53 protein-coding genes and 1 tRNA gene (2 of these 54 only partly in view) are annotated in these 57,671 nt (G+C 65.5%); 39 read left to right on the plus strand and 15 right to left on the minus strand.

Features of this window, described 5'->3' with window-relative positions:
* From KRR55_RS08235 to KRR55_RS08255, 5 genes are all read right to left on the minus strand, one after another.
* A protein-coding gene (locus KRR55_RS08235) for a CpaE/TadZ family protein (RefSeq protein WP_217388593.1) crosses the window boundary here: on the minus strand, window positions 1–42 show its 5' end (the start). Its footprint begins 1,155 nt before the window's first position; only the first 42 of its 1,197 coding nucleotides appear in the window; its start codon is at window positions 40–42; its stop codon lies off the left edge, out of view.
* A complete protein-coding gene (cpaB, locus tag KRR55_RS08240) occupies window positions 39–782 on the minus strand; it encodes a Flp pilus assembly protein CpaB (protein WP_217388594.1) in 744 nt (247 codons plus the stop codon). The genes KRR55_RS08235 and cpaB overlap by 4 nt, the downstream gene beginning before the upstream one ends.
* A 45-nt stretch (window positions 783–827) precedes the next feature.
* Entirely contained in the window at window positions 828–1,901 is a 1,074-nt protein-coding gene (locus KRR55_RS08245; protein ID WP_217388595.1) for a pilus assembly protein TadG-related protein, read from the minus strand.
* Window positions 1,889–2,272 carry a TadE/TadG family type IV pilus assembly protein gene (locus KRR55_RS08250; RefSeq protein WP_217388596.1) on the minus strand — a complete coding sequence of 128 codons (384 nt, stop codon included), beginning with the start codon at window positions 2,270–2,272 and terminating at the stop codon, window positions 1,889–1,891. The genes KRR55_RS08245 and KRR55_RS08250 overlap by 13 nt, the downstream gene beginning before the upstream one ends.
* Window positions 2,273–2,389: 117 nt before the next feature.
* Window positions 2,390–2,602, minus strand: coding sequence for a Flp family type IVb pilin (locus KRR55_RS08255; RefSeq protein WP_254455969.1), 213 nt, complete (start codon window positions 2,600–2,602; stop codon window positions 2,390–2,392).
* A gap of 658 nt (window positions 2,603–3,260) precedes the next feature.
* Here KRR55_RS08255 and KRR55_RS08260 point away from each other — a divergent pair.
* The 8 genes from KRR55_RS08260 (at window position 3,261) to KRR55_RS08295 (ending at window position 11,995) form a co-directional block, all read left to right on the plus strand.
* Window positions 3,261–3,617, plus strand: a complete 357-nt coding sequence (locus KRR55_RS08260; RefSeq protein WP_217388597.1) for a VOC family protein — start codon at window positions 3,261–3,263, stop codon at window positions 3,615–3,617.
* Between the two features lie 562 nt (window positions 3,618–4,179).
* Window positions 4,180–5,214 (plus strand): LacI family DNA-binding transcriptional regulator, encoded by a 1,035-nt coding sequence (locus KRR55_RS08265; protein ID WP_217388598.1) that lies wholly within the window; start codon window positions 4,180–4,182, stop codon window positions 5,212–5,214.
* 173 nt (window positions 5,215–5,387) lie between these two features.
* Window positions 5,388–6,491: an extracellular solute-binding protein gene (locus tag KRR55_RS08270; RefSeq protein WP_336245066.1), complete on the plus strand. Its 1,104-nt coding sequence runs from the start codon at window positions 5,388–5,390 to the stop codon at window positions 6,489–6,491.
* Between the two features lie 2 nt (window positions 6,492–6,493).
* Window positions 6,494–7,627 carry an ABC transporter ATP-binding protein gene (locus KRR55_RS08275; RefSeq protein WP_217388600.1) on the plus strand — a complete coding sequence of 378 codons (1,134 nt, stop codon included), beginning with the start codon at window positions 6,494–6,496 and terminating at the stop codon, window positions 7,625–7,627.
* The gene (locus tag KRR55_RS08280; protein WP_217388601.1) at window positions 7,624–8,553 is read left to right on the plus strand and encodes an ABC transporter permease; all 930 of its coding nucleotides are present in this window, start codon (window positions 7,624–7,626) and stop codon (window positions 8,551–8,553) included. Before KRR55_RS08275 ends, KRR55_RS08280 begins: the two co-directional genes overlap by 4 nt.
* A complete protein-coding gene (locus tag KRR55_RS08285) occupies window positions 8,553–9,485 on the plus strand; it encodes an ABC transporter permease (protein ID WP_254455970.1) in 933 nt (310 codons plus the stop codon). Before KRR55_RS08280 ends, KRR55_RS08285 begins: the two co-directional genes overlap by 1 nt.
* A 223-nt stretch (window positions 9,486–9,708) precedes the next feature.
* Complete coding sequence (locus tag KRR55_RS08290) at window positions 9,709–10,947, plus strand: NYN domain-containing protein (protein ID WP_217388602.1); 1,239 nt, start codon at window positions 9,709–9,711, stop codon at window positions 10,945–10,947.
* Between the two features lie 181 nt (window positions 10,948–11,128).
* A complete protein-coding gene (locus KRR55_RS08295; RefSeq protein ID WP_217388603.1) occupies window positions 11,129–11,995 on the plus strand; it encodes an EVE domain-containing protein in 867 nt (288 codons plus the stop codon).
* A gap of 224 nt (window positions 11,996–12,219) precedes the next feature.
* Here KRR55_RS08295 and KRR55_RS08300 read toward each other — a convergent pair whose 3' ends face one another.
* Window positions 12,220–12,747 (minus strand): hypothetical protein, encoded by a 528-nt coding sequence (locus tag KRR55_RS08300; RefSeq protein WP_217388604.1) that lies wholly within the window; start codon window positions 12,745–12,747, stop codon window positions 12,220–12,222.
* Here KRR55_RS08300 and KRR55_RS08305 point away from each other — a divergent pair.
* Window positions 12,740–12,991: a hypothetical protein gene (locus tag KRR55_RS08305; protein WP_217388605.1), complete on the plus strand. Its 252-nt coding sequence runs from the start codon at window positions 12,740–12,742 to the stop codon at window positions 12,989–12,991. The two genes, KRR55_RS08300 and KRR55_RS08305, sit on opposite strands and share 8 nt — an antisense overlap.
* A gap of 4 nt (window positions 12,992–12,995) precedes the next feature.
* Entirely contained in the window at window positions 12,996–14,012 is a 1,017-nt protein-coding gene (locus KRR55_RS08310) for a TolB-like translocation protein (protein ID WP_217388606.1), read from the plus strand.
* Window positions 14,013–14,449: 437 nt separating this feature from the next.
* On the opposite strand, the gene KRR55_RS08315 is transcribed toward KRR55_RS08310, so the two are convergent.
* Window positions 14,450–19,123, minus strand: coding sequence for a DUF4082 domain-containing protein (locus KRR55_RS08315; protein ID WP_217388607.1), 4,674 nt, complete (start codon window positions 19,121–19,123; stop codon window positions 14,450–14,452).
* 154 nt (window positions 19,124–19,277) lie between these two features.
* On the opposite strand from KRR55_RS08315, the gene KRR55_RS08320 reads away from it, so the two are divergent.
* The 5 genes from KRR55_RS08320 to KRR55_RS08340 all read left to right on the plus strand — a co-directional run bounded on the left by KRR55_RS08320 (window position 19,278) and on the right by KRR55_RS08340 (window position 23,474).
* Entirely contained in the window at window positions 19,278–19,802 is a 525-nt protein-coding gene (locus tag KRR55_RS08320) for a hypothetical protein (RefSeq protein ID WP_217388608.1), read from the plus strand.
* An 83-nt stretch (window positions 19,803–19,885) separates the two neighbouring features.
* Window positions 19,886–20,731 (plus strand): exodeoxyribonuclease III, encoded by an 846-nt coding sequence (locus tag KRR55_RS08325; RefSeq protein WP_217388609.1) that lies wholly within the window; start codon window positions 19,886–19,888, stop codon window positions 20,729–20,731.
* A gap of 16 nt (window positions 20,732–20,747) precedes the next feature.
* Window positions 20,748–21,779 carry a tryptophan--tRNA ligase gene (gene trpS / locus KRR55_RS08330; RefSeq protein ID WP_217388610.1) on the plus strand — a complete coding sequence of 344 codons (1,032 nt, stop codon included), beginning with the start codon at window positions 20,748–20,750 and terminating at the stop codon, window positions 21,777–21,779.
* A 2-nt stretch (window positions 21,780–21,781) separates the two neighbouring features.
* The gene (locus KRR55_RS08335; protein WP_217388611.1) at window positions 21,782–22,339 is read left to right on the plus strand and encodes a 2'-5' RNA ligase family protein; all 558 of its coding nucleotides are present in this window, start codon (window positions 21,782–21,784) and stop codon (window positions 22,337–22,339) included.
* On the plus strand, window positions 22,320–23,474 hold the full coding sequence (locus tag KRR55_RS08340; protein WP_217388612.1) for a YhjD/YihY/BrkB family envelope integrity protein: 1,155 nt from the start codon (window positions 22,320–22,322) through the stop codon (window positions 23,472–23,474). Before KRR55_RS08335 ends, KRR55_RS08340 begins: the two co-directional genes overlap by 20 nt.
* 98 nt (window positions 23,475–23,572) lie before the next feature.
* On the opposite strand, the gene KRR55_RS08345 is transcribed toward KRR55_RS08340, so the two are convergent.
* The 4 genes from KRR55_RS08345 to sdhC are packed head-to-tail and all read right to left on the minus strand — an operon-like array spanning window position 23,573 to window position 27,046.
* Window positions 23,573–24,355, minus strand: a complete 783-nt coding sequence (locus KRR55_RS08345; protein WP_132362053.1) for a succinate dehydrogenase iron-sulfur subunit — start codon at window positions 24,353–24,355, stop codon at window positions 23,573–23,575.
* Window positions 24,355–26,142 carry a succinate dehydrogenase flavoprotein subunit gene (gene sdhA / locus KRR55_RS08350; protein WP_217388613.1) on the minus strand — a complete coding sequence of 596 codons (1,788 nt, stop codon included), beginning with the start codon at window positions 26,140–26,142 and terminating at the stop codon, window positions 24,355–24,357. Before sdhA ends, KRR55_RS08345 begins: the two co-directional genes overlap by 1 nt.
* Before the next feature lie 58 nt (window positions 26,143–26,200).
* Entirely contained in the window at window positions 26,201–26,647 is a 447-nt protein-coding gene (locus tag KRR55_RS08355; RefSeq protein ID WP_217388614.1) for a succinate dehydrogenase hydrophobic membrane anchor subunit, read from the minus strand.
* Window positions 26,648–26,650: 3 nt separating this feature from the next.
* Window positions 26,651–27,046: a succinate dehydrogenase, cytochrome b556 subunit gene (gene sdhC, locus KRR55_RS08360; RefSeq protein ID WP_217388615.1), complete on the minus strand. Its 396-nt coding sequence runs from the start codon at window positions 27,044–27,046 to the stop codon at window positions 26,651–26,653.
* A gap of 251 nt (window positions 27,047–27,297) precedes the next feature.
* Between sdhC and KRR55_RS08365 the strand changes: the two genes are divergently transcribed.
* The 21 genes from KRR55_RS08365 to ilvA all read left to right on the plus strand — a co-directional run bounded on the left by KRR55_RS08365 (window position 27,298) and on the right by ilvA (window position 51,829).
* Window positions 27,298–28,410 (plus strand): mannose-1-phosphate guanylyltransferase, encoded by a 1,113-nt coding sequence (locus KRR55_RS08365; RefSeq protein WP_217388616.1) that lies wholly within the window; start codon window positions 27,298–27,300, stop codon window positions 28,408–28,410.
* A 192-nt stretch (window positions 28,411–28,602) separates the two neighbouring features.
* Entirely contained in the window at window positions 28,603–29,808 is a 1,206-nt protein-coding gene (locus KRR55_RS08370) for an amidohydrolase (protein ID WP_217388617.1), read from the plus strand.
* A gap of 277 nt (window positions 29,809–30,085) precedes the next feature.
* Window positions 30,086–31,177, plus strand: a complete 1,092-nt coding sequence (locus KRR55_RS08375) for a BMP family lipoprotein (RefSeq protein WP_217388618.1) — start codon at window positions 30,086–30,088, stop codon at window positions 31,175–31,177.
* A gap of 205 nt (window positions 31,178–31,382) precedes the next feature.
* The gene (locus KRR55_RS08380) at window positions 31,383–32,939 is read left to right on the plus strand and encodes an ABC transporter ATP-binding protein (RefSeq protein WP_217388619.1); all 1,557 of its coding nucleotides are present in this window, start codon (window positions 31,383–31,385) and stop codon (window positions 32,937–32,939) included.
* A 35-nt stretch (window positions 32,940–32,974) separates the two neighbouring features.
* Complete coding sequence (locus KRR55_RS08385; RefSeq protein ID WP_336245073.1) at window positions 32,975–34,198, plus strand: ABC transporter permease; 1,224 nt, start codon at window positions 32,975–32,977, stop codon at window positions 34,196–34,198.
* Window positions 34,199–34,266: 68 nt separating this feature from the next.
* A complete protein-coding gene (locus KRR55_RS08390) occupies window positions 34,267–35,478 on the plus strand; it encodes an ABC transporter permease (protein ID WP_217388732.1) in 1,212 nt (403 codons plus the stop codon).
* A gap of 10 nt (window positions 35,479–35,488) precedes the next feature.
* Window positions 35,489–35,905 carry a cytidine deaminase gene (locus tag KRR55_RS08395; protein WP_217388621.1) on the plus strand — a complete coding sequence of 139 codons (417 nt, stop codon included), beginning with the start codon at window positions 35,489–35,491 and terminating at the stop codon, window positions 35,903–35,905.
* Between the two features lie 44 nt (window positions 35,906–35,949).
* Complete coding sequence (locus KRR55_RS08400) at window positions 35,950–37,266, plus strand: thymidine phosphorylase (RefSeq protein WP_217388622.1); 1,317 nt, start codon at window positions 35,950–35,952, stop codon at window positions 37,264–37,266.
* Between the two features lie 201 nt (window positions 37,267–37,467).
* Complete coding sequence (locus tag KRR55_RS08405) at window positions 37,468–38,190, plus strand: DedA family protein (protein ID WP_217388623.1); 723 nt, start codon at window positions 37,468–37,470, stop codon at window positions 38,188–38,190.
* A gap of 99 nt (window positions 38,191–38,289) precedes the next feature.
* Window positions 38,290–39,483 (plus strand): adenosine deaminase, encoded by a 1,194-nt coding sequence (locus tag KRR55_RS08410; protein WP_217388733.1) that lies wholly within the window; start codon window positions 38,290–38,292, stop codon window positions 39,481–39,483.
* A 291-nt stretch (window positions 39,484–39,774) separates the two neighbouring features.
* On the plus strand, window positions 39,775–40,494 hold the full coding sequence (locus KRR55_RS08415) for a MazG nucleotide pyrophosphohydrolase domain-containing protein (RefSeq protein ID WP_217388624.1): 720 nt from the start codon (window positions 39,775–39,777) through the stop codon (window positions 40,492–40,494).
* A 100-nt stretch (window positions 40,495–40,594) separates the two neighbouring features.
* Window positions 40,595–41,875 (plus strand): phosphopyruvate hydratase, encoded by a 1,281-nt coding sequence (gene eno, locus KRR55_RS08420; RefSeq protein WP_217388625.1) that lies wholly within the window; start codon window positions 40,595–40,597, stop codon window positions 41,873–41,875.
* A 142-nt stretch (window positions 41,876–42,017) separates the two neighbouring features.
* Window positions 42,018–42,926, plus strand: a complete 909-nt coding sequence (locus tag KRR55_RS08425) for an FtsB family cell division protein (RefSeq protein ID WP_217388626.1) — start codon at window positions 42,018–42,020, stop codon at window positions 42,924–42,926.
* 41 nt (window positions 42,927–42,967) lie between these two features.
* On the plus strand, window positions 42,968–43,684 hold the full coding sequence (locus KRR55_RS08430; protein ID WP_217388627.1) for a DUF501 domain-containing protein: 717 nt from the start codon (window positions 42,968–42,970) through the stop codon (window positions 43,682–43,684).
* On the plus strand, window positions 43,681–44,637 hold the full coding sequence (locus KRR55_RS08435; protein ID WP_217388628.1) for a Ppx/GppA phosphatase family protein: 957 nt from the start codon (window positions 43,681–43,683) through the stop codon (window positions 44,635–44,637). The genes KRR55_RS08430 and KRR55_RS08435 overlap by 4 nt, the downstream gene beginning before the upstream one ends.
* Window positions 44,638–44,668: 31 nt before the next feature.
* A complete protein-coding gene (locus KRR55_RS08440) occupies window positions 44,669–46,177 on the plus strand; it encodes a S8 family serine peptidase (protein WP_217388629.1) in 1,509 nt (502 codons plus the stop codon).
* An 89-nt stretch (window positions 46,178–46,266) separates the two neighbouring features.
* Complete coding sequence (locus KRR55_RS08445) at window positions 46,267–47,640, plus strand: NAD(P)/FAD-dependent oxidoreductase (protein WP_217388630.1); 1,374 nt, start codon at window positions 46,267–46,269, stop codon at window positions 47,638–47,640.
* Window positions 47,641–47,808: 168 nt separating this feature from the next.
* Window positions 47,809–47,890, plus strand: a tRNA-Leu gene (locus KRR55_RS08450).
* Window positions 47,891–48,140: 250 nt separating this feature from the next.
* On the plus strand, window positions 48,141–48,953 hold the full coding sequence (locus tag KRR55_RS08455; RefSeq protein WP_217388631.1) for a Bax inhibitor-1/YccA family protein: 813 nt from the start codon (window positions 48,141–48,143) through the stop codon (window positions 48,951–48,953).
* A gap of 204 nt (window positions 48,954–49,157) precedes the next feature.
* Window positions 49,158–50,474, plus strand: coding sequence for an AI-2E family transporter (locus KRR55_RS08460; protein ID WP_217388632.1), 1,317 nt, complete (start codon window positions 49,158–49,160; stop codon window positions 50,472–50,474).
* 104 nt (window positions 50,475–50,578) lie between these two features.
* Window positions 50,579–51,829, plus strand: coding sequence for a threonine ammonia-lyase (gene ilvA / locus KRR55_RS08465; protein WP_217388633.1), 1,251 nt, complete (start codon window positions 50,579–50,581; stop codon window positions 51,827–51,829).
* Window positions 51,830–52,049: 220 nt separating this feature from the next.
* Here the strand turns inward: ilvA and greA are convergent, their stop codons facing one another.
* Window positions 52,050–52,544: a transcription elongation factor GreA gene (gene greA, locus KRR55_RS08470; protein ID WP_217388634.1), complete on the minus strand. Its 495-nt coding sequence runs from the start codon at window positions 52,542–52,544 to the stop codon at window positions 52,050–52,052.
* Window positions 52,545–52,810: 266 nt separating this feature from the next.
* On the minus strand, window positions 52,811–53,149 hold the full coding sequence (locus KRR55_RS08475; RefSeq protein WP_217388635.1) for a DUF4307 domain-containing protein: 339 nt from the start codon (window positions 53,147–53,149) through the stop codon (window positions 52,811–52,813).
* 171 nt (window positions 53,150–53,320) lie between these two features.
* Between KRR55_RS08475 and mca the strand changes: the two genes are divergently transcribed.
* Both mca and KRR55_RS08485 read left to right on the plus strand, forming a co-directional pair.
* A complete protein-coding gene (mca, locus tag KRR55_RS08480) occupies window positions 53,321–54,238 on the plus strand; it encodes a mycothiol conjugate amidase Mca (RefSeq protein ID WP_336245067.1) in 918 nt (305 codons plus the stop codon).
* Between the two features lie 52 nt (window positions 54,239–54,290).
* On the plus strand, window positions 54,291–54,563 hold the full coding sequence (locus tag KRR55_RS08485; protein WP_217388636.1) for a hypothetical protein: 273 nt from the start codon (window positions 54,291–54,293) through the stop codon (window positions 54,561–54,563).
* Between the two features lie 72 nt (window positions 54,564–54,635).
* Here the strand turns inward: KRR55_RS08485 and KRR55_RS08490 are convergent, their stop codons facing one another.
* Both KRR55_RS08490 and KRR55_RS08495 read right to left on the minus strand, forming a co-directional pair.
* Window positions 54,636–55,343, minus strand: a complete 708-nt coding sequence (locus tag KRR55_RS08490) for a response regulator (protein ID WP_217388637.1) — start codon at window positions 55,341–55,343, stop codon at window positions 54,636–54,638.
* 5 nt (window positions 55,344–55,348) lie between these two features.
* Complete coding sequence (locus tag KRR55_RS08495) at window positions 55,349–56,785, minus strand: sensor histidine kinase (protein WP_217388638.1); 1,437 nt, start codon at window positions 56,783–56,785, stop codon at window positions 55,349–55,351.
* Between the two features lie 154 nt (window positions 56,786–56,939).
* Here KRR55_RS08495 and KRR55_RS08500 point away from each other — a divergent pair, with 154 nt between their 5' ends.
* A protein-coding gene (locus KRR55_RS08500; RefSeq protein ID WP_217388639.1) for an ATP-binding cassette domain-containing protein crosses the window boundary here: on the plus strand, window positions 56,940–57,671 show its 5' portion. It continues 192 nt past the right edge of the window; 732 of the gene's 924 nt are visible here — the first part of the coding sequence; its start codon is at window positions 56,940–56,942; its stop codon lies off the right edge, out of view.

Genomic DNA, 57,671 nt, shown 5'->3' on the forward strand with positions numbered 1-57,671 from the left:
TTCGAACTCGACGGAGTCTGTCAGGAGCAGGAAACGGCTCATTTCAGCACCTGGTTGATTTCCCAGACGCGGGTGTCGCCCTTGGCGGTGTCCTCGTTCTGCTTTGTCAGCCATACCAGGCCGAATTCGCGGGTGTGGATGATTTTGGCCCCTTGGGCGGAGTCGACGCCGAAGGTGACATATGCGGAACCGGCGGGCAGTGCCGCAGCCCCTTCGGCGGTGCCTTCCGTCTGGCCCGCCGCGATCTGGATGGCGGTGACCAGGACCTTCTCGTCGAGGAGCTTGGTGATCTCGACTTCTTCAGCTTCCTTGTCGTTCTTGTCCTTGACGGTGAAGCTGCCGAACACCCCCACGGTGTCCCCGGCGCGGAGGTTGCCGCCGGCCACGCGCTCGGGCTCCAGCAGGACGGTGACTTCCTGTTTGCCCTCGGGGACATCGACGGTCCCTGGGGTGAGAAGCGAGTCCGCTGTGACGAGCTTGGCCGCGAGGAGCTGTTCGCCAGTGGTGACCGCCTGCGCCAAAACCTTACCGTCCTGGTCCGCAAGAGTGTTCAGCGCATCCTTCGGAACCGCGACTGCCGGCAGACTCTGCTCCTTGAATGCTGTGGTCAGTTCCGCGACCGGGGTGCCGGCAGGCACGTCGCGCGTGGCGATGAGCACCTTCACTGGATCGAGCGAGGATTGTGCGCGGGCGTCCGCGCCTTGCACGTAGGCGAGGAGTAGAACCGTACCGACTATCGCCAGTACAAGTGCTGCTATGCCCCCAAGCAGCCGAGTTTTCATTGTTGCCCCCCAAGGCTATGTTGCTGTGGTTGTTGAGTTAGGTGATTAGTCGCTGAGCCACACCTTGGTCAGACCGCCGGTGGATGGTCCACCACCAATCGAGTCGTCACCGATGTCGACAAAACTAATGAATTGCCCCCAGATGCCCCTACAGTCTCCGGTGCACTTCAGCGAAGCCGGCGTATTCGGTATCAGAGCGTCGTAGGTCTGTGGCAAGTGCGGCGTTCCGGAAAACTTCCAGCCCTTCACGCTGAAGGCCGCAAAATGCTTGATGTGGAACCAGCCCGCGTTGCCAGAACCGCCCGTACCTAAGGCGTCCGTGTCATCGAACACTGGAATCTTGATGATGACCTCGCCGCCAGGCTGATTGAGCTCGGTGTGCCAGCTAGTTAGGAGGGCACTGCATTCGAAGGCAGGGTCCATACCGGGATCACTGATGACCTTAGGATCCGTGACATCAACGTATGCCTCGCACGGTGCCGTCTGATCCAGGTAGCCAAAGCCACCTGGAATCTGCGCGCCGGTCTTGGATGAGGTACAAGTGGGAATCGGTGCGTTGTCCTTGAACTTCACCAATTGCAACGGGCCAGGAGCACCGCCGGCACCGAGAATGAAGCTGCATTCGGAAAGCGCCAGCGGAAACCCCGCCGTGCCCTCTTTGATACCGCCCCAAGTTGCCGTAGCCTGTGCATCGACCTGCGCTTCGGTGAGTCCGGCGTCGAGAAATTGTGCGAACCATAGGGAAACATTGTTCGGAGTTGCACCCGCTTCCGATGCACCGGTGGCGACCGTCGCCTTGTTCGCCAACTTGTCTACGGCGATGGAGGTGACGAGGGACAGCGAGTCCGAAGAGCTTCCTTCGGCAAGAGGCAGCGGGACCCCTGAAGCATTTCCGCAGTTTGTGTCCGATTCGTTCTTGGCACAAACCTGCGCGAGTGCCAGCGCGCCAGCGTCGGCGCCATTTTGGAGTTGCGCACGCTCCCAGTAGAGCTTGCCGACGTCGATGGAGATTGCCGCGAATCCGAGTAGGACGACCATGAGGAGGGCAACGATGATGGCGGTGGCGCCATGCTCCCTGTCCTGCGCACGGAGAGCCTCGAAGTTTGTTAGCCGCCGCATCGCATTGCCGCCTTTCCCTGAACTGTAGTTGGCATGGCGAAGTCGATCCAGCCGGTGATGGAGGTGTATCCCTTGGATGCGGTGACCGTAACGTTGGTGTTTGCCGGGCAGCCCGTGACATCGGCTGTGGCCGTAATGCCGACGACACTGGGAGCCGCTTTCTGGACCACGTCGTTGAGGTTGAATCCCGCCTTGTCGTGCTGGATGGCGTATGCACGGGCGCCTTCACGGGCCGCCTGAGTCACGGAGATCTGCTGATTGAAAAAGAAGCCGAATTCCATGATCCCCAAGAGCAGAGTAATGAGGACGGGGAGGACAAGGGCGAATTCGACTGCCGACGCGCCCTCTTCCCGCTTCGCTGCACGTTGCATGTTTGCCCCTAGGCTTGAGCTTGAGGATCTGGTCATGGCTTACATCTCGGATGTGCTGCTGTTCGCCGGGTCCGATGAAACTCGGTACCCGGCGAACAACAACCTATTGACTAGCCTCTAGGTGGCGGCAGGAGCGGGCAGCTCGGCGGTGACCTCTGTGAAAAGCGCGTTGAGTCCGTCGCCGACCAGACCCACCGTGACGATGATGGCAACCGCGATCAGCGCGACCATGATGCCGTACTCAACGGCGGTGGCGCCCTTCTCCTCGCGGCGCAGCTTGCCGGCGACGGTTTCCATGGCAATGTAGATGTTTGCGAACAAGGTGTTCATGATGAAACTCCATTTTCTACGTCAAGAAGGTGCGAAATTCTTTCGCCCCCCAGCGAATCATTCTTGATGAGAAATTTTTGGAGGAATGAAGTGGTCCCCAAGATGAATTAGACCCCATTAGATACCAATTACATTTTGTAATCCCCCCAGGCGGTTCCCCAACCGCTGGCATCTACTTGGAGTCTAGGAGGGAATATTTTGCTTGTAAAGGTCATCTTGGAACTATTTTCTATTCATTCATGTCCACGCAGAATCATTCCGATGCAGCACGATGAACGGGTTTGTGATTGATACCAACCGCGTCTCAGGATCGGAGGGCGTATGAGATCTCGCTCGGCCGGCGTACTGACCACGAAAAAATATGCTGGCTCCCGCCGAGCAGACGTATAAGTTGCGCATGGTCCTGGCAGAATCGCGGGGCACTCTGCATAGGAGCATGTGCAATGGAGAATTACTTCGGGGTAAGGCATCGTGCATTGCCGGGCGCGGGCCGCACTGGGATGGGACACATTGACGTCAACACCACTTCCCAACATGCTGGACACGTGCTTGCGCCAAGCCCTCCACGCGAGAGCAGCATCTGGCCGCGCCCCAACCAATGGAGCATACTGGTGGGGCAGGAAAGCCTAGACACCAGACCTTGGAAAGGCGTGCGGACATGGTTGGCTCATGGCAAGCGTTGGTTATTGACTGCGAAGACCCCGATGCACTGGCAGGTTTTTATGAGGAATTGTTAGGTATGGTGCGAGTGGAGGACGACGACGACTGGGTGGGTATCGGCGACGCCCCGGATCGTCCCGCGATTGCGTTCCAGCGTGTGGATCCGTATGTAGCGCCGGAATGGCCCGGGCACCTGCATCCGCAGCAGGCCCACATTGACGTTAAAGTCAAGGATCTTGACCTGGCCGAAGCCGAAGTCTTGTCGATGGGTGCAACAGCAATGGGTGTCGGCTCCAAAACCTATCGTGTCTACCTTGATCCGCAAAAGCATCCGTTTTGCTTGGTCAGCTGGTAGGTGCGGTTGTCGTTGGAACGCTCCGACCCTTGTTGAAGTACATGGCAAATCCTGCGCGCGAGGTCCGCCATTGACGGGTTAGGCTGAGTGAGGCCTCTCCGAAACGAATCCCGAACGCTTGGCGGCATGGGTTCATGCAAATGGGATGCATCTTGACGAGAGCCTCTCGCAAGTGCGACTTGACAACCTCATGACTTGGTTCTGGCTTGTCGCTGATAATTTTCGACCCGATCGCCCCATTCTTGAAACGCAAAAGGCGCGGGGCCGTCTGTGATGTCGGCGAACAATCTGCCCGCCGTCACCTCACCGTGCACATTCCCGGTCCTATCGACCTTTGGAGCTTCCGCCGCACCTGGTGGCGCGTGATTCCGCGGCGCGGCCAACCACGCGTTGCCCGACCCGTGACTTTTAGATGTTGAATTTTTGTGGCCGTTATCAAATCATTATTTGGGCCCGACAGAAAAGCCTTGACCTGCACTGCAAACGGTTGCAGTATGTTTCATGTCACAGCAATTAGTTGTTGTAGACATTGGGGCATGAACTGGCACAAGGTGGTGTGGGGATGGCTGTAACGGTTCGCGATATTGCCCGAATTGCCGGCGTTTCCGTCTCCACGGTTTCCCGCGCGTTGTCTTCTCCCGGGATGGTGAACGCCGCGACCCGCGCCCGCGTACAGGAGACCGCGCGGAAGCTCGGATACGCGCCCAACCTCAACGCCCGCAACCTTACCTCCGGACGCAGCGGCGCCATCGGGCTGGTCGTTCCCGACCTCGAAAACCCGTTCTTCGGCTCGATGGCCAAGGGAGTGCAGGCAAGGGCACGTGCGGCCGGCTACGCCGTCTTCATCGCCGATACAGAAGAGGATGTCTCCGTCGAAGGCGAAATCATTCGGGGCCTATCCCGGCAGGTTGACGGGGTTATCGTCTGTTCGGCCCGCGGCACCGATGCCAGCATCCAACAGCTGTCACAGGAAATGCCGCTGGTGCTTGTCAACCGCCGTGTACCGGACGTCTCCTCGATCACCTTCGACCATGCGGCGAGTTTCCAGTCCGTGATGGGTCATCTGGTAGCCCTGGGGCACCACCGAATCGCCTACGCGGGCGGCCCGCAGACCTCATGGTCGAACTCCCAGCGCGTTCAGGCCTTCGCTGCATCCGGGCAGGAATTCCCGGAACTCGATCTTGTCGAACTCGGCAACTTCCAGCCGGTGTTCACCGGCGGTGTCCATGCGGGGGACCTGGCCATCGCCAGCGGCGCAACGGCCGTCATAGCGTTCAATGACCTGGTCGCCGTCGGGCTCATGGACCGGCTGAAGCAGCGGGGATTAAGCGTGCCCGGGGACATCAGTATCGCCGGCTTCGACAACGTGCCCATATCGATGCTGGTCAGGCCCACCCTGACCACCGTCGATTTCCCTCGCGTGCAGATGGGCCGGACCAGTGTCGATGCATTGCTCGAGGCGTTACGGGGCACGCCACGCACGACGGAGGGCAACGAGATTCCCTTCGAGTTGGTCGTCCGGGAATCGACCGGCGTCGCAAAGCCCCGCTCCGCGGCTTCACCATCAAGCACCACCGCATCCGCCCTCGGCGGATGACTCGCAACTTCTGGGCACCACGTCCAGGGAGAAAAAGGATGAAGGAACACGATATGAAGGCTCGAAAGATCAAATATCTTGCGTCTACAGTCGCCGTGCTCGCCTTGGCAATGACTGGGTGTGCGGCGCCGAACACCGGCCCATCGAACACGGCCCCCGCGGCCAGCGGAGAGGTGCCCGACAAACCCTCCGCCCCCGTTTCCCTGCACATCCTGGACGTGGCGGGAAACCAAAAGCTCACCGGCCAGATGGTCGAGGACTTCGCGGCGGCAAACCCGGACGTCATCTCCTCCGTCACGTGGGAGTCCGGCGGCGCGCCCGACCTCGTTGGCACCATCAAGCCGCAGGTCGACAGCGGAAACTTGCAGGTAGACCTGGTGTTGACCGGCAACGACGGACTCTCCGCCGGCATCGGGCAGGACCTGTGGGTCCCGCTCGTCACCGAATACGGCGACAGGCTCTCCAACCAGGCCAACTACCTGGAACCGGCTGCTGCCATGCAGGAACTCGCCGGCGGCTTCGGCGCCGTGGTCACCTACTACCCGTCCGGTCCGCTGCTGCAGTATGACCCGGGCGTGGTCAAGGACGTGCCCAGCACCCCCGAGGAAGTCCTGGCCTGGGCCAAGGCGAATCCGGGCAAGTTCGGCTATGCCCGCCCGGCGAACTCCGGCCCCGGCCGCACGTTCCTGATGGGCCTGCCCTACATCCTGGGCGACTCGGACCCGACCGATCCCGAAAAGGGCTGGGACAAGACCTGGGCTTACTTGGAGGAGCTGGGTGCCACCATCGACAATTACCCGACCGGCACCGGCCAGGTCATCACCAACATGTCCGACGGCACCTGGTCGCTGATCCCCACCACCACCGGCTGGGACATCGAGCCTCGGGCCGACAACCGCGAGCCAAACAAGATCGAGGCCGCCGCGTTTGACGACTTCACCTGGGTGACCGACGCGCACTACGCGGTGGTCCCGAAGGGACAGTCGGCCGACAAGATCTCCGCGATCCTGATGTTGCTCCAGGACATGCTCACCCCCGAGCAGAACGCCAAGGCCTACGACTCGGGCTACTTCTACCCCGGCCCGGCCATCAAGGGAGCCACCCTGGACAAGGCCCCGCAGAAGAGCCAGGACACCATCGCCGAATTCGGCCGCGACTGGTATGACGCGCTGATCGAGGAAAAGGACAAGGTGACCCCGCTGACCCCGGAGAAGATGGTCCAGGCGTTCGACATCTGGGACCGCGAAATCGGCGCAGGAAAGTTCGAGGCCAAGTAACCATGTCACTGTCGGCCAACGCATTCGGATCCCTTGAACTGAAGAATGTAGGACGCAGTTTTGGAGGCCACGATGCGTTGGTCGACCTGAACCTGACGATCCGGGCGGGGGAGTTCATCGCCCTGCTCGGACCGTCGGGTTGCGGGAAGTCCACGGCGCTGAACTGCCTCGCCGGACTGCTGCCCCTCACGCACGGGCAGATCCTCATTGACGACAGGCGCGTGGACGTCCTGCCCTCCGAGAAGCGCGACTTCGGCATGGTCTTCCAGAACTACGCGCTCTTTCCCCACCTCTCGGTGGAGAAGAACGTGGCCTTCGGGCTGCAGATGCGCAACAAGCCGCGGGCTGAGATCTCCCGCCGCGTCAAGGAAGCCATCGCCCTGGTCAAGCTGGAGGAACACGCCAAGAAGCTGCCCGGCCAGCTTTCCGGCGGCCAGCAGCAGCGCGTGGCCATCGCCCGCGCCATCGTGATCGAACCGCGATTGGTGCTCATGGACGAGCCGCTGTCCAACCTCGATGCGAAACTGCGGCTGGAAATGCGCACGGAAATCCGCCGGCTTCACCAGTCCCTGGGACTGACCACCATCTACGTCACCCACGACCAGGAGGAGGCGCTGAGCCTCGCGGACCGGTTGGTCGTGTTGCGCGAGGGCCATGTCCAGCAGATCGGGACCCCCGCGGAACTGCACGACAACCCGGCCAACTGGCACGTGGCCGACTTCATGGGGTACCGCAACCTGCTGGACCTGAAGGTGGCCTCGGTTTCGGGTTCCTCCGCGAAGGTCGAGGGGGACGGGCTGTCGCTGGACGCCACGCTGGTCCAGCCCGCGGCAGCGGGCGACGAGGTGCGGGTGGCCATCCGCCCGCACGACCTCACGGTCGCCCGCGAGGGACAGGGAACCGAGGGGCGCAACGCGTTCGCGGCAACGGTGTCGGTGGTCGAGTACCAGGGCCGCGAATTCGCCGTCGGGGTGACCACCTCCACGGGCAAGAACCTCTTCGTGCACTCGGAATTCGCGCCGACCCCCGGGGAAACGGTCATGCTGGTGCTGGATCCGGCCCGGACACTTGTCTACCGCACGTCGCTGACCGCGGTCTCCGCCGAGGAGCAGGAACTCCTGCAGGTGCGCGGATGAGTGCCACCAATACGGACCCGCGACCCAAGGCGTCGGCCAGCCGGCGGCACCGGCTTGCCGAGCGCGGCATCGACACACAGCTGCTCATGCTGATCCCGGCGCTGCTCTTCGGACTGCTGCTCTTCGTCTACCCCTTCACCTACGGCATCGGGCTGACTTTCCAGCCGCTGCCGCGGACCCAGGAACAGTGGGGCGGCGGCGTCTTCGCCAACTACGTGGCGTTCTTCAAGGACCCGTTCCTCTTCGACTCGGTGTGGATCACCATGCGGCTGGCCCTGCCGGTGGCGCTGTTCAACGTGCTGGTCTCGGTGCCGATCGCCTTCAAGCTGCGCCACCGCTTCCGCGGCAAGCGGCTGCTCTCCACCCTGCTGGTCCTGCCGATCACCCTGGGCACGGTCCTCACAGCCCAGGGCCTGCTGATCTTCGGCGGGCGCCAGGGCTGGGTCAACCGCTTCCTGATGGAGGCGGGCATCATCGACCAGCCGTTCCCGATCGTGAACAACTACCTCGGTGTCATGCTCTCGCTGATCATCTCCGGCTTCCCGTTCGCGTTCCTGCTGATCTCCTCCTACCTCTCGGGCATCGACCCGGCGATCGAGGCGGCGGCCAAGACCCTGGGCGCGAACTGGAAACAGCGCTTCAGGCGCATCATCCTGCCCTTGCTCGCCCCGGGGCTTGCCACCACCTTCATCCTCACCTTCGTGCTGGCGTTCAGCGTCTTCCCGTCGGCGCGGCTGGTCGGTGACGCGCTGGGCGAGACGCGGGTGATGGCGCTGATGGCGTACCGCGCGTTCGGCGAACAGCAGGACTACGCCATGGCCTCGACGATCGCCATCATGATGGGCGTCGTGGAGCTGGTGGTGATCGCCGTGGTGCTGCTATGGCGCTCGTTCCTCTACAAGGGCACAACAGGAGGCAAGGGATAATGGCAATCACACCCATGGTCGAGTCGGCGCCGGAACCCGGGCCGGCCCGCAAAGGCGGCAGGAAGCCATACGCCAAGCCCTCCCGGCCGCCGGGCGAGCGGGCGCTCATCGCCTCCCCGGGCACCTGGTTTGTCTGGGCAGGCATCGCCGCCTTCTTCATCTTCCTGTTCGGCATCATCTCCAGCGTCGTCGTCGACTCCTTCGGCAAGCCGTGGTTCGACACCTGGCTGCCCGAGACGTTCACGCTCGACTGGTACACCGGGGCCTGGGAACGGTTCAACCTGAGCCAGATCGTCCTGGTGACCCTCGGCGCATCCTTCACCGTCGTCGTCCTCTCGATCCTGATCGGGGTTCCCGCGGCCTACGTGCTCGCGCGCCGGGATTTTCCGTTCAAGAAGCTGGTCACCGTGCTGTTCCTGCTGCCGGTGCTGATGCCGCCGATTACCTACGGCATCCCGCTGGCCACGGTCATGTACAACTTCGGCCTGGGCCGCACGGTGCTGGCGGTCATCCTGGTGAACCTGGTGCCGTCGGTGCCGTTCGTGATCCTGACCATGACCCCGTTCATCGAGCAGATCAACCCGGCCATCGAGAACGCCGCCCGCATGTCGGGGGCGAACATGCGCCGAGTGTTCACCCGGATCCTCGCCCCGCTGCTGGTGCCCGGGATCCTGGCCGCCGCCATCCTGGTGCTGGTCAGGACCGTGGGCATGTTCGAGCTGACCTACCTGGTCTCCGGCCCGACATCGGACACCCTGGTGGTGGCGATCTACCGGGCCATGACATCCTCCGGCGGCGGCGAGGCCCGGCAGCTGGTCTCCAGCATGGGCGTGCTCTACACCGCCATGATGCTGACCATCCTGGTGGTTGCGCTGCGGTTCGTGAACCCCACCCAGCTGGTTGCACGGGTGAAGGAGTCCCGCGACGACTGAGCAGACGTCGTTGGTCGGGTAGGTGCAGAGGCGCCTGCCCGGCCAACGACGCCTCAGCGTGACCGACAGGCCAAAAAGCCCAAGCCCATTTCACATTGCCGGTCATGCGACGGTGCCATTTTCCTGGATTCTCTGCCAAGATGATGAAAGGACGAATCGCACGTGTTGGGCATTGGGGAAGGCTTCCAAGCGTGCGAACGAATGGGGGACTTGAATCATGGGCATGGGGGATGCCAAATCAACTCGGCGCAATGTCGCCGTTTTCCTGGACATGGAAAACCTTGTGGGAGGCTACGCATCGGAAACGACCGGGCTGCGCCTTGGTGCGCTGGTCGCCGGAATCGAGGACATCGTTCGGGAATCGGGCGTGGGATCGAACACCGCGGTGGTCCGTGCCTATGCGAATTGGGGGAGTCCTGGGATGGCAAGGTTCCAGCGCGAGATCCTGAAATTCGGGGTCGAGCCGGTCCAGATCTTTTCGTTTGATAAGAACGTCAAGAACGCCGCCGACATCGAATTGTGCGTAGACGTCTTGTCGGTGGCCCATGAGTCGCCTTGGATCGACGTGTTTGTCATTGCGACCGGTGACGGGGGGTTCATTCCGCTGGTCCGCAGGCTCCATGCGCTGAACAAGTATGTGGTGGTGGTGTCGACTAACGTCCCGGAAGCCGGAGTGGTCAATGCACTGCTGAAGTCCGTTGCCGATGAATACCACCAGATTCCAATGTCCAAGGTGCACATGCCGGATTCGGAACAGCCGCCGAAAGCACCTTCATTATCGGCTGCTGCAACAGTGAAGACAGCTCCCAAGGTTCCCAAGGTTTCCGCGGCGGCCGCGAAGAAGAAGCCCACCAAGCAACTCAAATTCACGGTGGCCCCAACGGATCAAGTTCCGGATCGGAGTAAGTTCCCGGCCATCACAGAGTTTAGACGTGCCATTTACAAGATCATCGAGCAAAGCCCTGGGCTTGTGGTCGACAACAAGGCCAACGCGTCCGCATTGGGGAGCCGCTTGCGCAGCGAGTACCCACAGCTTGGCTATAAGGCATGCGGGTCCAAGACTCTGACCGAATTCTTGGCCACCTATTGTGCGCTGGGAATCATGAAAACCGGTCCAGCGCAGGTGCCCACTGCGGCAACTGATATCAGCGAGCCCAATCCTGAGGGAGCGTTGGCAGCCCCGAACGGCATATCAACCCGAGCACAGAAAGTCGTTGTGGACGCCGTCCGCAGGGAATTCACCTCTGGGCCGCTGGGGCACGAAGTCAAGGTATGCGGCACTGGCGGATTGCATCTCAGCCGGGTTGGAATTCAATTGAGGACCGCCATCGAAGGGTTCACGCCGATTAGTGCTGGTTTCCCGCTTCTTCACCAAGTCCTTGACCACGCGCTGACTCGCACAGACTACCGTGTCCGTTTCGAAGCAGGCAGTGTTGCCGTGGTGCATGATTCCTTTGCCTAAAGGGCCAAGGCCGGGGACCTGGCCCCTGTAAAAGGCCTGATTCAACTCGTACCAATTGCACCGGAGGTTCACCAACAACCTCCATCGATTTCGTCCAGAACCTGTTCAAACTTTGAATGAAATGCCACTATTGCTTCATGGATCCGGTTCTGTGGATCCACTGACTTGGGGGAGTTGCAACATGGAAACAACAGACGTTTGGTTGATTCAGGTCGACGTCGACACCGTGAACGAGCTGATTCGGGTCGACGTCGACAGCGTGTATGACCAAGAGGAACAAATCGTGCATCCGGAAATACCCGAGCAGTTTTGGCCGCCGGCAGATCGGTCCGGCACGGATCCACAAGTTGGTGACAGATTGGTGCTCTGGCAAATGGGTGCTGGCGACATCGCCGGCGCCGTCGCACTTGGAAACGTCGCAGAAACCGGTATGCGATTTCACGACCGTGATTATCACCAGAAGAGTAATTATCACCAGGAGACGGAAAAGGATACGCCCCGCCATTCAGTCCGCATGCACTTCACGCACTGGTTCCGTGACAATCGTGTGACGCGGGTGGAGTTGAAGGAGGACCCGCGCTTCGAGGGGTTTGTGATGTTCAAGCGCTATGGCGCCGTAGGAAAAAATCCATGGACTCTCACGGATGCCCAGTGGGACGCGATCTCGGAGCGCATGCCAAAGTGGGCTGCCGTGGACCATCCGCAAAAGACATACACGGTCCGGGTGGAATGCGATTTTCACCAGGATGGCCTTGAAGGACCTGTTGAGAATTTCCGCGGACTGCTCATGAACAGAGACTTCGACTCGTTCGGACTGAGTGCCACAACAGAACAACCTCCCACTGGTGACTGGGATTCCTACTCCATGCCGTCCGTGGAAGTCTCGGGCGTGGATGCGGCACATTTGGTAACTTGGACATCGACGGTGGTTGCCCGTTCGGCACAAGAGGCGGCATACATTGGCCTGGTCAATTTGGCCCACGAAGCCGACGACTCGCCTATCGAGGATGCCGTCATCAGCGCGAAGCGCTATCGCCTCAGGCTGTAGTTTTCGGGTGTTATCACAAATATGAATTCCAGTATCGGGCAGGCGTGTCCCGCGAATGATGTGTGCTTCAGAGGGAGCACTCTGCCGGAGTGGATTTGGAATTGATGTTGAGCGCGACCGTACTTTGAAGCCGTAACCATGGCATACGGCAACGCCTGGTTGTACTCTAGCCACAGGTAACAATTGGCTTGGGGCCACGGCGGCATGAAAGCTGCCGATCGCATTTAGTGGGGACAGATGCAGAACAAAAAATGGCTTGTTTGGGCGCTCGCCGTCATCGTCGTGTTTGTGGGGGCATCGATTGCCTTCAACGCCGCAGCGAGGGCTCCGGCTGCAAGGGTGGCGGGCAGCGATCCGAGCTCCAGTTCCACAGAACCGGCCACCGCACCGACGCGTTCCGCCAGCTCAGGCGTGAGCGCACCAGGAAGCGCCAGCGCTGCTTCCACGGCCACCACAAAGGATCCGTCCTCGTCGCCTCCGGCATCCAGTGCAAAGGAACCCAAGGAACCGGCGAAGCCGAGAGCGCCGCGCAGTTCCGCCCCGGCCACGGAAGTTGAATCACCCAAGCTGGAGGTTCCAGCGACCTCCGAACCAAAGGCAACCACATTGCCCAAATCGGTGAAGAAGGCCCCGGTGCTTTCCGGGACCGTTCCGAGGGAAGGCACTGCCAAAGGCGAGCTCACTTCGGGTTTTCCCACCAAGGCCTTGCCCATCCCGCAAGGCTCCCGCATCATCGATTCATCGGTGAGCACGCAAAAACGGAATGTTCAGGTCGCCGTCAATTTCCGTACTTCACTGGGCGTCGAAGCCGTGCTGAAGTTCTACGAGTCCCAGGCAACCAAGCGAGGCTGGGTCGCCACGCGGGGAACTGCCGCCGATGGCGCCAAGAGCATCACGCTGGGCTTCGGGAATGACACCATGGCAGCCACGGTGCGGACCGCGCCCACGGGAGCCAACCTCGTCGCTGCCTTTGGCACCTACGAGGTTGGAAGATAGCCCGGTGAAACCCAATCGCCAATTCATTGTCGCTGCCGTGGTATTGGTTGCGGTTCTTGCCGCCGGGGCATTCGCGGTGAACTCGTTTATGGGGTTCCGGGAAAGAACGCAAGCCCCGGCAATCGCGGGCCAGGAAAATCCGCAAGGCATCGCGCAGATCCCGCTGGAGAACGTGGTGGTATTCCGGGACACCCGGGACAGCGAAGCCTATGGCAGGGTCGCCTGGGTCGCATTGGACGCCCCGGACGGGGAGCGAACGACCACTGGGCTCTCTTGCGACCGGGTGCACCGCACCGGCGGGATGCTCTCCTGCCTGAGCGCCCAACGTGGCATGAACACCAGCTACGACTCGACCGTTTACAGCATCGGCGGGCACCTGCTCGCACAGCGCCCCCTGCCGGGGGAGCCAAGTCGCACCCGGGTCTCCGCGACGGGAATGGTCGGTACCACCGCCTTCATCACCGGCGAATCCTATGAATTTGTCGGCTTCTCCACTCAGACGACGATTGCTTCACCCGGGGGAACAGACTACGGAAACCTGCAGGATTTCGGCATCTTCGTCGGTGACCACAGGATCACTGCCGAAGATCGAAATGTCTGGGGCGTGACTTTCGCCAAAGACGCCAAGACCTTCTACGCGACGGCGGCTTCAGGGAAGCAGACGTGGCTGATGCGTGGTTCCCTGGCGGAGAAGACCCTGCGTGCCCTGGTTGAGAATGCGGAATGCCCGTCGATTTCCCCGGACGGCAAGTTCATTGCCTACAAGAAGCGCCGTGTTGATTCCGTCCCGGCACATTGGGACATTGCGGTGTACGACATTGCCAAGCAGACCGAACAGTTGTACCCGTTGGAGTCAGGCTTTGACGACCAGCTTGAATGGCTGGATTCGAACACGCTGCTCTTTGGCCAGCCCCGGGAGGAAAACCCGGGAGATGCGGACATCTTCTCCCTGGACCTGGTGCCGGGATCGTTGCCCAAGATGTTCATCGAACATGCGTGGTCGCCCTCGATCCAGCGTTGAGGAAGTGGCTGGAGCACGCCCACGGATCCGTGGATGTCGTGAGGCGTGTTCGCTGCGCTCGGGAGCGAAAGGGTCCACGGAATCAATAGGGCTCATTGCCGCTATTGGTGCTGGCATGACTCCGCGGAGCAGTAACCGGCACGCCCTTTCAGATGGTCCTGAGCCCGAGGCCGCAACGTCCGGGACATCGGTGCAGGGATGCGGTGTCGGGGCCCTTGCCTGCTTTGCACAGGCCGGTGGAGGTTCTGGCCGAGCAGTAGCCGGCAACGGCGGCATCTCGCCATCTGCTGTGGGTTCCGCAGTCGGCACCACGGTGGCCACCCCGGTGCCCGGGTCCGCGGGGCGGATGCTCGTTGAACACGCGCGGTCGCCCCGATCCAGCGTTGAGGAGATGGATCGGGGCGACCACGGGTCGGAGACGGCTGCGGGCGAAACGCCTACGGCCGTGAGTAGATCAGGTCCACGAAGTAGTTGTTGCGCAGCGTCGTGGTGGAGGAAGGCATGACACCGCCGGCGCCGTAGCGATGCCTGCCGTTGCTGGTGGCTGCCGTGACGGTGCCGTCGGTGAACTTCGTGGCGAAGTACAGGGCCGTGGTGGAGACGTGGCCCCGGGGTGCCAGGTAGGAGACCGTGTAGGTTCCGGCAGGAAGCGTCAAAGGCGTGGCGAAGGTGGCGCTTTGCCATCCTCGGGTGCTTTCCCCGGTGAACGTCACAGTGGCCAGCCGCTGTCCGGCGTTGTTCCAGATGCTGCCGGTGTGCGTTCCGGTGTTGGTGCTTTCCTTGTAGAACCTCACCCCGTGGGCGGTGATCGGAACGGTGGTGCTGAACCGCAGGCCGACCTCAACCGAACGGGAGTCCAGCGAGTCCGAAAGCAACGGAAGCGTGGAACCAAAGAGGTTCACCTGCGTTGGCGTTGGCGTTGGCGTCGGTGTCGGTGTCGGTGTCGGAGTTGGAGTGGGCGTGGGCGTGGGCGTTGGTGTCGGAGTGGGCGTGGGCGTTGGTGTCGGAGTGGGCGTGGGAGTAGGAGTAGGAGTAGGAGTAGGAGTAGGAGTGGGCGTCGGCGTCACTGTCGGTGTTGGCGTTGGTGTCGGCGAAGGTGCCGGGGCGGCCACCGTGCTGTAGACAAGATCCACGAAGTAGTTCGTGTCGTTCCACGAGTTGCTCGGGGCAGTGCCCCCTGCCCCATAGGCGAAGAGCCCGTTGCTGCCCACGGTGCTCAGCGCGCCGACGGTGCGCGGCTGCGCAAAATCAGCGGAGGTGAAGGCGTAGCCGCCGTTGGGCGCGTGGTAGGAAATGATGAACGTCTGGTTTGCCGTAATGCGCACCGGGTTGCTCAGTTGCACCGTCTGCCATCCCGAGGCCGTTTCATTCGAGAAGGTGGCGGTGGCAAGGCGCGTCCCGGTGTCGCTCCACACCGAACCGGTGTGTACGCCGGTGTTCAGGGTTCCCTTGTAGAACCTGATGGCCGACACATCGATGTCCTTGGTGGTTTGCAGGCGCACGCCCAGCTCAACGGAACCTCCGTCCTGCGGGTCGAGGTTGGCGGGCACCTGGGTGCCCAGGAACGTCGAGGGCGAACCGTCGGCGCTGGCCGTGTAGAACGACCAGATTTGGTCGGGCAGCGCCGCACCGGAGGTGCTGGTGACGTTCTTCAATGCCACGGTGTAGGGCTTGCCATTGGACAGCGACTGGGTGGGCGTGAATGTCAGCGTCTTGCCGTCGGCCGAGACGGACACCGCGCCGGCCACGGCCCCCGCGGGACCCGTGAGCGTGTACTGGTAGCCGGAGGCCACTGCCTGGTTCAGGACGGTGACCACCTTGCTGGTGACGGGAACATCGGTGGCCCCCGGTGCCGGGGATTGCGAGAGCACCTTGACGGCCTGTGCGCCGTCCGGAACAAACGCCACATCGACCAGGTAGTCGGTGCTGGTCGCATTGTCCGGGTACCCCAGCGAGTAGCTGAAGACGCCGGCATTGGCATTGGTCCGCAGCGGGCCGAAGTTCTTGGCGTCCAGCTGCCCGTTGGGCGTCACCGAGTAGGTTCCCTCGGTGGTGTAGGCAACCACGTACTCGGTATTGGCACTCACGTTCACCGGCGTCGAGAACGCCGCATATTGCCAGCCGGAGGCGCTGTTGTTGCTGAAGGTGACGCTGGCCAGCAGCGTCCCGCCGATCGAGAACAGCTTGCCGGTGTGGGCGCCGATGTTCCCCGCGTCCTTGTAGAACTGGACACCGGAGACCTTGCCGGGCTCCGTGGGGATGAATCGCATGCCCAGGGTCAGCGGGGTGTTGTCGTCGATCAGGCCGGTCGTGGGGACCGCGGAGTCCTGGTAGAGCCCGCACGGGCAGTCCCCGGCGACGGAATCGGCCAGCACGGTCGTGAAGCTCCAGCTCCCGCCGCTGCTCACAGCGTTGCCGAGCGCATCTTGGGCCGACACCGTGGCCGTGTAGCCGGTTCCCCGCGCCAGGGGGCTGCCCGGGGTGAACGTGGCACGGCGCGTGGTCGCGTCGTAGCTCGTGGACCCGGCCACGGCGGAGCCGGCGGCGGTCTTCAGGGAGATGCCCACCGATCCGGGCTGCACGGCGCGGGAGAATGTCACGGCGATAGGCGTTCCCAACGGAACGCTCTTGGCGGTGTCCAACGGGCTGGAATTGTAGGCGCGCAACGGCGAGGAATCCTGGGATTCGAAGATCGCGTCCACGTAGTAGTTGCCCTGCTCGTAGCTGCTGGTGGGCATGGATCCGTTGGTGTCGTAGACCCCGGCGGGGTTGGCCCCGAAGCCGCCGGCCACGTGGAGCGGATCGATGCCAATTCCCCCGTAGGCCAGCAGGTAGCTCTTGGAGGCATAGTGCCCCGTGTTCGTCGAGTAGGACACGATGTATTCGGTTCCCGCCGTGACGGCAACGGGGGAGGAGAACCTGGCTTCCTGCCAGCCGCTGGCAGTCTCTCCCGAGAAGGACACCGTGGCCAGGCGCTGGCCGCCCAGCGACCAGACCGAACCGGTGTGCGATCCGGTGTTGGCCGAGCTCTTGTAGAACCTGACGCCGGCGACAAAGCCGTCGGTGGTCGGGGTGAACCGCAGGCCCAGTTCGACGGGGGAGGGATCCCCCGAGTCCGGGTCGTCGGGGGCGGTTTCCCCGAAGACGCTGAACGGCCCGGTGACACTCAGTGGGATGACGGTGGCGGTAGTCGGATAGTTGCCGCTGTCATCGATGCCGCGCACCCACAGGGCCTCCCCGTCGATGCCCTGCTGGATGTAGCTGAAGGACCAATTGCCGGTACCGCTGGCCGGGTGCCAATGGGCCCCGGCATCGGTGGAGTATTCCACGCCGGCGACCACACCGCCGCCGGCGTCCACCGCGGTGCCGGAAACCGTGTATTTCTTGCCGTTCCGGGCCGCGGCCGGCGGGGGAGTGGTGACGGAGATGCTCGGTGCGGTGGTGTCGGTGGACTTGGCGGCCGCCACCAGCCCGGGCATCAAAGTGCCCGGCTGGGCGCCCATGTCGGCCAATAGGTTGACCTGGGCCTGCTGCATGATCGGGTCAGGCGCGGCGCCGCTGCCGTCGTGCGTGTCATCCAAGCCCCAGGTCCACTGGATGGATCCGGCGGAGAACACCAGCGCACCGCTCTGGGCCTTGTACAGGCTCAGGTGGTGGGTGGTGGTGCCGGAGGCCACGCGGTTGCCGAAGTCCTGCAGGTACTCGGGAACGGGACCGGTGGTCGTGGAGAGGAACACCTGCCCGGCCGGCCTGAACCCGTTGTCAGGTGCCTCATTGGACTCATAGCCGATGGTGTGCGGCGCCAGGGCACGCTTGGCACCGGAGGAAAGCGTCGTCAGCGGTGTGTTGCGCCACAGCCGAGTCTTGCCCTCCTGCGCATTGACGGTGACGGGCAGGTCGCCGTTGTTCACGAAGTACAGGGAACCGGTCAGCGCGTTCTCGGGCTGGCCGGCCCCGGCGCTCGCCGGGGCAAAGCGCGGATCGCGGGTCGTGCCGGTCCATTGGGCGTTCGGGTCGATCTTGGCGTTGGCCCAGGTTTCCTTGTAGCTGACCAGCGTCCGATAGGCGGTTCCGTCAGTGGTCGAGGCCTCGTAGCGGGTGCGCCAGTAGGCTTCGTTGCCGGAGAGGAATTGCAGGTTTACGCCCGCGTCGCGTGCCTTTTCGAAGTTGTCCCACTGCTTAACAGACCAGTACTCGTCGTGCCCTACCGAGAGGACGGTCTTGTGGTTGGTCATCAGGTTGCCGCGGCGGTCCGAGTCGACGCCGCTGAAGTAGCTCACGTCGTAGCCGTTGCGCTCCAGGAAGCGCACCATCGGGTATTCGGCGCCGAAGTAGAAGTCGCGGGCCTCGATGCCGCCCCGGGTGTTGAACGGGCGGTTGTAGCTGATCTTGTAGGCGCGCCCGTTGGCAGCGCCCTGGTAGAAGTCGGATCCGCCGTAGGTGTTGTAGGCGTGCCAGGTCGGGTCCGAGGTCTGGAACAGCACGTCCGATTGGCTGGCATCGTCGCGCACGATGAAGGTGATGTGGCTCTGGTCATCGCGGTCCGCCCGGTCCAGTTTGGCCACATAGACGCCGGAAACGGCGTCGGCCGGGACGTTCCAGCTGGCCGAGACCGCCCAGTTCCCGCAGTCCACCAATTCGGTGGCCACGTCGTTGCGGCAGTCCGGCTGGTTCTGCGGCAGCGCCGCACTGGGGGTGATCGAGGCGACCTTGCGTGCACCGAGCCCCTGGTACCAACCGGTGCGGTAGATGTCGATGGTGTAAGCGCTCGCGTTGGTGTCGATCTTGAAGTCAACGCGGGATCCGACGTTGACGCTGATGTCGGTCGCAAAGCCCTGGATGCTGGCATCGCCCGCACCCACGATGTCCCATTCGCCCGGGTCGGTTCCCGGCTTGGAGTTTTCACAGACAATCTTGTTGGTCCCGGGCGCGCAGGGATCTGCCGCCGTCGAGCTGGGAGCCGTCAGGGTGACTGCGACCATGGCCAGTGCACTGGCCAACGCCAGGAACCGCCGGGATTTCTTGGGCGGGGGAGGCGGGGTGCCCTTGGAATGTTTCGGGTGCGTGTTCCTGCGCCCACCGATCCCCAAGAATCCAAACGACAATGCCATGATTTTTCCCCACGAATCCGCGCGTGCGGCCCGGCCGCGCCACGTCCCCAGTCCCACGTATCTGGCTTGAGTGTAGGTTTTTGGCAATTAAGCTAACAAGCGTAATTCATACTCGGATTCGGTCCTGCCGCCACGTGTTTGAGAGAATATGAACATGGAACCCCTCGGTAGTAACCAGGCCCCCGCGCAGGGCAAAAAGATCACCATTAACGCCTCCACCCTCTCCTTGGCCGTCATGGTCACGGTGTTCCTGGTGGCAGTCGTCTTTGCCGCCAACCAGAACGACGTCATTGGCTGGCTCGTCGTGGTCATTTCGCTGGGTTGGCTGCTGCTTTCGGCGTTCCTGGTCTTCGGGCTCAGGCGCGGCGCGGCGAAGATGACCAGCCAGCTCAAGGCCGCCACTGCTGCCGCCGCCACGCGCGGACAGGGTGCGCCAAGCGCCGGCACCGTCGTCATGGACGAGGCAACGCGCAACCGCGACCTGAAGCTTGACCACTCATTCAAGATCATCCAGGTGCAGACGCAGGTTGTGAACGAATACCGGGTCCAGGACGGCGAAGAGGCCGCGGGGATGGTCGACCGCGCCCTGGAAACCATCGAGATCACCGCATCCAACGCGCGCGACATGATGAAGCCCTCCGGCCGCGGCGAGCCCATGACGGGCGAGGTCATCGACTAGCTTTTCCCTGGCGCCCGCGGCACGGCGACACCCCCGGCGGTGCCGGGGAGAACCCTTGAACAAATATCGATAAGGTGGATGGCGTGATACCTACCTCAGAAGAGATCCTGGCCAAGTCCGAGAACGCGCTGCGCGTCGCCTCGGTAAACGTCAACGGCATCCGTGCCGCCTACAAGCGCAACATGGCCGACTGGATCGACGCCCGCGACACTGACATCCTCTGCCTGCAGGAGGTGCGCGCGCCGGATGCGATCGTGCGCGAGCTGGTCGGCGAGGGCTGGCACATTCTGCACGCCGAGGCCAAGGACAAGGGTCGCGCCGGGGTCGCGGTGCTTTCGCGCGCCGAGCCGACCGCTGTGCGCGGGCACATCGGCGAGGAATACTTTGCCGAGTCCGGGCGCTGGGTGGAAGCGGACTTCACCATGCAGGACGGCAGCACGCTGTGCGTGGTCTCCGCCTACGTGCATTCCGGCGAGCTGGGCACCCAGAAGCAGGAAGACAAATACCGTTTCCTCGAACGCATGAATGTGCGCCTGGTCGAGCTGAAAAGCGAGAAGGACCATGTGCTGGTGGTGGGCGACCTGAACGTCGTGCACACCGAGAAGGACATCAAGAACTGGAAGCCGAACCACAACAAGCGCGCCGGTGTCATGGACGAGGAGATCGCCTACTTCGACGGCTTCTTTGGCGCCGAGATCGGCTATAAGGACGTGGCCCGGGAGCTGGCCGGCCCCGACGCACAGGGCCCCTACACCTGGTGGTCCTTCCGCGGGCAGGCATTCGACAACGACGCCGGGTGGCGCATCGACTACCACATGGCCACCGCGGACCTCACGGCGAAGGCCATCAAGTCCCACGTGGACCGAGCCTCGGCCTACGATTTGCGCTTCTCCGACCACGCACCGCTGGTCGTCGACTACCAGTTCTAAAGGACCAACCCCACGCATGAGCGAAACCACCCCCGCACGTCCCCGCGTTCTCTCCGGAATGCAGCCTTCCGGAGACTCGCTGCACCTGGGCAACTACCTGGGTGCCCTGGTCAACTGGGTCAAGTCCCAGGACGACTACGACGCGTTCTTCTTCATCCCGGACATGCACGCCATCACGGTGCCGCAGGACCCGGCCGAGCTGCGCAACCGCACCCGGATCACCGCAGCCCAGTTCATTGCCGGCGGCATCGACCTGGAGAAGTCAACGCTCTTCGTCCAGTCGCAGGTGCCCGAGCACGCGCAGCTGGCCTGGGTGCTCAACTGCCTGACCGGCTTCGGCGAGGCCAGCCGCATGACCCAGTTCAAGGACAAGAGCGCCAAGGGAGGTGCCGACGTATCCAGCGTGGGCCTGTTCACCTACCCGGTGCTCATGGCCGCCGACATCCTGCTCTACCAGCCCCAGGCCGTTCCGGTGGGAGACGACCAGCGCCAGCACGTGGAGCTGGCCCGCGACCTTGCCAACCGCTTCAACCACCGTTACGGCGAGACCTTCGTGGTGCCGGAGGCCTTCATCAAGAAGGAAGGGGCCCGCATCTACGACCTGCAGAACCCGACCTCCAAGATGTCGAAGTCGGCTTCCAGCCCCAACGGGCTGATCAACGTCCTGGACGAGCCCAAGACGGTCGCCAAGCGCATCAAGTCGGCAGTCACCGACGCCGACACCGTCGTGGCCCACGACCGGGCCAACAAGCCCGGGGTGACAAACCTGCTGGAGATCCTCTCGGCCGTGTCCGGAACCCCGATCCCGGCCCTGGTCAACGAGTTCGAGGGCAAGATGTACGGCCACCTCAAGGTGGCGGTGGCCGACGCCGTCGTCGAGGCGCTGACCCCGGTCCGCACCCGCACGCTGGAACTGCTCCAGGACCCTGCCGAACTGGACTCGATCCTGGCCGCCGGCGCCCTCAAGGCCCGCGAGGTCGCCTCCAGGACGCTCGCGGATGTCTACGAGCGCGTTGGCTTCATGGCTCCCCTGGGAGGGATCCGCTAGCGATGGGCACCACGGCGGGGGAGACGACCGGCAGCGACGTCGCAGAGGCGACGGCGCTGGGGGTTGTCATTGAGATCCCGTCCCCCCTTGAAGGCCCGCTGCGGGCCTGGCGCCAGCGCTACGGCGGGGACCGGTCCGCGAACATAGCACCGCACATCACCCTGGTCTCCGGCTCCACCACCGACTGGGATGCTGCGGTGCGGCACGTGCACCGGGTCGCGGCCCGCGCATCCTCCTTCACGGTGCGCCTGCACGGCACCGGGACCTTCCGGCCCATCACCCCGGTGGTGTACCTGAACGTCGAGGAGGGGGCCGAGGCCTGCGGGAAGCTGCACGACGAGCTGCTGGCCGGTCCGATGAAGCACGAGGTGAGCTATGGCTACCACCCGCACCTGACGATCGCCCACGAGGCCGACGACGCCGCGATGGACCTCGCCCAGGAAGAGCTCAAGGACGAATCCATGAGCTTCACGGTGGACTCCATCGGCCTCTTCGGCCTTGACGGCACCGGTGCCTGGTCGCTTCGTGAGGAGCTGGGCCTTGGCGGGCCGGCGCACTAGGGACGCCAAGGCCCCGGCGTGGGACGCGACCGGGGACGTTGAACCCGCCGATTCCCCGGCTGCCTCCTTTGACCCCGTGGCCGAGGAATCCGGAACCCGGGCACCGGGCGTCGTGGCGCGCCGCTTTGTCGGCGCCCCGCCCGTGGCTCCTCCCTCGCCCCTGGATCCGCGGGCCCTTCGCGCCTTTGCCCGGCTCAAGACCCAGGAACTGTATGCGGTGCGGGCCACCGGAACGCCCTGGCTGCGTTTCAGGGCCCACTGCATCCTGTTGGCCGCCAAGCTGTACGAGTTCTATCCCATGCGCGTGTGGAACCTGTATGTCCGCCGCCGGGGACCGCTGCTTGCAGCCGGCAGCGCCTACCGGATGTTCTTCTCCATCGCCGCGATGCTCGTGGCGGGATTTGCGATGCTGGGCCTGTTTGCCAGCTACAATCCGGTGCTGCGCGACGGCGTGATCGACATGGTCGCCGCCAGCACCCCCGGGCTGATCGACACGGGCCACGGGGGACTGGCCAAGCCCGAGCAGCTGCTGGGGCTGCGCAGCTTCGGGATCACCCTGGTGGTTTCCCTGGTTGCCCTGGTCCTGACATCGCTGGGATGGCTCTCGGGCTTGCGCGAGGGAATCCGCACCATCTTCGGCCTGAACCGGGACAGGTCCAACCCGGTGGTCTCCCGGCTGCGCGATGCCCTGTTGCTGGTGGCCCTGGCCGTGGCCCTGATCGCCTCCAGCATTCTGGCGCTTGCCAGTTCGTCGCTGCTCGACTCCCTGGCCCACCTGCTGCACCTCAACGGCTGGTGGAGCAGCGCGCTGACCCGGGTGGCCTTCCTCGTGGCCATGTTCGCGCTCGATTGCGCCACGGCCTGGATCCTGTTGCGGGTGGCCTCGCGGGCCAAGGTGATCAACGGGGGACTGGGGGCCGGGGTGCTGCTGGCCGGCTCGGTGGCGGCGATCCTGCGCTTCCTCTCGGCCATGCTGCTGGCCTCGCTGACCAGCAACGTGCTGCTGGCACCCTTCGCGGTGATCCTCGGGCTGTTTGTCTGGTTCAACCTGCTCAGCCAGGTGTACCTGCTCGCGGCGGCGGTGGTCGCGGTGCGCGCGGCCGACCTGGCGCGGGCCCGGGCCGCGCTGCCCTAGGAGGCCGGTCCCGCCGCGGACAGTCAGCCACCGCTTAAAGCGGTGTGGCCCGGCTTCCCCCGAGGGGAAACCGGACCACACCGGGGTTCTGGCCGAACCTAGATGGAACGGGCCAGGATTGCCTGCTTGACCTCGGCGATGGCCTGGGTCACCTGGATGCCGCGCGGGCATGCTTCGGTGCAGTTGAAGGTGGTGCGGCAGCGCCACACGCCTTCCTTGTCGTTCAGGATCTCCAAGCGCATGTCGCCTGCATCATCGCGCGAGTCGAAGATGAAGCGGTGTGCGTTGACGATTGCCGCAGGGCCGAAGTACTGGCCATCGGTCCAGAAGACCGGGCAGGAAGAGGTGCACGCGGCGCAGAGGATGCACTTGGTGGTGTCCTCGAACTTGGCGTGGTCCTCTGCCGACTGGTAGCGCTCCGCCGAGGGCTCGTGGCCCTTGTTGATGAGGAACGGCATGATCTCGCGGTAGGACTGGAAGAACGGCTCCATGTCGACGATGAGGTCCTTTTCAAGGGGAAGGCCCTTGATGGCTTCAACGGTGATCGGCTTGGAGTGGTCCAGGTCCTTGAGCAGGGTCTTGCAGGCCAGGCGGTTGCGGCCGTTGATGCGCATGGCATCGGAGCCGCAGACGCCGTGGGCGCAGGATCGGCGGAAGGACAGTGAACCGTCGTGGTCCCACTTGACCTTGTGCAGGGCGTCCAGCACGCGGTCGGTGCCGTACATGGTCAGCTCAAAGTCTTCCCAGTACGCGTCTGCGGTGGTCTCCGGCAGGTACCGGCGGACGCGCAAGGTGATGTTGAACTGCGGGATTTCTCCGCCGCCGCCAACACCTGGCTTCAGCTCAATCTTCGATGCTGGTTCCGGAAGTTCCGTGCTCATTAGTACTTACGCTCCATCGGCTGGTAACGGGTGAAGATAACGGGCTTGGTTTCCATGCGGATGCCGGAAATGCCCTCGGTGGTGGCCGTTGCATCGCGGTAGGACATCGAGTGCTTCATGAAGTTCTCGTCGTCGCGGTTCGGGAAGTCCTCGCGGTAGTGACCGCCGCGGGATTCCTTGCGGTACATGGCGGCCGCGGTCATGACCTCGGCCATGTCCAGCAGGAAGCCAAGCTCGATGGCCTCAAGCAGGTCGAGGTTGAAGCGCTTGCCCTTGTCCTGGACCGCCACGTTCTTGTAGCGCTCGCGCAGTTCCTCGATGACCACCAGTGCCCGGTCCAGCGAGTCCTTGTCGCGGAACACCTGGACGTTGGCGTCCATGATGTCCTGCAGTTCCTTGCGCAAGACTGCCACGCGCTCGGTTCCGGTGGAGTTGATCATGGCATCGATCTGGTCCGTGGTGAACTTCTCCGGATCCTCGGGAAGCTCCACGTACTCGGCGCCCAGGGCGTACTTGGCCGCGGAGATGCCGGCGCGCTTGCCGAACACGTTGATGTCCAGCAGCGAGTTGGTGCCCAGGCGGTTGGAGCCGTGCACCGAAACGCAGGCGACCTCGCCGGCGGCGAAGAGGCCCGGGATGACGGTGTCGTTGTCCTGGAGGACCTCGGCGTCGATGTTGGTCGGGATGCCGCCCATGACGTAGTGCGCGGTCGGGAAGACCGGCACCGGATCGGTGTACGGCTCCACACCCAGGTAGGTGCGGGCGAACTCGGTGATGTCCGGGAGCTTGGCGTCGATGTGCGCCGGCTCCAGGTGGGTCAAATCGAGCAGGACGTAGTCCTTGTTCGGGCCGCAGCCGCGGCCCTCGCGCACCTCGTTGGCCATCGACCGGGCGACGATGTCACGCGGTGCGAGGTCCTTGATAGTGGGCGCGTAGCGCTCCATGAAGCGCTCGCCCTCGGAGTTGCGCAGGATGGCGCCTTCGCCACGTGCCGCCTCGGAGAGCAGGATGCCCAGGCCGGCCAGGCCGGTCGGGTGGAACTGCACGAATTCCATGTCCTCGAGCGGGATGCCCTTGCGGAAGGCGATGCCCATGCCGTCACCGGTGAGGGTGTGGGCGTTGGAGGTGGTCTTGAAGACCTTGCCGGCGCCGCCGGTGGCGAAGATGACGGACTTGGCCTGGAAGACGTGGAGTTCGCCGGTGGCCAGGTCGTAGGAAACCACGCCTGCAACGCGCTTCTGCTTGTAGGCGGTGCCGTCCTCGCGGAAGGCATCCTCCTCAACCATGAGCATGTCCAGGACGTAGAACTCGTTGTAGAACTCGACGTTGTGCTTGACGCAGTTTTGGTACAGCGTCTGCAGGATCATGTGGCCGGTGCGGTCCGCTGCGTAGCACGCGCGGCGCACGGCGGCCTTGCCGTGGTCGCGGGTGTGGCCGCCGAAGCGGCGCTGGTCGATCTTGCCCTCGGGGGTGCGGTTGAACGGGAGGCCCATCTTTTCCAGGTCGAGCACCGCGTCGATGGCTTCCTTGGCCATGACCTCGGCGGCGTCCTGGTCAACCAGGTAGTCCCCGCCCTTGACGGTGTCAAAGGTGTGCCATTCCCAGTTGTCTTCTTCTACGTTGGCCAAGGCCGCACACATGCCACCCTGCGCCGCACCGGTGTGCGAGCGGGTTGGGTAAAGCTTGGTGAGAACGGCCGTACGTGCGCGCTGGCCGGATTCGATGGCCGCGCGCATGCCTGCGCCGCCTGCTCCGACGATCACGACGTCGTACTTGTGTACCTGCATACCTGATGCTCTCTTTTCTTGAATTCTCTGCTTCGGCGAACGAACGGGGAGCCGAAGATTACTGGCAAGCCGGGATGGAGTTACCGGCGATGCAAGGATCGAAGGTGAAGATCACCAGGGTGCCCAGGACGACGATGACGATGGTCGCGACGTAGAGGATGCCCTTGAGCCACACGCGGGTGGCAGGCTTCTCGGCGTAGTCGTTGATGATGGTGCGCACGCCGTTGGTGCCGTGCAGCATGGCCAGCCAGAGCATGGCCAGGTCCCAGAACTGCCAGACCGGGTCGGCCCACTTGCCGGCCACGAAGCCGAAGTCGATGGCGTTGATGCCGTCGCCGACCATGAGGTTGGCGAAGAGGTGCCCGAAGATCAGGACGACCAGTGCGACGCCGGAGAGGCGCATGAAGAGCCACGCGACCATTTCGAAGCTGCCGCGCGACTTGCGTGCACGGTTGTACTTCGGATCAATGCGCTGGCTGCGGGGTGCAGCGATATCTGCCGACATGGGTTAGTGACCTCCAAAGGCGAGTGACAGGTGGCGGATGGAGAATGCCACCATGGTGATGACCCAGAGGGCCAAAACGCCCCAGAGCATCTGGCGGTGGTACTTGGTTCCCGACTTCCAGAAGTCGACCAGGATCAGGCGCAAGCCGTTGAACGCGTGGAAGACGATGGCGGCGACGAGGGCGGTTTCGCCCAATGCCATCAGCGGGTTCTTGTAGGTGGACATGACCGCGTCGTAGGCGCCGGGGGAAACCCGGACCAGGGACGTATCGAGCACGTGAACCAAAAGGAATAAGAATATTACGACACCTGTTACGCGGTGCCCCACCCAAGACCACATGCCTTCATGGCCGCGGTAGAGGGTGCCTGACGAAGCCTTCGACACTGAATTAACCTCCATGACTCGCAAGGGCGCATGTGTATCTTCCACACAATAAATTGACGCCTTGGTGCGAGCGTTCCTTGCCCGATCTTAGACCACCTTGGACGGGGGTGCCCATTCTTTCCGTGTGCCGTGTGAGTAGGCTCACCGGATGAAAGGGCGGATCGGCTAAACATCCGGGAAATGCGCGAAATACATTAGATTCCAATGCCCTATTTCGTTGGCGGCCAACACCGCATTCTTCGGGTTCATCCACTAGCCTTAGTCGGATGAACGCTGAACTCTTGGCACGATTCCACGGGGTCATCCCTGCCGGTGGTGTCGGCACCCGCCTGTGGCCGCTCTCGCGCGCCGCTGCCCCGAAATTCCTCCACGACCTGACCGGCTCGGGCTCGACGCTGATCCGTGCCACCTACGAGCGGCTGATCCCGCTGGCGGGTGACAACATCATGGTGGTCACGGGGCGCGCTCACCGCACCGCGGTGCTGGCGCAATTGCCCGAGATCGAGGACCTGAACCTGGTTCTTGAGCCGGACCCGAAGGACTCCGCCGCCGCCATCGGCCTGGCCGCGGCGATCCTCTACCTGCGCAACCCCGAGACCATCATGGGCTCCTTCGCGGCGGACCAGGTGATTGTTCCGGTCGAGGTATTCCAGGAAGCCGTGCGCGAGGCCATCCACACCGCGGCCACCGGCAAGATCGTCACCATCGGGATCCGCCCCACCCTGCCGTCCACCGGCTTCGGCTACATCCGGGCAGGGGAGCGCATGGAGATTTCCGGCGCGCCCACCGCACGCGACGTGGTCGAGTTCGTGGAAAAGCCCGACGAGGACACGGCCCGCCGCTACCTGGCCGACGGCGGCTACCTGTGGAACGCCGGCATGTTCGTCGCCCCGGTGTCGCTGATGCTCGAGCACCTGGAGCGCAGCCAGCCCGAACTGCACGCGGGCCTCATGGAAATCGCCGCGGCCTGGGAAACCGGCGACCGCGTGGCAACCATCGACCGCATCTGGCCGACGCTGCCCAAGATCGCCATCGACTACGCCGTGGCCGAGCCGGCCGCCGCCGCCGGCGACGTGGCGGTGATCCCCGGGGTGTTCAACTGGGACGACGTGGGGGACTTCGCCGCCATCGGCCGGCTGAACCCCGCCAGCGAGAAGACCGGCGTCACCGTGGTCGGCGCCAACGCCCGCGTGTATTCGGACAATGCCACCGGCGTGGTGGTCACCGACTCCAAGCGCGTGATCGCCCTGATCGGAATCCACGACGTGGTCGTCGTCGACACCCCCGACGCGCTGCTTGTCACCACCAAGGAGCATGCCCAGTCGGTCAAGGGCACGGTGGAAAAGCTCAAGGAGGAAGGCGTCGTCGACGTCCTGTAGGCCAGGGGCCGGAATTTTCCGGCCCCCTTCCGATGCCCCGCCGGCGGCGCCGGTCCCGCGTTCGCCCCGGGGCACTTTGTTCCGGCGCGAACGGGCGCGCATTAAAGAGGTGCACGTGAGCGGGGCAACAATTCGAAGCGGACTGCACAAGCTCAGGTCCCAGCGCGTATTGTCGGTTAGGTGCGCACGAGTATGAATGAAGACCTGAAACTGCCCTCCGTCAAGCCCTGGGTCAAGCCCCTGGTTGACGAGCTGGTGGCATTCCGTCGAGAGGTCCATGCGAACCCGGAGCTCTCGTTCGCCGAATACAAGACGACCGAACGCATCCTCACCCGGCTGCGCGACGTGGGCCTGCACCCCGTGGCCCTGGAGGACACCGGCGCGTACGTGGACATCGGGTCGGGGCCCATCGCCCTGGGGTTGCGCGCCGACATCGATGCGCTGCCGATCCTGGAGGAAACCGGGCTGGACTACGCCTCGGTGGTGGACGGGGTCGCGCACTCCTGCGGACACGACATCCACACCACCGTGATGCTCGGGGTGGCCAAGGTGCTCAAGTCCATCGACGACGAGACGCCCCTGGGCGCACGGATCCGCGTGATCTTCCAGCCCGCCGAGGAGAAGATGCCCGGCGGCGCCCTGACGGTCATCGCCGCCGGGGTGCTGGACGAGGTCCCGCGCATCCTGGCCCTGCACTGCGAGCCGCGCATCGACGCCGGGAAGATCGGCACCCGCATCGGCGCCATCACCAGCGCGAGCGACACCATCAAGATCGAGCTGACGGGCAGGGGCGGGCACACCTCCCGCCCGCACCTGACCGAGGACCTGGTCTTCGCCATGAGCCAGATCGCCACCAACGTGCCCGCGGTGCTGGGCCGGCGCATCGATGTGCGCAGTGCCGTCTCGGTGGTCTGGGGGCAGATCCACGCCGGAAGCGCACCCAATGCCATCCCCGCCACCGGCTACCTGGCCGGCACCATGCGCTGCCTGGACGGCGAGGCGTGGAAGGGTGCCGGGGACCTGCTCGACGAGGTGGTGCGCCAGGTGGCAAGCCCCTACGGCGTCGAGGTCAAGCTCGAGCACATCCGCGGCGTGCCCCCGGTGATCAACACGGAGGAGGAGACGGACCTTATCGAGGATTCGGCGCGCGCCGAGATCGGCTCGTCGGCCATTGTGCTCACCCCGCAGTCCATGGGCGGCGAGGATTTTGCCTGGATGACCAGCATGGTGCCCGGCGCCATGATGCGCCTGGGCACACGCACCCCGGGCGGGGAGGACTACGACCTGCACCGCGGGGACTACATTCCCGACGAATCGGCCATCGAGGTGGGCGTGACGGTCATGGCCGCGGCGGCGGTCCGGGCGATTGCCCAGCTGAAACTGGCTACCGAGGAGTAGCCCCGGGTCGTAGAGTTATCTGGTTGTAACATTTTTCGTCATTACGTTAAGCGTTTTACCGGTTAGGCTATGTGGTTGTGAAGCCGTTCTTTCCGAACGTGCCCTGTCCCACATAGCTGGTTCCGGGCGCGCATGCGGGGGAGTTGCGGATTCATGCCGGCACCACAGGTGGCCGGCGGCAGTGCACCACCGATCGTGGGCATGGATTCCGGCCAGGGAGCCCCTGGGAGTCCGGGCCACGGTACTTGTAGCTCGTAACTATATGGAGGAAATCCCTATGCGCAACATCAAGCGCAAGACCGGTATGGCTGCTGCCGTGCTCGGCATTTCTGCACTCGTCCTGACCGCCTGCGGCGCCGCACCCGAGGAAGGCGAGGGGCCGAACGCCTCCTCGGACTACCTGGGCTGCATCGTCTCCGACTCCGGCGGATTCGACGACCAGTCGTTCAACGAATCCTCCTTCCGCGGCCTGACCCAGGCAGGCAAGGACCTCGGATTCACGCCCAAGAGCGCCGAGTCCAAGGCCAACTCCGACTTCGCCACCAACCTCAACGGCATGATGGTCGCGGACTGCAACCTGACCCTCACCATCGGCTTCCTGCTGGGCGACGCCACCAAGGCCGCGGCCGAGGCGAACCCGGAAAAGCACTTCGCGATCGTCGACTTCAACTACGACAAGCCGATTGCGAACGTCAAGCCGATCGTCTACGACACGGCCCAGGCCGCCTACCTGGCCGGCTACGCCGCCGCCGCGCAGTCCAAGACCGGCAAGGTCGCGACCTTCGGCGGCATCAAGATCCCGACTGTCACCATCTTCATGGACGGCTTCGCCGACGGCGTGGACAAGTTCAACGCCGACAAGAACAAGAACGTGAAGCTGCTGGGCTGGGACAAGGACAAGCAGGACGGCACCTTCACCGGCGACTTCGAGAAGCAGGACAAGGGCAAGCAGGTCACCAACAACTTCCTGGACCAGGGCGCGGACGTCATCATGCCCGTCGCCGGTCCGGTCGGCAAGGGTGCCGGCGCCGCCGTGAAGGCCGCCAACGCCGCGGGCAAGTCCGCCGCACTGGTGTGGGTCGACTCCGACGGCTTCCTGACCGCCCCCGACTACAAGGACGTCATGCTGACCTCGGTCATCAAGACCATGGACAAGGCCGTCGAAGACGTCGTCACCGCCGACAAGAACGGCCAGTTCGACAACACCGCCTACGTCGGCACGCTGGAGAACACCGGTGTCGCCCTGGCCCCGTTCCACGACTTCGATTCCGAGGTCTCCGCGGAGACCAAGGCCGAGCTCGAGGCCCTGAAGGCAGGCATCATCGACGGCTCGATCAAGGTCGAATCGAAGGCCAGCCCCAAGTCCTAGCACCGGCACACCCGGCGGGTTGAAGGCAAGCATCACCACACGGCGCGCTGCCGGCCCCCTGCTCCCCACCCCTGGTGGGAACGGGCGGGGGCTGGCGGTGCGCCGTTGGCCTGCATAGTCTTGGAACCAGCCGGCACGGGCAATGCGGCGGAAGCCCCCCCCAGGGGAGTTCCGCCGGTATCTGACAACCAAGAATGGTGGTGTCGTGAAACTCGAACTCCAAGGAATCTCCAAGGCGTTTGGATCGTTCTACGCCAACGAGGACATTGACCTCGTCGTCGAAGAGGGGCAGATCCACTGCCTGCTCGGCGAGAACGGTGCCGGCAAATCAACGCTGATGAACGTCCTCTACGGACTCTACGAGCCGACGGCCGGACGCATCCTCGTCGACGGCAAGCCCGTCGCCTTCCGCGGACCGGGCGACGCCATGGCCGCCGGCATCGGCATGGTGCACCAGCACTTCATGCTGGTCCCCGTCTTCACCGTGGCCGAGAACGTCGCCCTGGGCGCCGAATCCACCAAGGCCGGCGGCTTCCTCGACCTGGAGGTCACTCGGCGGAAGATCCGCGAGATTTCCGACAAGTACGGCTTCGACGTCGATCCCGACGCCCTGGTCGAGGACCTGCCGGTGGGCGTGCAGCAGCGCGTGGAGATCATCAAGGCACTGGTGCGCAACGCCGAGGTGCTGATCCTCGACGAGCCCACCGCCGTGCTGACGCCGCAGGAAACCGACGAGCTGCTGGACATCATGCGCCAGCTCAAGGCCAACGGCACCTCCATCGTCTTCATCTCGCACAAGCTGCGCGAGGTCAAGGCGGTCTCCGACGTCATCACCGTGATTCGCCGCGGCCGCGTCGTGGGCGATGCCGCGCCCGATGCGGAGACCACCGAGCTGGCCTCCATGATGGTGGGCCGCGCGGTCAAGCTCACCATGGACAAGGACCCGGCCAACCCCGGGGAGGCGACCTTCAAGGTCAAGAACCTCACCGTCACCTCCGCCACCGGCCAGCGCGTGGTCGATGACCTGAGCTTCGAGATCCGCCGTGGCGAGATCCTGGCCATCGCCGGGGTCCAGGGCAACGGGCAGACCGAGCTCACCGAGGCGATCCTGGGCATCCAGGACCGCGTCGCCGGGTCCATCACGCTGGAGGGCAGGGAACTGCTGGGCCGGAGCGTCAAGCAGATCCTGGGCGCCGGCATCGGCTTCGTGCCCGAGGACCGCACCGTCGACGGGCTGGTCTCCGACTTCAGCATTGCCGAGAACCTGGTCCTTGACCTCTACGACAAGGCACCCTTCGCGAAGGGCATCTCCATGCGCCCGGCCGAGGTGGCGAAGAACGCCGCCGCGCGGGTCGCCGAATTCGACGTGCGCACCCCCTCGGCCGACAACCTGGCCTCCTCCCTCTCGGGCGGCAACCAGCAGAAGGTCGTCATGGCCCGCGAGCTCTCCCGCCCGCTGCGCCTGTTCATCGCCTCCCAGCCCACCCGCGGCGTCGACGTGGGCTCCATCGAGTTCCTGCACCGCCGCATCCTGGCCGAACGCGACGGCGGCACCCCGGTGATGATCGTGTCCACCGAGCTCGACGAGGTGCTCCAGCTTGCGGACCGCATCGCGGTGCTCTACAAGGGACGGCTCATCGGCATCGTGGACGCCGGCACCCCGCGCGACGTGCTGGGCCTGATGATGGCGGGCGTCGCGCCGACCGAGGCCGAAAAGGCACACCAGGACACCCCCGACGACTTGGAAGGAGAGATCGCGTGAGCCAGAGCGAACTATCCCCGGGCAGCCCGCCCCCGATACACGCCAACACCATCGACGAGAAGCCGCACGGCACCTGGGAACGGATCACCCGGGGTCCGGGCCTCGTCTCGGTCCTGGCCGTGTTCGTGGCCCTGGTGCTCGGCGGCCTGCTGATCGCCGCTACCGACCCCAAGGTCGCCACGACCGCCGGCTACCTCTTCTCTCGACCCTCGGACTTCTTCCAGGCCCTGTGGGCGGCGGGGACCGACTCCTATGTTTCGCTTTTCCAGGGCTCGATCTACAACTCGCGCCAGGGCTTCGAGCCGTTCCTGGAGACCCTCACGGTCTCCACGCCGCTGATCTGCGCCGGCCTCGGCGTCGCGCTGGCCTTCCGCGCCGGGCTGTTCAACATCGGTGCCCAGGGCCAGATCATCATTGGCGCCGTCATGGCCTCCTACGCGGGGTTCGCCTGGCACCTGCCCATTGGCCTGCACCTGCTGCTGGTCATCCTCATGGGAGTGGTGGGCGGCGCCGTCTGGGGTGGGCTGGTGGGCCTGCTCAAGGCCCGCACCGGTGCCCACGAAGTGATCCTCACGATCATGTTCAACTACGTGGCGCTGTACTTCCTCGACTTCCTGCTGAACACCGAGGCCTTCCAGCGCCCGGGCGAGAGCAACCCGATCTCTCCGGTCATGGACCCCAGCGCCGTCTTCCCGGCGCTGCCCGGATCCCGCCTGCACCTGGGATTCGTCATGGCCATCGCGCTGACCCTGCTGGTTTCCTGGATCCTGAAGCGTTCCACCATCGGCTTTGAGTTCCGCGCCGTGGGCGCCAACCCCGCCGCGGCCCGCACCGCCGGGGTCAATGTCGCCCGCTCCACCATCCTGGTCATGGCCCTGGCCGGTGCCCTGGCCGGCGCCGCGGGCGTGGCCCAGGTGGCCGGCACGGAAAAGGTGCTAACCGCCGGCATCGCCGCCTCGCTCGGCTTCGACGCGATCACCGTGGCGCTGCTGGGCCGCTCCACCCCGTGGGGCACCTTCCTCGCCGGCCTGCTCTTCGGCGCCTTCCGCGCCGGCGCGGTGACCATGCAGATTTCCACCGGCACCCCCATCGACATCGTCCTGGTCGTCCAGTCGCTGATTGTGCTCTTCATCGCCGCGCCGCCCCTGGTGCGTGCCATGTTCGGGCTGAACCGCAAGGCGAAGTCCAGGCCGCCGACGAAACCCAAGCACGCGGCGCCCGCGCCCGCTGCACCCGCAAGCCAAGGAGGTGGCGCGTGAGCGCTCCGGCCCCCACCCTGTCCGCCACGTCCCCGGTGCTCGCGCCGGTGGCCTGGAAGACCCCCATCATGCTCTCGGCCATCGGGCTGCTCTCGCTGGTGTTCTTCGGCTTCAACGGCTCGGACCAGAGCGCGACCTTCGGCATCTCCACCGGTGGCGACGTGTTCACGTTGCCGGACCTGGTGGTCCCGGGCATCGCCACCGGAATCGTGCTGGGCCTGGGGATGTGCGTGCTGGCCGGGTACTCGATCTTCCTGGCCCGCGAACACCGCCCGACCCCCGGCTGGGTGCCGGTGGTCTTCGCCGCACTGTTCATCTTCGCGTTCCTCGTCTGGGTCGTCTCCGGCGCCCGCACGCCGCAGATTTCCCTGGCCGGCTTGATCGCCGGGTCGGTGACCCTGGCCGTGCCGCTGGTCTTCGGCTCGCTCTCCGGGGTGTTGTGCGAGCGCGCCGGCGTGGTCAACATCGCCATCGAGGGCCAGCTGCTTGGCGGCGCCTTCAGCGCCGCGATCATCGCCTCGGTGACAGGCAGCCCGATGCTCGGCCTGCTCGCCGCCGCCGTGGCGGGCGCGCTGGTCTCGGTGGTGCTGGCGATCTTCTCCATCAAGTACGTCGTCAACCAGATCATCGTCGGTGTGGTGCTCAACGTGCTGGTCTCGGGCATCACCGGATTCCTATTCACCACCGTGATGCAGTCGGACCCGGAGCTCTACAATTCCCCTGGCCGCCTGAGCGTCATCGAGATCCCGGTGCTCTCGGCCATCCCGGTCATCGGGCCGATCCTCTTCCGCCAGTCCATCGTGGGCTACCTGATGTACATCGCCGTAGCGGCAGTGTGGATCGGGCTGTTCAAGACACGCTGGGGCCTGCGCGTGCGCGCCGTGGGCGAACACCCCAAGGCCGCCGACACCTTGGGCATCAAGGTCAACACCACCCGCTTCGTCAACGTGGTCCTGGGCGGGGCGATCGCCGGCATCGGCGGCTCCTTCTTCACCCTGGTGGCCATCGATTCCTTCACCAAGGAAATCTCCGGCGGGCGCGGCTTCATCGCCCTGGCCGCGGTGATCTTCGGGCGCTGGAACCCGATTGGCGCGTTCTTCGCCGCGTTGCTCTTCGGCTTTGCCGACAACCTGCAGTCGATCCTGACCATCATCGGCACCCCGGTGCCCAGCCAGTTCATGGCGATGCTGCCCTACGTGGTCACCGTCTTTGCCGTGGCCGGGCTGGTCGGCAAGTCCCGGGCCCCGGCCGCCGACGGCGAACCCTACGTGAAGGGCTAGGGGGAAATCCATGGATGATTCGCACCCGGCCCTGCCGCACGTGGGCGAGGCCCAATGGGAGGCCCTGCGCCTGGCTGCCGTCGCGGCCATGGAGCGGGCCTACGCGCCGTACTCGAACTACCGGGTCGGCGCCGCGGCGCTGACCGAGGACGGGCGCATCGTCTCTGGCTGCAACGTGGAAAACGCCGCCTACGGGGTCACCCTGTGCGCCGAATGCAACATGGTCGGCGAGCTCTTTGCCACCGGAGGCGGCAAGCTGCACGCCTTCTACTGCGTGGACGCCGCCGGCGCCCCGCTGATGCCCTGCGGGCGTTGCCGGCAGCTGCTCTTCGAACACCGCGGGCAGCAGATGCAGCTGATGACCCCGCGCGGCATCCAAACCATGGACCAGGTGCTGCCCGACGCGTTCGGGCAGCACAACCTCTAGGCCGCAGCCCCGCGCCAGCGGGCAGGCGTCCGGATCAAGGAAGAATGATGAGCACCGAGAACTTTGACGCCGTTGACATCATCCGCACCAAGCGCGACCGCGGCACCCTCACCGCCGCGCAGATCGACTGGACCATCGACGCCTACACCCGCGGGGTGATCGCCGAGGAGCAGATGGCGGCGCTGAACATGGCGATCCTGCTCAACGGGATGGACCGGGCCGAAATCTCCCGCTGGACCACCGCCATGATCGACTCGGGGCAGCGCATGGACTTCTCCACGCTGCGGACCCCCGCCGGCATCGCGATGCGCACCACCGACAAGCACTCGACCGGCGGGGTGGGGGACAAGATCACCCTGCCGCTGGCGCCGCTGGTCGCCGTCTTCGGCGTTGCCGTCCCGCAGCTCTCGGGCCGCGGCCTGGGGCACACCGGCGGCACGCTGGACAAGCTCGAGGCCATCCCCGGCTGGCGCGCGGAGCTGACCCACACGGAAATGATGAAGCAGCTTTCCTCGGTTGGCGCCGTCATCTGCGCCGCCGGCGCCTCCCTGGCCCCGGCGGACAAAAAGCTCTACGCGCTGCGCGATGTCACCGGCACCGTGGAATCGATCCCGCTGATCGCCTCCTCGATCATGAGCAAGAAGATCGCCGAGGGCACCGGCGCGCTGGTGCTGGACGTGAAGGTCGGCTCCGGCGCCTTCATGAAGAACCTTGCCGACGCCCGCGAGCTGGCGCGCACCATGGTGAACCTGGGCACCGACGCCGGGGTGAACACCGTGGCGCTGCTGACCAACATGGACACCCCGCTGGGGTTCACCGCCGGCAACGCCATCGAGGTCACCGAATCCATCGACGTGCTCGCCGGGGGAGGCCCGGCCGACGTGGTGGAACTGACCATCGCGCTGGCCACCGAGATGCTCGCCGGTGCCGGGATCACCGACGTGGACGTCGCGGCCGCGCTGAAGGACGGCAGGGCCATGGACAAGTGGCGCGCCATGATCGCCGCGCAGGGCGGGGACAACGGCGCGCCGCTGCCGGTGGCCAGGGAATCGGACATCGTCTACGCGCAGGCCGACGGGGTCATCACCTCCCTGGACGCCATGGACGTGGGCGTTGCCGCCTGGCGCCTGGGTGCCGGACGCGCCCGCCGGCAGGACCCGGTGCAGGCCGGGGCCGGGGTGCGCCTGCATGCCAAGCCCGGGGACGTGGTGCGTCGCGGTGCGCCGCTGGCCACCATGCTCACCGACACCCCCGAACGCTTCGAGCGGGCGCGGGAACTGCTCGAAGGGGCGGCGACCATCGCACCGGCCGGGAGCCGGCCTGACATGGCGCTTGTCATCGACAGGATCACCGCTTCCTGACCCTTCCCCGGCCCCGGGCACCCGGGGGCCGGAACATGGTCCGAAAGGACGAGGCGCGGCCCGCGGGATTCAACCCGCGGAATGATGCACGATGCGGGGGAAATGCGGGAGAATAAGAGCCAAGTGGCTCTTGGACTTATTTACACGCCGCGCCTTGGGGCTTCCAGCGGTGCGCGCCAAAGCAATGGAAAGCCGGTTTAAGTGGACCTGATCAATGAGGCCATCGTTCACGCGGCCAACGCGTGGTGGATCCTGCCGATCGTTTGCCTCTTTTGCTTCATCGACGGGTTTCTCCCCATCCTGCCCTCGGAAACGCTGCTCGTCGCCCTCGGGGTCGTCGCGGCCGGGACCGGGATCCCCAACGTCTACCTGCTGATCCTTGCCGGTGCCGTCGGGGCGATCACCGGGGACCAGATGGCGTACCTGCTGGGCAGGCGCATCGGCACCGAGCGCTTCGGCTGGATGAGGCGCCCGCGCATGCAGAAGCTCTTCGCCTTTGCCCGCCGCGAGCTGAACATGCGCGGCGCCATGCTGATCTTCACCGCCCGCTACGTTCCCATCGGGCGGGTGGTGGTGAACCTCAGCTCCGGGGCCACCGGCTTCTCGCACCGGCGCTTCACCGTGCTGGACGTCGCGGGGTGCCTGACCTGGTCCAGCTATTCGGTGGCCATCGGCGTGGTGGCGGGCGCCTGGTTCCACGACAACCAGCTGCTGGGGATCGTCCTCTCGGTCGCACTGGCCATCGTCATGGGCTACCTGATCGACAAGCTTTCCCACGCCGTCCTGGTGCGGACCGGACGCCGCATTTCCGAGCGGGAAGACCGCCTCGCCGCCGGGGCCGCACACGCCGTCCAGTCGCCGCGCCCGGTGCGCGTTCCGGGAGAGGACCCCGAGCCCGAGCCAATGGTGTCGGACGGCAACTGAAACACCGCGGAAGCGTTGGATGAACATTTGCCCCAACACCACTTGGGCCCACTGTTGGAACCCGTCGCGCCCCGCTAGGCTGGGCGGGTGACTGACGAGATGATCCACATTGCATATGACCCTTCCTTCGACTTCCGGGCCCTGCCCAAGGTATCCCTGCACGACCACCTCGACGGGGGATTGCGCCCGCAAACCATCATCGAGCTGGCCGCCGCGGCGGGCCACGAGCTTCCCTCCACCAATGCCGAGGAACTCGGTGCCTGGTTCCGGGCCTCGGCGGACTCCGGTTCGCTGGAGAGCTACCTGGAAACCTTTGACCACACCATTGCCGTGATGCAGACCAAGGACGCGCTCCGCCGCGTTGCCGGCGAATTCGTCGAGGACCTCGTCGCCGACGGCGTGGTCTACGGCGAGGTTCGCTGGGCGCCCGAGCAACACCAGCGCGAGGGCCTGTCCCTGGACGACGTCGTCGAGGCGGTGCAGGCCGGGCTCGAGGAGGCCAGCACCCGGATGACGGAGGCCGGCACCCCGATCCAGGTCGGCCAGGTGCTCACCGCCATGCGCCACGCCGACCGCGGCGTCGAGATCGCCGAACTCGCGCTGCGCCACCGCTCCCGCGGCGTCGTTGGCTTCGACATCGCCGGTGCCGAGGAGGGCTTCCCGCCCTCGCGGATGAAGAAGGCCTTCGACCTGCTGGCCGAGAACTTCTTCCCGACCACGGTGCACGCCGGGGAGGCAGCCGGCCTCGAATCCATCCGCGACGCGCTGATCACCGGCCGCGCCCAGCGCCTGGGACACGGCGTGCGCATTGCCGAGGACATCGAAATCCAGTACGGCGGAGTCGACGACGACGGCGATGAGGTCGGGGAGGACACCGGCCTGGTCAACCTGGGCCCGGTGGCCAACTGGGTGCGCGACCGCGGCATCGCCCTGGAAATCTGCCCGTCCTCCAACCTGCAGACCGGCGCCACCGCCGCGTTCGGCGAGGGCATAGAGTCCCACCCGGTGGACCTGCTGATCCAGACCGGCTTCAACGTCACCATCTCCCCGGACAACCGGCTGATGAGCGGCACCACCATCTCTGACGAGTTCGAACTGCTCGTCGAGGCCTTCGACTACGACCTCGAGGACCTGATGGACCTCACGCTGAACGCCGCCGAGGCAGCGTTCCTTCCCCTGGAGGAGCGCGAGGCCCTGGTTGACTTCATCAACGAGGCCTACGACGCGCTCAACGACGAAGACGACGACGACGACCTCGAGTACGAGGACATCGACGACGAGGACGAAGACTAGGGGACAACCCAAGCGGGAGCCGGCAGCAACCGGCACCCGCCACCGACTGCCGGTGCGCCCATGCCCCTTCCGGGGCACGGATGCGCCGGCATCGGCGATTAATGCCGCCGGGCGCCGCCCACTGGTTCATCCCGCCGCTGTGAGGGACACCGAATCCCGCCGCCGGGCGGCGTCGGCAGGGATTCGGATATCGTTGGATGCGGGCAACGCCGCCCAGGGGTTTTCCACGCACCGCGCCGCCGCAGGCGCACGGCATGCGGGAACCTTCGCCGCAGCAGGGGAGTAGCAACAGTGAGTGAGCAGGTCGACCGTCTCGTTGACATCATTTCCCAACTTCGCGAGCACTGCGCCTGGACCGCGGCGCTGACCCACGAGTCGCTCGTCCAGTACCTGCTCGAGGAATCCTACGAACTCACCGAGGCCATCGAGACCCACGCCCCGGACGGGGAACTGGAAGCCGAGCTCGGCGACATCCTGCTCCAGGTCGTCCTGCATGCCGCCATCGGGTCCGAACGGCGGGCCTTCGACCTGGAGTCGATCGCGGCCTACCTGGGCGCCAAGATGATTCGCCGCAACACCCACGTCTTCCAGGCCGACGGCAGCCTCAGGGAGAGCTTCCCCGACTCGATCGCCGAGATCATCGAGTCCTGGGACCGGGCCAAGCGAGCCGAAAAAACGCAAAACGAATCGGCCGCAGCGGGCCTGCCCTCCAACCTGCCGGCCCTGCTGTACGCCCAGACATTTCTCTCCCGCACCGCCCGCCACGCGGCAATCACCGAAACCCGGGATGAACCCGGCGCCGCGGGGAAGCGGGACATCCAGGATTCTGTCCGCTGGGGGGAGCCGCCGCAAGGCGGCATCCCGGAAAGCGAACAGGAATTGGGCGAGCACCTGCTCGCCCTGTGCGCCATGGCCCAGGCCCAGGGGCTCGACGCCGAACGGGCCCTGCGCAACGTCGTGCAACAGCGCATCGCGCAGGCCGGGGCCGAAACGCACGAAACCCTTTCGTGAACTGAGTCTCACCCAAGCTAGGCTTGGGGCAGGCAACGGCGCCTGCATCATGCAGTTCACGTTTGACTAACATCCACACCCCTTGAAGGAGTACCTTCCCATGGCATTGATTGAAGCCATTCACGCCCGCGAGATCCTCGATTCGCGCGGCAACCCAACCGTTGAGGTTGAGGTTTTGCTGTCCGACGGCTCGATGGGCCGCGCAGCAGTTCCTTCCGGTGCATCCACCGGTGCCTTTGAGGCAGCAGAGCGCCGCGACGAGGATCCCAAGCGTTACCAGGGCAAGGGTGTTCTCGGCGCCGTCGCAGCGGTCATCGAGGACATCGGCGAGGCCATCGAGGGCATGGACGCCACCGACCAGCGCGCCATCGACCTCACGATGATCGACCTGGACGGCACGTCCAACAAGTCCAAGCTGGGCGCCAACGCCATCCTGGGCGTCTCGCTGGCAGTGGCCAACGCCGCCGCCGAATCCGCGAACCTGCCGCTGTACAAGTACCTGGGCGGCCCGAACGCCCACGTGCTGCCGGTTCCGCTGATGAACATCCTCAACGGCGGCTCGCACGCCGACTCGGATGTCGACATCCAGGAATTCATGATCGCCCCGATCGGCGCCTCGACCTTCTCCGAGGGCCTGCGCTGGGGCGTTGAGGTCTACCACAACCTCAAGTCGGTGCTCAAGGAGAAGGGCCTGTCCACCGGCCTGGGCGACGAGGGCGGCTTCGCGCCGAACCTGCCGTCCAACCGCGCTGCCCTGGAACTTATCACCGAGGCCATCACCCGCGCCGGGTACACCCCGGGGCAGGACATCGCCCTGGCCCTGGACGTTGCCTCCTCCGAGTTCTTCGAGAACGGCACCTACCAGTTCGAGGGCAAGTCGATCTCCGCGCAGGAAATGAGCGACTACTACGCCCAGCTGGTTGCCGACTTCCCGCTGGTCTCCATCGAGGACCCGCTGGACGAGGACGACTGGGAAGGCTGGAAGACCCTCACCGACGCCATCGGCGACAAGGTCCAGCTGGTGGGCGACGACCTGTTCGTCACCAACCCGGAGCGCCTGTCCCGCGGCATCGAGACGGCCACGGCCAACTCGCTGCTGGTGAAGGTCAACCAGATCGGCTCGCTGACCGAGACCCTGGATGCAGTGTCCATGGCGCAGCGCGCCGGCTACACCACCATCACCTCGCACCGCTCGGGTGAGACCGAGGACACCACGATCGCCGACATCTGCGTTGCCACCAACGCCGGCCAGATCAAGACCGGTGCCCCGGCCCGCTCGGAGCGCGTGGCCAAGTACAACCAGCTGCTGCGCATCGAGGAAGAGCTCGGCGACGCGGCGGTTTACGCCGGTGCCGGGGCCTTCCCGCGTTTCGGTGCCTAGCACGGCGTAATTACACGTAGGCTCGTGGGGGAACTATTCTTGGTTCCCCCACGAGTTTTTGTGTTAACCCCCGAAAGCTCGCCACCACGAACCAACCGGGGCCATGCGAAACGGGCTCCGGCATTACCGGGCAAGGAGTCAGATGGCCGCGCGACGTCCCCCCAGGCCACGCTCCGGGGCCTCGGCCCACAACCCCGCACGCGAGGCCGAAACCGGTCCCGGCCAGGGTGCAGGTCCCCAGGCCAACGCCCCGGGTGCCGCGCCCAAGCGGCCGCGGCCCTACCGCGAGACGCAGCCGGGCTCCGCTGCCGCGGCGCCCCGGAACGCCACCCCGGGCCCGGCGGCCAATGCTCCCCGCGCCAAGGTCATTCCGCTTGGCCCGGTGACCCCCTCCGGCAAGGCAACGCCCGGCACCCCCAGGTCCGGCAAGGCCCAGCCGGCTGCTGCCAAGGCTTCGCCCGCGAAATCCCCGTCCGGGCCGACAGGTCCCAAGGCCGCTTCCAAGCCCAAGACTGGCGCCAAGGGCGGCGGGTCGCCGCGCTCCAGGGCCACCGCCTCGCAGCGGCGCATCGAAGACCGGAACCTGCTTTCCGGGGCGGTGCGCAAGGACGAAAAGGCGGCCCAAAAGACCGAGCGCAAGGGCCCCGACGGTCCCAAGAAGCCCATTCCGGCACGCAGCTTTTCCGGTCGCCTGCTGGCACTGAGCATCGCGCTGTCGGTCTTCGCCGTCCTGCTGGTCCCCAGCATCGGCACCTATGCGCGCCAGCGCGACGAAATCGCGGCGCTGCGCACCTCGATTGCCGCCATGCAGGCGGAACAGGAAGCCCTCAAGGACCAGATCGCGCGCTGGGACGATCCGCTGTACATCAAGCAGCAGGCCCGCGACCGGATAAACTTGGTCATGCCGGGCGAACGCAACTACATGGTCGTCGGCTCCCGGCCGGCAGACGACGTGCCGGGCGAGGCGAACCAAAGCCCCGAGGAAGTCCGCACCGACCTTCCCTGGGTCGATGCGCTCTTTGACTCGGTGCAGCGCGCCGCCACCGACTGAGCCTGCACCAACCCCCTGACCTGACCCACCGACGCGAGGAGATGCTCCCAACCGTGGACGCCGCGAACCAAAACCACGAAGCACTTGATGCTGCAGCACGAGTGCCCAGCGCCGCAGACCTGGAGACGCTTTCCCGCCAACTGAACCGCCCGGTGCGCGATGTCGTGGAAATCGGCGCCCGGTGCGTCTGCGGGAACCCGCTGGTGGCCACCACCGCGCCCCGGCTGTCCTCCGGGATCCCGTTCCCCACCACGTACTACCTGACGCACCCGGTCATCACCGCCGCGGTCTCGCGTCTGGAGGCCGGCGGCCTGATGAACGAGATGAACGCGGAACTCGAGCAGGACCCGGCGCTGGCCGAGGCCTACGCCCAGGCCCACGAGCAGTACCTGGCCGTGCGCGACGCCATTGGCGAACGCTCCGGCACCGGTGCCGTCCCGGAAATCGCCGGCGTCTCCGCCGGCGGCATGCCCACCCGCGTCAAGTGCCTGCATGTGCTGGTCGGCCACTCGCTGGCCGCCGGCCCCGGCGTGAACCCGCTGGGGGACAGGGCGCTGGAGGCCATCGCCGAATGGTGGACCAAGGACGTTTGCCGATGCGCCGGCGCCTGGGACACGCAGGCCCCGGCCCCGAGCCAGGACCGCTCGCGCCACGTGAAGACGCAGGCCGTTGACCCGGCCGTGAAGAAGGCCGAGCGCGCCGCCGCGCGGGCCGCCCGCGAGGCCGCCGCCGACACGAAGGAAACCCCCGGAGCATGACACGCGTCGCCGCCATCGACTGCGGCACCAACTCCATCCGCCTGCTCATTGCGGACACGCACGACACACCCAACGGCCCGGCGCTCACCGACGTGCTGCGCCAGATGCGGGTGGTGCGCCTGGGCCAGGACGTGGATGCCACCGGCGAATTCGCGCCGGAGGCACTGGAGCGCACCTTTGCCGCCATCGACGAATACGCGCAATTGATCCGCGAACACGGCGCCACCTCGATCCGCTTCGTGGCCACCTCCGCCACGAGAGACGCGAGGAACCGCGACGAGTTCGTCGCCGGGGTGCGCGAGCGCCTGGGCGTCGACCCGGAGGTCGTGCCCGGCGAGACCGAGGCCGCGCTGTCCTATGCCGGGGCCGCCTCCGTGGCGCCGGCCGCCCCCGGAACCCACATCCTGGTCATCGACCTCGGCGGGGGATCGACCGAGTTCGTGCTGGGCAACGGCCACGGCCCGGTGGCATCGCGCAGCATGGACATGGGCTGCGTCAGGCTGACCGAGCGCTTCTGGCGCCTGGAAAACCCCACGCCCGAATTGATCGCCGCTGCCCGCGCCCAGGTCAACGCGGTGCTCGACGAAGTCCAGCGGGATGTCGACTTCTCCCTGGTGGACCGGATCGTGGGCGTTGCGGGGACCATCACCACGCTTACCGCCGCCGCGCTCGGCCTTGAGAAGTATGACTCGACCCTCATTCACGGTGCCGAGGTCGGCTTCGACAAGCTCGAATCAGCCGTCGCTTTCATGCTCGAGGCCGAACGCGAAACCCGCGCTTCACTAGGGTTCATGCATCCCGGTCGGGTGGATGTCATTGCCGCGGGCGCGCTGATCTACGGGTGCATCCTGGAACGGGTGGGGCAGGCGAGCTCCGGGAGGATCACCACCGCCACGGCCTCGGAGCACGATATTCTGGACGGAATTGCCCTGGGACTTGGCACAAGCAACTGAGAACCGCCGCCGCAATCCCCGTCCACGCACCATGCTAGGAGAACCCTTGAGCCACAGACTGCGCCGCGTCGCCGCCACGGTCCTGACCCTGGCGCTCTGCATGTCTGCCGCGCTCACCGCGGCTCCGGCCGCGCAAGCGGATGCGGCCCGCGACGGGCAGTGGTGGCTTCAGGCCTCGGGCATCTCCAAGGCGTGGGGTGTCTCGAAGGGGGCGGGTGTCAAGGTCGCCGTCATTGACACCGGCATCGACAAGACCCACCCTGACCTGCGCGGCGTGGTGAGCGGCGGCACCGACGTCTCGGGGGCCGGAAACGCCGACGGCTCGAAGCCGCTGGGCACCCTTCCGGAACACGGGACGCTCGTGGCAACGCTGCTGGCCGGCCGCGGCAACAACAAGGCGGCGATCGCAGCGGCCAAGGCCGATGCCGAAGCGCAAAAAATCGCCTACGAGAAGGCGGTGAAATCCGCCAAGGAAGCCAAGGAAGATCCGCCCCCGGCACCGGAGGAAATCAAGATCCCGAAGCCGGGCCCGGGTCCCGACGGGATGCTGGGGGTGGCCCCGGAGGCCGAGGTGCTCTCCGTCTCGCTGTGGATGGGCACCGAAAACCCCGCGGGGATCTCCGTGGAGAACCAGGTTCCCGCGGCAGTGAAATGGGCCGTGGACAGCGGCGCCAAGGTCATCAACATCTCCCTGGGTTCCACCCAGCCTGACTGGCCGGTCAGCTGGGACACCGCGTTCAAGTACGCCGAGGACAGGGACGTGGTCATCGTCGCGGCGGCGGGCAACCGCGCCGGCGGCATGAAGCAGGTCGGGGCGCCGGCGACGATTCCCGGCGTGCTCACCGTGGCGGGCATCGACCGCAAGGGCAAGGCCAGCGTCGATTCCTCCACCGAGGGCATCAGCATCGGCGTGGCGGCTCCCGCCGACCCGCTGGTCGGAGGGCTGCCCGGCGGCCGCTACGCCGACTGGTCGGGCACCTCCGGCGCGGCCCCGCTGGTTGCCGGTGTGGCGGCCATGATCCGCTCCAAGTATCCCGAGATGAAGGCCCCGCAGGTCATCAACCGGATCCTGTCCACCGCGCGCGATGCGGGGGCACCGGGCGTCGACAACCTGTACGGCCACGGCATCCTCGACGCCTACGCGGCACTCACCGCGCCCGTCGCCGAGGTCAAGGCCAATCCCATGAACACCATCACCGAATGGATCCGGGTGCACCGCCGCGGCCCGCAGGTCAATACCGCGCCCACCGGTGACCCGGGCATCTCCACGGAGAAATCCAGCGTCAAGCCGATTGCCGCGCCCGCCCCGCAGGCGCCGGGGGACGACGTCGGCTTCCTGCCGCCGCTGCTGGTACTGGGCTTTGGCGGGCTGCTGGGGCTCACCGTCCTGGCCGGGACCCTGCATTTCGCCCGTTCCCGGCACCGGGCCGCCGTTGCCGAATCGGCCAAGAGCGCGCCGGTTGCCGCGCTGAAGCTCGGCGACCGCCCCGGGACCAAGGACATTTTCGACGAGCTTCCGGAGTCCGGCCCGGACGCCTGAGGGCCGCCTGGAAATAGTGGTGATTGCCACGCCATTGGCCGCTAGTGAAGACTTTCACAAACGGTGTTTTTGGGGATAGGATGGGCTACATGCCTATCACTACACAATTTTCCGACCGCCCGCGCATTCTTGTCGTTGGCGGCGGCTACGTTGGACTTTACGTAGCCATGAAGCTGCAGAAGAAGGTCAAGGACCACGGCGGCATCGTCACCGTTGTCGACCCGCTTCCCTACATGACCTACCAGCCCTTCCTCCCCGAGGTCGCCGGCGGACAGATCGAACCTCGCCACGCGGTGGTCTCCCACCGCCAGCACCTCAAGCACGCAGAACTGATCACCGGCCGCGTCTCGGCCGTCGACCACAAGAACAACAAGGCCGTCATCGTGCCGGTTGTCGGCGAGCCCTTTGAGCTTGAATACCGCGACGTCGTGATGGCCGCCGGTGCCGTCACCCGCACCTTCCCGATCCCCGGCCTCGCCGACACCGGCATCGGCCTGAAGTCGATCGAGGAAGCCGTTGCCCTGCGCAACAAGATCCTCGAGCGCATCGAATCCGCCTCGCTGATGACCAACGCCACGGAGCGCAAGCGCGCCCTGACCTTCGTCGTGGTCGGCGGCGGCTTTGCCGGCATCGAGACCATCGCCGAGATCGAGGACATGGCCCGCCACGCCGCCGCCCTGAACGGCCGCATCGGCAAGGACGAGCTGCGCTTCGTGCTGGTCGAGGCCATGGGCCGGATCATGCCCGAGGTCACCGAAGACCAGGCGCTGTGGGTTGTCGACCACCTGCGCAGCCGCGGCATCGAGGTGCTGCTGAACACCTCCCTGGCCAACGCCGAGGAAGGTGTCCTGGCCCTGATCAACATGCCTGACAAGTCCGACGCGGAGACCTTCGAGTCCGACACCCTGATCTGGACCGCCGGCGTCATGGCCAACCCGATGGTGCGCTCCACCGACTTCCCGATCGAGGCCCGCGGCCGCGTCATGACCGGCACCGACCTGCGCATCACCGGCGAAGACGGAATCGCCATCGAGGGCGCTTGGGCAGCCGGCGACGTCTCGGCCGTGCCCGACGTGACCGGCGGACTGCCCGACGGCACCTGCGTGCCCAACGCACAGCACGCCGTGCGCCAGGCCAAGCTGCTGGCACACAACCTGTACGCCACCCGCTACGGCGTGGGCCAGGTCAAGAACTACAAGCACAAGAACCTCGGCGCGGTAGCCGGATTCGGTGCCAACAAGGGCGTCGCCAAGGTCATGGGCCTCAAGCTCAAGGGCTGGCCCGCCTGGATGGCCCACCGCGGCTACCACGGCATGGCCATGCCGACCTTCGAGCGCAAGTTCCGCGTCCTGGGCGACTGGATGGTTGCGCTGTTCTTCCAGCGCGACACCCTGCAGCTGAACAACCTCGAAACCCCGCGCGCCACCTTCGTGGAGGCGGCAACGCCGAAGCCGCGCGCCTAGCAGCGACGGACTGAGGGCGGCGGCAACACGCCATGGATCCCGGGCACCAAAGTGATAGGCCCACGGCCCGGGAACCCAGGATGACTTTGCCGCCGCCCTTTCCCATGCATTGCGGGCAACCGGTCGTTTCTCAACCGAGGGGACGATCTTGTACGCTTGGTGCAGTAGGCCCCCATGGTGGAATTGGCATACACGGCTGACTTAAAATCAGCTGCCGAAAGGCTTGTGGGTTCGAGTCCCACTGGGGGTACAAAACGAAAGGCTCCTGTTGTCCCGAATTTGCGGGAGAGCAGGAGCCTTTGTTTTCCCGGCTGCAATCCGGGCCTCATTTTCGGATGCCGCGACAGCCGAAAATGACGGGGATGCCGCCCATGTTGCCCTAAAAGCCACAAGCTACACGCTAAAACCCAAAAAGGTGGTGATTTGGGGATTTATTGGTCTGCATCGAGCGTTCTACCAACGTAGGCTATTTACTAACAACCCTACGGAGGAGAATCACCATGGCCCTGGGCGGAAACCCGGTCTTCAATTCCAAGAACTACCGCGAGCAGACCCGTGCGGCCGGCGCAACGGGTGCCGCGTCCACGACCTATGCTCAGCCGATGAGCGCGCAAGCGCTGCAGGACCTGTACACGCAGCCGTCCGCATCGCCGCAGGAAACCGGCCGCATGACCTATGCGGATGTCATCAACAAGACCATGCTGACACTTGGCCTGGTCGTCATCGGTGCCGCCATTGGCTGGCAGTTCCCGGGGCTGATGATCGTCGGCGCACTGGTCGGCCTGGTTCTCGGCCTGGTCAACGCTTTCAAGCGCCAGCCCTCGCCGATCCTGATCATGCTCTACGCGGGCTTCGAAGGCATCTTCCTGGGCGGGCTGTCGGGCGTCTTCGAGAACATGTACCCGGGCATCGCCGTCCAGGCCGTGCTCGCGACCCTGTCGGTCTTCGCCGTGACGCTGATGCTTTACCGCTCGGGCAAGTACCGCGCGACCCCGAAGATGACCCGCATGTTCATGATCGCGATGATCGGCTACGGCCTGTTCTCGCTGCTGAACTTCGGCCTGATGATGTTCGGTGTCATCGACGGCATGTTCGGCATGCGCAGCGGCCTGCTTGGCCTGGGCATCGGCGTTCTCGCCGTCCTGCTGGCCACCTACGCGCTGGTGCTGGACTTCACCAACATCTCCGAGGGCGTGCGCCAGGGGGCTCCTGCCAAGATGGCCTGGGCAGCCGCGTTCGGCCTGACCGTGACACTCATCTGGCTCTACGTTGAGATTCTGCGCATTCTGGCCATCTTGCGTGGCGACGACTAGTCAATCTGCCGTGTGACCGCGGGGCAGTACCCATGATTTGGGTACTGCCCCGCGGTTTTTCTGCAATATGTGCGTCATCAATGCCGCACAGTCAACTTCCAGGGGATAACGTATGTTCATGGCATTTACAGGCAGCTTGGATGCGACCGGGAGGCATGGACGCCCGGTCGCTGCGCCCCGGTTCGGTTCCCTCGGGGCAGCGGCATGAAGCTGCCGCGCGCCTTCAAGCGCCTGGCCGCCGCCACCGAAGCCGTGCAGCAGGGGGCCCAGGCAACCAAGCAGCGCCTGGCCACCTATCCCGAAGCCGAGACGGTCGAAGTGCCGTCCTACGCAGATCACGCCACGGCCGAAGACCTGCCCTACGGCGTTCGCATTGCTGCCTCCTGGTCCTGGCGGCTGATTGTCATCGTGATTGCACTGGGCATCGCCGTGTGGCTGCTGTCCCACGTGTCGCTGCTGGTGATCCCGCTGATGATCGCTGCCCTGTTGGCGGGGCTGCTGAGCCCCGTGGTGAAATTCCTGAACCGTGCGCTTCGCTTCCCCAGGGGGCTTTCCGTCGGGGTGACCATGATCGGATTCCTGGCGCTGATCGTCGGGGGCCTGTCGATCGTCGGGCAGCGGCTGGCCACCGGATTCGCCTCGCTGTGGTCCCAGGCCCTGACCGGCATCGGCCAGATCCAGCATTGGCTCTCCACCGGCCCCCTTGCCTTGAGCAACCAGGACGTGGACCAGCTGGTCCAGGACGCCCTGAACCAGCTCAGGAACAATTCCTCCTCGATTCTTTCCGGCGCGCTGTCCTGGGGCACCACGCTGGGGCACCTGATCACCGGGTTGCTGCTGGTGCTCTTCTCGCTGATCTTCCTGCTGCTTGACGGTGCGCGGATCGGGCGCTTCTTCGTCAACATCCTGCCGCGCCGCGCGCGGGCCGCAGCCCACGGCGCCGGACGCCGGGGCTGGGCCTCGATGGTCGTCTACGTGCGCGTCCAGCTCTTCGTCGCCTTCATCGACGCGGTGGGCATCGGCGTCGGCGCACTGATCCTCGGGGTGCCGCTGGCGCTGCCGCTGGGCGTGCTCGTCTTCATCGGTTCCTTCATCCCGGTCGTGGGCGCATTGGTCACCGGCGCTGTTGCAGTGCTGCTGGCCCTGGTCGCCAACGGCCCGGTGAACGCGCTCATCATGCTCCTGGTCGTGCTGTTTGTGCAGCAGGCCGAATCACACATCCTGCAGCCGCTGATCATGGGCAAGGCGGTGAGCCTGCACCCGCTGGCCGTCGTCATGGCCGTGGCCGGAGGCTCCATCGTCGCCGGCATCGCCGGCGCCCTGTTTGCCGTTCCGGTGCTGGCCGTGGCCAACACCGTGGTCAAGTACATCGCCGACCGGGGCTGGGAACACGAGACCCCGTTCGGTCCCCAGACAGCGGCCATGGCCGCGGTGGGCGAATCCCGAATTACCAAGCCGGTCCGCACCACGGAACCGGCTCCCGCAGACCTTGACGGAGAAGAACCAGACCCCGGTTCCTGATCCCGCACGCCGCCCAAACTGCCCGGCACAAGGTCCTGGCCCGAAAGACTTCCCGACCCGATTGCATTCGCGTGTCCGCACACGCCCAGAAGAAAGCCGCTCCCATGATCCAGAAGACCACACTCCCGGTGAGCCTGTCCGACATCGAAGAGGCCCGGGCCCTGCTTGAGGGCGTCAGCGTCCAGACCCCGATGGAGCACTCGCGCGCGCTGTCCCTGGACATCGGCTCGGAAGTCTACCTGAAGTGCGAGAACCTGCAGCGTGCCGGATCGTTCAAGGTCCGCGGCGCCTACGTGCGCATGGCCAAGCTCTCCGCGGAGGAGCGCGCCCGCGGCGTCGTCGCCGCCTCGGCCGGAAACCACGCCCAGGGCGTGGCCCAGGCGGCACGCCGGCTCGGCATCAAGGCCCGCATCTACATGCCGCTGGGCGTGGCCCTGCCCAAGCTCACCGCCACCCGCGACCACGGCGCCGAGGTCATCCTGCACGGCCACAACGTCGACGAGGCGCTGGCGGAGGCCGAGCGCTACGCCACCGCGACGGGCGCCGTGTTCGTGCACCCCTTCGACAACCCCGACATCATTGCCGGGCAGGGCACGATCGGCCTGGAGATCCTCGATCAGCTGCCCGACGTCGACACCGTGTTGATGGGCGTGGGCGGCGGCGGACTGCTGGCCGGGGTCGCGGTGGCGATCAAGTCCCGTGCCCGGGAACTGGGACGCGACATCAAGATCATCGGGGTGCAGGCCGAGAATGCCGCGGCCTATCCTCCCTCGCTGGCGGCCGATGCGCTGGTTCCCCTGGACACCGTGCGCACCATTGCCGACGGCATCGCCGTGGGCCGGCCCGGGCAGCTGCCCTTCCAGATCATCCGCGAGCTTGTCGACGAGGTTGTCACGGTTTCCGAGGACGCGCTGGCGCGCGCGCTGGTGTTCCTCATGGAACGCTCCAAGCTGGTGGTGGAGCCGGCCGGCGCGGTGGGCGTGGCGGCGCTGCTGGAAGGCAAGCTGGAGGAACTCGGGCTGAAGCCCACCAAGACGGCGGTGATCCTCTCCGGCGGCAACATCGATCCGCTGCTGATGCTCAAGGTCATCCAACGGGGCCTCTCCGCGGCGGGGCGCTACCTCACCGTGCGCATGATGCTCGATGACCGCCCCGGCGAGCTCGCAACGATCTCCCGGGTCATCGCAGAATCCGACGCCAACGTCACCCGGCTTGACCACACCCGCGTCGGCGGTTCGCTGTCCATGGGGGACGTGGCGATCACCATCGACATGGAAACCAAGGGCCATGTGCATTCCGAGGCCGTGCTGAACAACCTGCGGGCCGAGGGCTTCCAGCCCATGATCATGGGCTAGGCAGCTCCCGCCAACCCGCGACAACGCCCCCTGGAATCCAGCTTGGATTCCAGGGGGCGTTGCACGTGGTGGCACGAATGCGGCCAGCGGGCCAAAACACCGATGGCCGCCAATGCGACGGCCCTCCGGGTGATCGCCCTAAACGGGGCGAGACTTCCATGTGGGTGAAGCACTGGCGGCCACCGGGCCACCGCTCACGCCGAGGCGTGGGTGAAAAGAACTATGCGCTGTATGGCTTGCAGGAAACGATCTCGACGGTGATTTCCTTGCCGTTCGGTGCGGTGTAGGTGAGCGTGTCACCGGACTTGGCACCGTGGACCGCGGCGCCAATCGGGGAGCGCTCCGAGTAGACCTCCAGGTCGGTGTCCCCGGCGACCTCGCGGCTGCCAAAGAGGAAGGTGGTCTTGTCGCCGGCGATGATCGCCTGAACCAGCATGCCCGGCTCAACGACTCCGTCGTCGGCAGGGGCTTCGCCCACGTGGGCGCGGCGCAGCAGGTCCTTGAGGTACGCGATGCGAGCCTCGGCCTTGCCCTGCTCTTCCTTGGCCGCGTGGTAGCCGCCGTTTTCCTTGAGGTCGCCCTCGGAACGTGCCTGCTCAATGCGGTCCACGATTTCCGCGCGGCCCGGGCCGGAGAGATGCTCGAGCTCGACGGTCAGACGGTCAAAGGCTTCCTGGGTCAGCCAAATAACTGGTTCGTGATTGGTCGTGGTCACGTGGTACTCCTTGTGTAATCAGGGCCGCTACTCCCTGGGGGAACAACATGCCGAGACGGTCCCGCCCGATGATGCGACGAACATCTTGCAAGCAAAGACCCCGCACAGTGGGTGAAGAACTTTGTCCGTCACGGTCTGTAGCGGGGCATTAACGTATTAGAAAGATATTAGCCGTCATTTGGCTAATTGCCCAAGGTTTGAGCTTTTGGCGTATCGGCGCGTCTCGGCCACTTCACAATGTCCGTTAAGCGGGGATCGTGTGGGAACTAAGCGTCCTTGATGACCCGGCATTCCTCGACGCCTGCGGTGGTTGCCAGCGATTCGGTGCGAAGCTCGACCTTGAAGCGGGTATTTGTCATGCCCTTGCCCTCGGTGGGCCCAACGGTCAGCGTCTTCCACCCGACAATGGCGTAGGACTCGCTCAGTGCCCGCACCTCGCATTGCACGGTTGCGCTCGCGTCCTTGGCGATGTCCACGGTCGCGGTGGCCATGGTGGGGGAGAGGACCTCGAAGGAGTTGTCCTTGAACTGCACGCCGGAAGTGGTTGTGGTGGTCAAATAGAGCGCACCGAGCACTCCGGCGCCGACGCCGCCGATGATGAGCATCACACGGGTTCTTTTGGCCAAACCCCGCTTGGGGGAACCGTACCTATTAGTTAAGCTGGACATTGGCGCCCCTTTCCATTCGTGGGCGTCGCGGCCGGGAAATCATCCCTACCAGTCTAAGCCTTGGCAAGGGGAACCCTTCACCGAGCATGAGAAGTTGGAGCTACCTAGGTGGAAGAACGAAACGTGGAGCACATCGCTGATTCAACTGGCCTGCGTTTGTTGGCAGTCCACGCACACCCCGACGACGAATCGTCGAAGGGATCGGCCACGATGGCCGCATACATTGCGGCCGGCGCTTCCGTGATGGTGGCAACCTGCACCGGCGGGGAACGCGGGGACATCCTCAACGCCGCAGTCGGCGAGCTTGCGCACGCGCACCGCGACCTGGCCGGGGTGCGGCGCACTGAAATGGCAGAGGCCGCCGCGGTGTTGGGCATCGAACACCGCTGGCTGGGATTCGTCGATTCGGGACTCCCCGAGGGTGACCCGCTGCCGGAGCTGCCCTTCGGCGCCTTCGCCCTGCAGCCCCTGGACCGCGCAGCCGCTCCGCTGATCAAGTTGATCCGCGAGTTCAAGCCGCACGTGATCATTGCGTACGACGAAAACGGCGGCTACCCGCACCCGGACCACATCCAGGCGCACAAGATCGCCGTGCACGCCTTTGAAGAGGCAGCCAAGGCCGACAGCTCCCCGGAACTCGGGGAGCCCTGGGAAACCTCCAAGCTCTACTACGACCGCGCCTTCGCCCCCGAGCGTTTCAAGACACTGCACTACGCCATGGTCGATGCCGGCATCGAGTCGCCGTATGCCGAGCGAATCGCCGCCTGGGAGGCGCACCCGGACGAGCAGCTCTTCGGCTGGGTCTCGCCCCACGAGACCACCACGCAGATCCACTGCGCCGACTTCTTCAAGCACCGCGACCGGGCGCTGCTTGCCCACCGGACCCAGATCGATCCAACCGGATTCTTCTTTGCTGTGCCCGAGGCGATCTACGCCAAGTCCTGGCCGTGGGAGGACTTCACCCTCATCGAATCGGCCGTTCCCACCACACTCCCAGAGACCGACCTGTTTGCCGGTCTAAGATAGGTAACGTGCCGGTGAATCCGGCCCGCCAACTTTTTCGGAAAGAGCTTCGCGCGTGTATTCGTTCCTGCTGTATGCAGCTTCAGTTAGTCCTTCCCCGGCCCCCGGCGCGCCCGTCGGCGACGCGGCCCAGAGCATTGGCCCGGGATTCGTGGGCTTTGTGGCCACCGCTGCCCTGGTGATCGTGACCATCTTCCTGATCCGTGACATGACCCGCCGCATCCGCCGCGTCCGTTACCAGGGCGAGGCCGAGGCCCGCCAGCAGGAACTGGTGGAAAAAGGCAAGGACATCCAGCCCGACGAGCCGGGAGACACTCCGGCGCGTTAGCCGGCCCGTATCAAGCACGCCCCCACGGAGATCTTTCCCTGGGGGCTGTTGCCGTGCCCGCAGGCGTTTGGCCTACGGGCCTTGCGGGACCAGCCCTGCCTGGTGGGCCAGCACGGCGGCTTGCACACGGTTCCCCGCCCCCAGCTTGAGCAGGATTGCCGAGACATGCCCCTTGACGGTGCCCTCGGTCAGGTGCAGCCGTGCACCGATCTCTGCATTTGAGCAGCCGGCCCCCACCAGGACGAAGACATCGGTTTCCCGGGCGCTCAGCTTCTGCACGGCCACGCGTGCCGCCTGCGGGGCGCCGACGTCGAGGGCTCGCAGCCGGTCCACGACCCGCCTAGCCACGCGCGGTGAAAGGTAGGCGGCGCCGGTGGCCACAGCCTTGACCCCGGCGATGAGCTCCTGCGGAGCCGAGGCCTTGAGCAGGAATCCGCTGGCGCCCAACTTCAGCGCAGCATCGATGTATTCGTCCTCGCCGAAGACCGTGAGCATCGCCACCGCGGTCCCGGGGAGGCGCACCGCCAGTTCGCGGGCCGCGGCGAGCCCGTCCAGCACAGGCATGCGGATATCCAGCAATGCCACCTGCGGCCGGAACCGGAAGGCAAGTTCGAGCGCCTGGCGCCCGTCGCCCGCCTCGGCCACGACCTCGATGTCGGAATCCGACGACAGGATCGCCCGGACCCCAGCGCGCACCAGCGCCTCGTCATCGGCCAGCAGCACCGTGATGGGCCGGGCCCCGCGGTCGCCGACGGGTTGTGAAACATCCGGCGGTGGCATGGGCTTCATCCTTCCTCGCGCGGCAACAAATGGTCCTTTGACACGAGCACTCCGTGGCCGAAACACAACCTGTACATGTCGCTGCTCAGATCCATGAAGCCGCTGCGGGCCAGGAAGTAGCGGCAGGTCGTGTCCTCGGGAACCGGAGGTTCGGCAAGCAGCGGGGTGGGCCCGTCCAGGCCGCCGGCGGGAAGCAGCGATGCGACCGCCACCCGGTCCTGGCCCACCGACAGCTGCGCGTATGCGGCAGGCGCCAGGGCGTTGTCCACCACCGTGAGCACCTGCACCGTCACCAGGATGCCGGCCAGCAGCACCGCCAGCCCCAGCGGCAGCAATGCGCTGGCCCATTGCCGCGAGCGCGTGTTGCGCCGAAGGTCCGCAAGGGCCCCTGCCACCGGGGCGTCCGCCGGCGGCAGGGGGCCGATCCCCGCGGCCGGAGCGGGTTCGCGGGGCGCAGCGGACCGCGGGATGCGAGCCACCAGGCGGAAATCCTGGCCGTGCGTTCCGGCCTCCAGGGTGCCGCCGAGCATGCGCAGCCGTTCGGCGACCCCGGCGAGCCCGGAGCCTCCGGTTGGAACGGCGGGGGCAGGCGAGGTGCGGCGGTTCTCGACCGTGATGGTCACCGGGTCCCCGCCTTCGTCGATCCCGATGCGCACCGCGGCGCCCGGGGCATGTTTGGCCGCGTTGGTCAGGCCTTCCTGGACCACCCGGTGCATGGCGGCCTGGAGCGCCCGCGAAGGCTCGGGGGTTCCGGGCGGGGCCGGCACCTGTTCGAGGTCTGTCCGAAGCCCAGCGGTGCGCACCCTCTGAACCAGTGCCCGGATCGATTCGCCGGCCGGGAGCATCGGCGCCGCGCCGTTGGAGTCTTCCTGGCGCAGCATCGCCACGATCCCATGCAGCGAATCAATCGCCTGGGATGCCCGCTCGCGGATCTCGGCCGCCGCACGGCGCCCCTGCTCGGTGCTGGATGCGTGGACCTCGAGGGCCCCTGCCCCCAAGGCAATGAGCGCCAGTTCGTGCCCCAGCTCATCGTGCATGTCCTGGGCTATGCGGGAGCGTTCGAGCAGGCGGGCGTTGGCGGCAACGACCTCGTGTTCGCGCCGGCGCTGGGCGCGGCGCAGCATCCGGTAGCGGCCCCACCACCAGGGAATCACCACCGCCGCAAAGACCACCAGCGCGTCCAGCAGCCACCTCGACGCGGCCCCCGAAGGATCGGCCGCCAGCCGCAGCGCGCCCGCGGCCAGGATCCCTGCCCCCAGCATGGAGACCGACAAGCGGAGGGATGCAAGCCGGTGCCCGGATAGATAGGCGGCAACCACGGACAGGACCGCGGCCGGGGCATTGCCCTGGCCCACGGCGGGCACCAAGAACGTGGCCAGCAGCAGGACGATGGCCCAGCCGGCCTGTTGCGACCGGGAGCCGGCTTCGAAGCGGGTCCTCATTCACCCATGCTACCGAGCTGCCGAGCGCCCCGACACCGACGAAAGTCAGGGGTTCCCGCGGCCAAGACCCGGCCAACGCCGGTGGCCGCGGACCCGGGAAGGAACCTAGCGTTGAAGGCAAGGAAGGAACACCAACCGGGCAAGGAGAGGGACCATGATCGTGCTTGAGGAACTCACCAAGGACTTCGGAGGCAAAAGGGCGGTGGACAAGCTCTCGCTGGCCATTGAACCCGGGAAAGTCACCGGTTTCCTGGGTCCCAACGGGGCCGGAAAGACCACAACGATGCGCCTGCTCCTGGGGCTGGACGCACCCACCTCGGGGGCGGCACTGATTGACGGGGTCCCCTATGCGCGGCTCCACACCCCGCTGCGCACCGTGGGGGCCATGGTCGACTCGCGGATCGGGCACCCCGGGCAGCGGGCCGCTTCGCACCTGCTGGGCCTGGCCCGCAGCAATTCCATCCCCGCCTGCCGGGTGGGGGCGGTGCTGGCGGAAGTCGGGCTCGCGGACGCGGGGCACAAGCGCATCGGCACGTTTTCTCTGGGCATGCGCCAACGCCTGGGCATCGCCGGCGCGCTGCTGGGCGACCCGCAGGTGCTCATCTTCGACGAACCGGTCAACGGGCTGGACGCCGACGGGGTGGTGTGGATCCGACGGCTCATGCGCGCCAAGGCGGCCGCCGGGGCAACGGTGTTCGTCTCCAGCCATCTGATGAGTGAGATGCAGTCCACGGCCGACCACCTGGTGGTCATCGGTCGGGGCAGGCTGATCGCGGACGACACCATCGACAACGTCATCGCGGAAAGCGCGCTGAACTCCATCACCGTTGCCACCCCCGATGCGGCCGCGCTCGCCGAGGCACTGTCCCGCGCCGGGTATTCGGTC

Origin of the sequence: Paeniglutamicibacter quisquiliarum (assembly GCF_019084045.1) — a bacterium.
GTDB lineage: Bacteria > Actinomycetota > Actinomycetes > Actinomycetales > Micrococcaceae > Paeniglutamicibacter > Paeniglutamicibacter quisquiliarum.

Excerpts from the sequence above, each read along its gene's own strand:
- KRR55_RS08395 (WP_217388621.1), top strand. The coding sequence starts at position 35,489 with ATGGATGATTCGCACCCGGCCCTGCCGCACGTGGGCGAGGCCCAATGG.
- KRR55_RS08460 (WP_217388632.1), top strand. The coding sequence starts at position 49,158 with ATGAAGCTGCCGCGCGCCTTCAAGCGCCTGGCCGCCGCCACCGAAGCC.
- KRR55_RS08490 (WP_217388637.1), bottom strand. The coding sequence starts at position 55,343 with ATGCCACCGCCGGATGTTTCACAACCCGTCGGCGACCGCGGGGCCCGG.
- sdhC (WP_217388615.1), bottom strand. The coding sequence starts at position 27,046 with ATGGAGGTTAATTCAGTGTCGAAGGCTTCGTCAGGCACCCTCTACCGC.
- KRR55_RS08390 (WP_217388732.1), top strand. The coding sequence starts at position 34,267 with ATGCTCTCGGCCATCGGGCTGCTCTCGCTGGTGTTCTTCGGCTTCAAC.
- KRR55_RS08495 (WP_217388638.1), bottom strand. The coding sequence starts at position 56,785 with ATGAGGACCCGCTTCGAAGCCGGCTCCCGGTCGCAACAGGCCGGCTGG.
- KRR55_RS08410 (WP_217388733.1), top strand. The coding sequence starts at position 38,290 with ATGATCCACATTGCATATGACCCTTCCTTCGACTTCCGGGCCCTGCCC.
- KRR55_RS08285 (WP_254455970.1), top strand. The coding sequence starts at position 8,553 with ATGGCAATCACACCCATGGTCGAGTCGGCGCCGGAACCCGGGCCGGCC.
- KRR55_RS08355 (WP_217388614.1), bottom strand. The coding sequence starts at position 26,647 with ATGTCGGCAGATATCGCTGCACCCCGCAGCCAGCGCATTGATCCGAAG.
- KRR55_RS08455 (WP_217388631.1), top strand. The coding sequence starts at position 48,141 with ATGGCCCTGGGCGGAAACCCGGTCTTCAATTCCAAGAACTACCGCGAG.
- KRR55_RS08370 (WP_217388617.1), top strand. The coding sequence starts at position 28,603 with ATGAATGAAGACCTGAAACTGCCCTCCGTCAAGCCCTGGGTCAAGCCC.
- KRR55_RS08375 (WP_217388618.1), top strand. The coding sequence starts at position 30,086 with ATGCGCAACATCAAGCGCAAGACCGGTATGGCTGCTGCCGTGCTCGGC.
- KRR55_RS08280 (WP_217388601.1), top strand. The coding sequence starts at position 7,624 with ATGAGTGCCACCAATACGGACCCGCGACCCAAGGCGTCGGCCAGCCGG.
- KRR55_RS08245 (WP_217388595.1), bottom strand. The coding sequence starts at position 1,901 with ATGCGGCGGCTAACAAACTTCGAGGCTCTCCGTGCGCAGGACAGGGAG.
- ilvA (WP_217388633.1), top strand. The coding sequence starts at position 50,579 with ATGATCCAGAAGACCACACTCCCGGTGAGCCTGTCCGACATCGAAGAG.
- sdhA (WP_217388613.1), bottom strand. The coding sequence starts at position 26,142 with ATGCAGGTACACAAGTACGACGTCGTGATCGTCGGAGCAGGCGGCGCA.
- cpaB (WP_217388594.1), bottom strand. The coding sequence starts at position 782 with ATGAAAACTCGGCTGCTTGGGGGCATAGCAGCACTTGTACTGGCGATA.
- KRR55_RS08365 (WP_217388616.1), top strand. The coding sequence starts at position 27,298 with ATGAACGCTGAACTCTTGGCACGATTCCACGGGGTCATCCCTGCCGGT.
- KRR55_RS08345 (WP_132362053.1), bottom strand. The coding sequence starts at position 24,355 with ATGAGCACGGAACTTCCGGAACCAGCATCGAAGATTGAGCTGAAGCCA.
- KRR55_RS08435 (WP_217388628.1), top strand. The coding sequence starts at position 43,681 with ATGACACGCGTCGCCGCCATCGACTGCGGCACCAACTCCATCCGCCTG.
- trpS (WP_217388610.1), top strand. The coding sequence starts at position 20,748 with ATGAGCGAAACCACCCCCGCACGTCCCCGCGTTCTCTCCGGAATGCAG.
- KRR55_RS08425 (WP_217388626.1), top strand. The coding sequence starts at position 42,018 with ATGGCCGCGCGACGTCCCCCCAGGCCACGCTCCGGGGCCTCGGCCCAC.
- KRR55_RS08260 (WP_217388597.1), top strand. The coding sequence starts at position 3,261 with ATGGTTGGCTCATGGCAAGCGTTGGTTATTGACTGCGAAGACCCCGAT.
- KRR55_RS08250 (WP_217388596.1), bottom strand. The coding sequence starts at position 2,272 with ATGCAACGTGCAGCGAAGCGGGAAGAGGGCGCGTCGGCAGTCGAATTC.
- eno (WP_217388625.1), top strand. The coding sequence starts at position 40,595 with ATGGCATTGATTGAAGCCATTCACGCCCGCGAGATCCTCGATTCGCGC.
- KRR55_RS08255 (WP_254455969.1), bottom strand. The coding sequence starts at position 2,602 with ATGAACACCTTGTTCGCAAACATCTACATTGCCATGGAAACCGTCGCC.
- KRR55_RS08430 (WP_217388627.1), top strand. The coding sequence starts at position 42,968 with ATGCTCCCAACCGTGGACGCCGCGAACCAAAACCACGAAGCACTTGAT.
- KRR55_RS08290 (WP_217388602.1), top strand. The coding sequence starts at position 9,709 with ATGGGGGATGCCAAATCAACTCGGCGCAATGTCGCCGTTTTCCTGGAC.
- KRR55_RS08265 (WP_217388598.1), top strand. The coding sequence starts at position 4,180 with ATGGCTGTAACGGTTCGCGATATTGCCCGAATTGCCGGCGTTTCCGTC.
- KRR55_RS08320 (WP_217388608.1), top strand. The coding sequence starts at position 19,278 with ATGGAACCCCTCGGTAGTAACCAGGCCCCCGCGCAGGGCAAAAAGATC.
- KRR55_RS08440 (WP_217388629.1), top strand. The coding sequence starts at position 44,669 with ATGCTAGGAGAACCCTTGAGCCACAGACTGCGCCGCGTCGCCGCCACG.
- KRR55_RS08315 (WP_217388607.1), bottom strand. The coding sequence starts at position 19,123 with ATGGCATTGTCGTTTGGATTCTTGGGGATCGGTGGGCGCAGGAACACG.
- KRR55_RS08475 (WP_217388635.1), bottom strand. The coding sequence starts at position 53,149 with ATGCTCATCATCGGCGGCGTCGGCGCCGGAGTGCTCGGTGCGCTCTAT.
- KRR55_RS08445 (WP_217388630.1), top strand. The coding sequence starts at position 46,267 with ATGCCTATCACTACACAATTTTCCGACCGCCCGCGCATTCTTGTCGTT.
- KRR55_RS08335 (WP_217388611.1), top strand. The coding sequence starts at position 21,782 with ATGGGCACCACGGCGGGGGAGACGACCGGCAGCGACGTCGCAGAGGCG.
- KRR55_RS08275 (WP_217388600.1), top strand. The coding sequence starts at position 6,494 with ATGTCACTGTCGGCCAACGCATTCGGATCCCTTGAACTGAAGAATGTA.
- KRR55_RS08400 (WP_217388622.1), top strand. The coding sequence starts at position 35,950 with ATGATGAGCACCGAGAACTTTGACGCCGTTGACATCATCCGCACCAAG.
- KRR55_RS08295 (WP_217388603.1), top strand. The coding sequence starts at position 11,129 with ATGGAAACAACAGACGTTTGGTTGATTCAGGTCGACGTCGACACCGTG.